The sequence below is a fragment of the Kitasatospora indigofera genome, from assembly GCF_014655955.1.
Taxonomy (GTDB): domain Bacteria; phylum Actinomycetota; class Actinomycetes; order Streptomycetales; family Streptomycetaceae; genus Kitasatospora; species Kitasatospora indigofera.
On the sequence record NZ_BNBO01000002.1, the window covers coordinates 57,672 to 114,246 of the forward strand.

The window sequence follows — 56,575 nt, forward strand, 5'->3', positions numbered from 1 at the left end:
CGGCCCGCTCCACCGCCCTGACCTGCGCGATCAGCTCCGCCGGGCCGGACTCGGCGAGCAGTTGCAGGGCGTCCGACCAGCTGCCGAGGCCGAACCGCTCGGTGAACCGGGAGGCGCCGTCCGAGACGGCGGCGACCGCCAGCAGGTCGGCGAGCGGCACGAAGCCGGTCTCCGCGTGGCCGGCCGCCTTCGGCGAGGCCGCCGCGATCCACGGCCCGTTCCCGCTGTTGCGGGCCGCCCGGACGGCCAGCGCGTACCGCAGGTGCAGCTCCTCGCGCTCCTCCGAGCCGGGCACCGTCGTCCAGATCCGCCGGCGCAGCTCCTCCCCGTCCGGGAAGCGCTGGTTGTCGCCGATCACCCGCGGCGGGCCGTCCCTGTACTGCAGGACCAGCAGCGAGTCGCCGAGCACCAGGTACTCCAGCGAGGCGCCGTGCCGGCGCGCGGCCACCACCATGGCGGCCGGCGTGTTGTGGTGCCCCAGGTCGCAGCGCCCGCCGTGCAGCGCCGCGGTCTCCGCGATGGCGTCGGCCAGGCACTCCGCGATCGAGCGGTCGGCGCGGTCGGTCAGCCGGGCCAGCAGGTGCACCCCGAGTCTGCGCACGAACCACGGGGTGCCGTGCCGGCACCCCGACTCCATCGCCTCCGGTGAGCTCGACCCGTCGAGCAGCACCAGCGCCTCCGAGGAGGCCACTGCGAAGTCCTCGCTCTCCCGGCCCGGCTCCTGCGGTTCCCCTGCGAGCTGTACGTGCATCCCGTCAGTGTGGCCGCCGGGCGGGCGCGGTGCCCAGACCCCTGCACGCGATCCCTCGCACGTGTCCGGTGGCCGCCGGACGGATGCCGACATACCGTCGTATATCACCGTCGTCCGGCCGGTCCGGACCGGCGGTGACGGCACCGTTCGCACCGCCCCCACCACGTCCGAGGAGAGCTCCGATGGTCTGGCAATTCATCGTCCTGGTGGCCGCCTCCATCGGCTTCCCCACCGCCGCGCTGCTGTACCTGATCGGCGGGCCCCGGTTCCCCGACGAGGGCGAGCGCTCGCACTGACCGGGGCCGGCGGGCCCGCCGCCGGGGCGGCCGGTGCGCCGGACGGACGGCAATCGGGCCGCCGGCCCCTGCTGGACGTGGCATCGTGTCCGTGAACGCATGATCCGGCGCCACCCCGTCCAGGAGGTCCTGAATGACCAGCGACACGAGCGAAGCAGCGGAGACCGAACAGGCCGCGACGGCGCAGACGCCCGAGACCGAGGCGCCCGCCCAGGACGACGTCAAGGCGAAGTTCCTCGCCGCGCTGGAGCGCAAGCACGGCAACCGGTCGGACGCGGCCGGCGGCGGCCCGGGCGCCGACGGGAAGATCCACGGCACCCACGGCGCGGCCGGCGGCAAGCGCAACTTCCGTCGCAAGAGCGGCGGCTGAGCCTCCCCCGGGTGGCTGACGGAGCGGGCGGTCCCCCCGGGGGCCGCCCGCTCCGTCGTGCGGCCCGGCGGCCGGCGGGGAGGCCGCCCCGGTGCGCTCAGCCGGCGGCGGCACCCGTCGCGGCGCCGGAGCCGGCTCCGGCACGGACACCCGGGCGGCCCCCGGCGCCGCCCGCGGCCGGGGCCTCGCCCAGGAAGCCGACGATGTTGTCGATCACGGCGGGGGCGGCGAGGATCCGGCTGTGGCCGAGCCCCCGGGTGGTCAGCAGCTCCAGCCGGTCCCCGTACGCCGCCTTGAGCCGGTGCGCCTGGCCGATCCGGGCGACGGCGTCCCCCTCGTCGTGCACGGCGAGGATCGGCAGCGGGACGGCGGCCGGGTCGTGGGCGGCGTCGAAGTGCTCCCAGACGTCGTCCGTCCCGGCGAACAGCTCCTGCTCGATCCGGCGCCGCAGCTCCCGCTCGACCCTGGGGTGCAGGCCGAGCCCGGCCGAGAACCGGGCCGGGAGGTAGCCGAACTCGCTGACGCCGGCCACCGCGACCAGCCGGCCGGCCCGGGCTCCCTCGCGCAGTGCCAGGAAGGCGCAGGTCACCCCGAAGGAGTGCGCGACGACGGAGTCGAAGGTCCCGTAGCGGTCCTGCATCCGCCGGATCGCCTCGCGGTACTCCAGGATCGTGGTCGTCCGGCCGCCCGAGTCGCCGTGCCCGGGCGCGTCGAAGGAGACCGGGGTGAGGCCGAGCGCGCGCAGCCGGGGCACCAGGGCCGCGTAGCGGGAGGCCCGGGACTGCCAGCCGTGCAGCAGCAGGACGGGCCGGGCTCCGTCGCCCCAGCGGTAGGCCACCACCCGCTTGCCGTGCACGGTCAGCTCCTCGGTGACCGCACGTTCGTGCACCTCGCGTTCGGCGGGGCGGACCCGGCCGCGCCGGCCGGGGCGCAGGAAGATCTCGAAGGCGCCGCGTCCCGCCGCGCGGGGCGAGAGCAGCGACGTGGCGTTGAGGGTGCTGCCGATGAGTGCGACGGCCGGATCCATCTGTTCTCCCTGTCGGGGTTGGCTGAGTGGGGGCCGAACTGTGCCGAGATATTAGCACGATCGTTCGTGCAGTTTTCAGGCCGCAGAAACGCCCCGCCAGGGGCCCCGGCCGCCCCGGTCAGCCGGGCAGCAGCGCCGGATCGGTCGCCTCGGCCCGCAGCAGGCTCCGCACCGCCTTCTCGGCCCGGTCGTACGGCAGCTGCCCGCCGTACAGCAGCCCGTGCGAGTTGGCCGTCTCCATCACGCCGATCAGGACGAACGTCAGCTGTTCGAGGTCCGCGTCCGGGCGCAGCTCGCCGGCCGCGCGGGCGTTCGCCAGCGCGCCGAGGACGAACGCGTCCCACTCCCGGGCCGCCTCGGCGAGCAGGTCGCGGACCGGCCCCGGCTGGGCGTCGAACTCGGCGCCCACCCCGTAGAAGAAGCACCCGCCGGGGAAGACCCGGGCCCGGGAGTACGCCAGCCAGCCCGCGCACAGCGCCCAGACGTGGGCGAGCCCCGGGGGAGCCGACCGGGCCGGCTCGACCACCGCGTCGAAGAAGATCCGCCGGGCCGCCCGGACGGACGCCAGCTGCAGCTCCTCCTTGGACCCGAAGGTGGCGAAGACCCCGCTCTTGCTCAGCCCCAGGTCGGTGGCCAGCCGGCCGATCGACAGCGCGCCGAGGCCCTCCACCGAGGCGATCTCGACCGCGCGCCGCAGGACCGCCCGGCGGGTCTCCTCGCCGCGCAGGACACGTCCGTCCGTGGAAGAGCCGGCCACTGCCCACCTCAGCTGTCGCGACGGGAACGGCGCCGGGCGCCGTCCGCACCCGCGGACCACCCGTACGCCTTGGTCCCGCCAGCGTATAGCCCGGTACCGGGACGGCGGCCCGGCCGACCGGGTACGTCCGGGCACGGACGGGGGCGGAGGGCCGGGCACGGACGGGAACGGAGGCGCCGCTACCGGGCGGCCGCCGCCAGCAGCCGCTCCAGCCGCGCCGCCAGGGCCAGCAGCCGCTCGTCGGCGCCGGCCGCCCCCACGCACTGCAGCCCGAGCGGCAGCCCGTCCGCGCCCGTCCCGGCCGGCAGGCTCACGGCCGGCAGCCCCGCGTAGCTCCACGGCACCGACATCACCGCGTCCCCCGTGCTCTCCAGCCCGAGCGGCGCGGGCCCGGTGGCGGCCGGCGCCAGCCACAGGCCGACGCCCTCCCGCGCGGCGACCCCGGCCACCCGCGCGGCGAAGTGGGCCCGGGCGCGCAGCGCCGCCAGGTAGTCGTCCGGGTCGATCTCCTGGCCGTGCCGGATCGCGGCCGCCGTCTCGTGCCGGTAGAGGCCGCCGAAGCGGGCGAACCAGTCGGCGTGCGCCTGCGCCGCCTCGTACCGGGTGACGGTCCGCAGGTGCCGGGCGACCTCGTCGAAGTCGGGGACCAGGTCCACCCGGCGGAGCGTCAGCCCGGCCGCCGCCAGCGTCTCCAGCTGCGCCGCGAAGGCCTCGGCGGCGACCGGGCCGGCCCGGTCGAGGTAGGGGCCCGCCGGGACGCCCAGCACGCACGGGCCGTCGTCGTCGCCGCCGCCGTCGGGCCGCCAGTCGTCGCAGAGCACCGCGGCGGCGAGCGCCGCGCCCGCGACGTCGGCCGTGAAGAGCCCGGCGGTGTCCAGGCTCGGCGCGTTGGGGATCACGCCGTCGAACGGGATCCGCCCGTAGGTGGGCCGGAACCCCACCACCCCGCAGTAGGCCGCCGGGCGGATCACCGAGCCGACCGTCTGGGTGCCGACCGCCAGTGGCACCAGCCCGGCCGCGACGGCGGCGGCCGATCCGCTGCTGGAGCCGCCCGGGGTGTGCGCCGGGCGGTGCGGGTTGCGGGTGGGGCCGGGGGCGTTCATCGCGAACTCGGCGGTCACGGTCTTGCCCGCGACCAGCGCGCCGGCCGCCCGCAGCCGGCTCACCAGCTCCGCCTGCGGCCCGCCCAGCACCCCGGGCGGCAGGGCCGAGCCGGCGTGGGTGGCCAGGCCGTCCACCCGGACGATGTCCTTGACGCCCACCGCCACGCCGTACAGCGCGGGCCGGTCCTCCGGCCGGGGGTACCGGGCGGCCAGCGCGCGGGCCTCACCGGACAGCCGGTGGTGCCGGCCCGGCTCCGGGACGAAGGCGTGCAGCAGCGGGTCGACCCGCTCGATCCGGGCGCAGAGCCGGTCGGCGTGCTCGGGGAGCGGTGGCCGGCCGGCCCGCAGCGCGGCGGCCTCGCGGGCCAGCGGAAGCGGGGCGGCCGGGGGCTGCACGGCGGCGCCGTCCCTCTGCGCCCGCCCGCTACTGGTGCTCGGCGGGCAGGTAGGGCGCCTCGCGCAGGAAGACCGCCCCGCAGGTGTGGCAGCACAGCTCGGCCGTGCTGCCCCAGTCCGTCGGCTCCTTGGCGGCGGCCCCGGGGTCGATCTCACGACCGCACATCGCGGTCTGCTCGCCCTCCCGGACCATGTGCCAGATCTTCACCCCGGCGGAGGGGCCGCCGGACCCGTACTCGGCACGCATCTGATGCAACATGTCCCCATCGTCCGGCGGCCGTTCGGGCCCGGCAACCCGGGCCGGACCCTCCCCGGCCGACCGGCCGGGCCGGCCCTCCGACGGGCGGCGCCGGGACGCCGGACGCGGGCGGCGGGGCCGGGCGCGGGCGCCGCCGCCGGCGGGCTCAGTCGTCGAGCAGGCTGCCGTGCAGGCGCAGCCGGGCGATCCCGCCGTCCGGGAAGACGTCCAGCCGGACGTGGGTGACCGGGCGGGCGGCGGGGAGCAGCAGGCGGTGGACGGCGTCCGGCTGGAGCCGGGTGCGCGGCACCAGCTCGAACCAGTCGTCCGGGCCGCCGCGCTCGTCCCGGCCGTGCAGGGCGGCCCAGCCGGCCGCGTTGCCGACGTAGTAGCCGGTGTCGATCTCGACGGCCCGGATCACGCCGCGGCCGGCCAGCCGCAGCCGGACCCAGTCGTGGCCCTCGTCGCGGCGGCGGCGGTTCTCCCAGCCGTCGCCCATCGCCCGCGACCGGCCGGGCATGATCATGTTGGCGGGGGGCGAGAAGAACCGGTCGGAGGCGTCCTCGACGGCGCCGCCGTACTCCAGGGCCGCCAGGTCGAAGGTGCCCAGCGCGGCCAGCCAGGCCGGGTCGGGCCGGGCCTCGCCGTGCACCCGCAGCCGGGCGATGCCGCCGTCGGGGTACTGGCGGAGGCGCAGGTGGGTGACGCGCCGGCGGCTCGCCACGGCGAAGCCGTTGGCGGCGTGGCCGCGCACCGGCGAGCGGGGCACCAGCGGCTCCCAGTCGGCGGCCAGCAGCTCCTCGGGGCCGGGGGTGCCGGGCAGTTCGGTGGCCTCGACCGCGATCTGCCGCGGGTGGTTGCCGCGGAAGTGCGCGGTGTCGACGACCACGCCGTGCACGACCCCGGGCACGCCCAGCCTGATCAGCGCCCAGTCGTGGTCCTCGGCGGCGGGATGCGGGCGGGCGGTGCCGGCGCCGCGCCTGCGGCGGGTCTCCCAGCCGTCCATGATCTGGCCCTTGTTGCCGAAGGTGTGCGGGCGGAACTCGGCCGGCTCCGGCAGCAGGAGGTTCTCCCGCTCGGCGAAGAGTTCGTCGTTGGCCGCCAGCACGGCGCCGCCGAGCCGGCGGTCGGCCAGGTCGGTCAGCGCGGTGAAGGGGAACTCGCCGTGCCGGTAGTCGGCGTACGGGTTGCCTCCGGCGTACGGGAGGGCGTCGGTCGCGGTGCCGTCGTCGGCAGCGGCCGGGATCGTGGCGGCCGGGATGGTGGCGGCGGCGATCGCGGCGGCGTCACCGGTGGTGCTGTCGGGGTCGGTGGGGCTGACGGGCATGCGGGTCACCTCTCGGACGGAGCGGACGGTGCGGTCGGCCGGTCCCTCCACTCTGGAGCCGGGCGAACCATCAGGTCCATCGCAAAGATCTGACCGGAACGTTCAGCCGGGCTTCACGGTCCCGGCCACCGCCTCCAGCGCCGCCAGCACCCGCCGCAGCGGCGGGGCCTGCTCGGTACCGGTCCGGACGGCGGCGACCACCCGGCGGGCCGGCAGGTCGGCGGGCAGCGGGCGGATCACCGCGGCCCCGCCGCGCCCCGCCGAGGCCAGCCGCGGGACCAGCGCCACCCCGAGGCCGGCCGCCACCATGGCCAGGATCGCCGGCCAGTCGGACGCGGTGTGCGCCCGCTCCGGCACGAATCCGGCGTCCGCGCAGGCCCCGAGGGTGATCTCCCGCCAGGGCCCGGCCGCCCCGTAGATCCACGGCTCGGCCGCGAGGTCGGCCAGCCGCAGCCCGGTCGATCCGGCGAGCGGATGGCCCGGCGGCAGCGCCACGTCCAGCGGGTCGCTGAGCAGCGGGTACCGCACGAAACGCGGGTCACCGGCCGCGGGCGGACCGACCGCCAGCGAGAGCGCCAGGTCGACCTCCCCCGCCGCGAGCAGCCCGTACGCCTCGGCCGCCTCGGCCTCGACCACCCGGACGGACAGACCCGGGGCCCGCGTCCGCAGCCGGCCGACGGCCGGCACCAGCAGGCCGCCGATCGCGGTGGCGAAGGCGCCCACCCGCACCTCGCCCGCCTCGCCGTGCAGGTATCCGGCCAGTTCCGCCTCGGCCCGCTCCAGCTGCCCGAACACCCGCTCGGCGTGGCCCAGCACCAGCCGGGCCGCGCTCGTCAGCCGCACCCGCCGGCCGTACGGCTCCAGCATCGGCGCGCCCAGCTGCTTCGCCAGCGCCGACAGCTGCTGCGACACGGCCGAGGGCGACATCCGCAGCCGCTCGGCGGCGGCGGTGACCGTCCCGCACTCGTCCAGCGCCTGCAGCACGCGCAGCTTCCTGAGGTCCCAGTCGGTCATCGGCCCAGGGTAGGCGGGGCCCGGCGGCCCGCCCGGCGCCCGCAGCACCCGCCCTCAGCGCCTCAGCGCCTCAGGACGCCACCCGCAGCCGGGCGCCGTCCCGCCAGGTGAGGATCTTGTCGAAGCTGACGATCGCACCGCGCAGCGGGTGGTTGCGCAGCTGGACGTGATCGGTGAGGGCGTGGATGAGGAAGAGCCCGCGGCCGCTCTCCGCACAGAGGTCGGGGAGGGTGTCGGGGTCGACCGGGCGCAGCGCCGGGGCCGGGCGTCCGTCCGGGAGCCCCCCGGACGGCAGGACGTGGGTGTCGTACGGGGCCGGGGCGCCGGCCGGCCGCCGGCGGTGGGCGGTCAGTGCCGCGGCGGGCAGCGTGGCGCGGCCCCGGCGGGTGCGGCAGCGGACGGCGGGCCGGCCGGCGGCGCCGGCCGGGCGGCCCGGCGGCCGGGGCAGCGCGGCCGGCAGGGCGGTGGGAAGTCCGGGGCCCGAGTCGGTCACCTCGATCCGCAGGCGGTCACCGCTGATCGAGGCGGTGACCTGGAACTTCTCGTCGGGGCAGCCGGCCGCCGCGTGTTCGACGGCGTTGGCGCAGGCCTCGGTGAGGGCGACGCCGAGGTCGTAGGAGACCTGCGGGTCCACCCCGGCGCCGTCCATCGCGCCGAGCAGCAGGCGCCGGGCCAGCGGCACGCTGGCGGGGTCGCGCTTGAGGTGCAGAGTCCACCAGATGTCCACGGGAGGTCCCTCCTGGCTACGGCTCCACATAGTCCAGTTATCTCCGGGCGATCCGGCGGCGAACCGTCCGGACGGCACGCCATCACTCTTTCGGCGGATGGACGGGGGCCCGGGTGTATGCCGCGCGGCGCACGGAAGCGCCCGCGCGCCGGGCCGAACGGGCTATTCGTCAGCAAATCCCTCCGCGCCGACCGCCCTCCCGAGGGGTGGGATCCGGCCGCCGCCCCGGGGGTTTCCGGCCACCGGAAGGACGAATTCCCACCCTCCCCCCTGGCTCCGGGGGCTCGGTGAGATGATGTCCCGGCCATGACTGACCACCCCGCCACCGCGCACCCGGGTGCCGCCGTACCGGATGCCCCGGTCCGGGCGGCCGCCTGGGATCTCCGGTTGGCGCGGGCGCTGCCGTTCGCCCTGGTCTGCACCCTGGCGGCGGCCGTCGGGCACGCCGCCTCCGGCAGCGGGGACGTCGCCCTGCCGGCCCTGGCGGGGGGTTTCGCGGCGGTGCTGGTGTTCGCGGCCCTGCTCGGCGGGCGGGAGCGCTCGCTGACCGGCATCGCGGCCGCCCTCGGGGCGGGTCAGCTCGGCCTGCACGTCCTCTTCCACAGCACCGCCGCCCACGCCACCGCGATGCCCGGGATGACGCACGGCGGCACCGGCCCGATGACGGCGCCGCAGCTCGCCGTCCGGCTGCTCTGCAACGAGGCCCACCCGGGCACCCTCGCCGGCCTTCCCGGCGGCACCACCGCGGAGCAGGTGATCAGCGACGCCGGCCTCGACCCGGCGGCGTACGCGGCCGCGCCCTGGTGGCAGGACGGCCTGTTCGGCCTGACCCCGGGGATGTTCGCGGGCCACCTCGCCGCCGCCCTGGTGGCCGGCTGGTGGCTGCGGCGCGGCGAGGCGGCGCTCTGGCGGCTGCTGCGGATCACCGCCGCCGCCGCGAAGGAGCTGGCGACCCCGCTGCGGACGGTGTTCGCACTGGTCACGGTGCTGCTGCGCGGGCTGCTCGGCACGCCCGGCGGCACGGTGCGCCGGACGGGCGCCGGTACGGGGAACCTGCGGCTGCCGGTGGCGGCCGCACTGCGGCACAGCGTGGTCAGGCGTGGTCCGCCGGCGGGGGCCTTCGCGCACTGACGGGCCCGCCGCGACGACGGCCGCCCGGGTGCGCAGACGGAGCCGTGCCCATGGAGCGGTACGGCTGTCCGGCCAACCCCACGGCGCGGTCCGCCCGTGGTGCGGGAGCCCCCCGTGCCCGTTCGCGGCCCGCCTCCTCCGATCGGAGACCCACCGCCATGCGTTCCACTCCTGCCCGCCGTACCGCCGGTATCGCCCTCGCCACCGCCGCCGCCGTGGTGGCACTGGCCGGCCCGGCCTTCGCCCACGTCACCGTGCAGCCGGGCAACGCCCAGCAGGGCGGGTACACCGCCGTCGACTTCCGGGTGCCGAACGAGAGCGACACCGCGAGCACCGTCAAGCTGGAGGTGAGCCTCCCGATGGACCACCCGCTGGCCTCGGTCCGCACGTTGCCGCTGCCGGGCTGGACCGCCACGCTGGAGAAGTCCAAGCTCGACAAGCCGATCAAGGTGCACGGCACCGACGTCAACGAGGCCGTCTCGAAGATCACCTGGACCGCCGACGCCGGCACCAAGATCGCCGCCGGGCAGTTCCAGGAGTTCCGGGTCTCGCTCGGCCCGCTGCCGACCGACACCGACAGCCTGACCTTCAAGGCGCTGCAGAGCTACGACAACGGCGAGGTCGTCCGCTGGATCGACGAGGCCAAGGAGGGCCAGCCCGAGCCCGCCAAGCCCGCGCCCGTGCTGGCCCTCACCAAGGCCGCCGCGGCCGCCGGCGCCTCCCCCGCCGCCGACGGGCACCACGCCGGGGCCACCGCCTCGCAGGACTCCGCCGCCGGGGCGAGCAGCTCCGACAACGACTCCACCGCCCGGGTGCTCGGCGTGGTCGGCATCGTCGTCGGCGTGATCGGCGCCGGCGTCGGCTTCCTCGGCCTGCGCCGCAAGGGCGACAGCGCCGCCTCCTGACCCTCCCCCCGGCCACGGCCGGGAGGTCCCCGCGCCGGCCGGGCCGTACCCACCTCGTACGGCCCGGCCGGTGAGACCAGCGCGCACGATCGGAACCAGCAATGTCTCGTACCACCACGCGTCCCCGCGCCGCCCGCCACGGCGCTCCCCGGCTGCTCGGCGCGGCCGCCGTCGGCCTGGCCGCCGTCCTCGCCCTCACCGCCTGCGGCTCCGGCGGCCAGGCCCCGGCCGGCCCGGCGAAGGTCTCCAAGGAGGCCAAGGACACCCCGTACGAGGGGACGGTGCTCAGCAAGCACTTCGACAAGCCCGACCTGGTGCTCAACGACACCGACGGCCGGCCGTACGACCTGCGCAAGCAGACCGCGGGCCGCAGCACCCTGCTGTTCTTCGGCTACACCAGCTGCCCGGACGTCTGCCCCACCACCATGGGCGACATCGGCGTGGCCATGCAGAAGCTCTCCCCCGAGCAGCAGCAGAAGATCGACGTGGTGTTCGTCTCCACCGACCCCCAGCGGGACACCCCCCAGGTGCTGCGCACCTGGCTCGACTCGATGGGCAAGAACTTCACAGGCCTCACCGGGGACCTCGACAAGGTCAAGGCGGCCGCGAAGACCCTCGGCATCCTGGTCGAGGACCCGGTGGTCAACAAGGACGGCAGCGTCACCTCCACCCACGGCGCGCAGGTGCTGGCCTTCCTGCCCGACGACAAGGCGCACCTGCTCTACCTGAGCGCCACGTCGGTGCAGACCTACCAGCACGACCTGCCGCTGCTCGCCCAGGGGGTCCAGGCGTGAGCAGCCGCTCCTTCCGGACCACCGCCATCACCGGCGCCGTGGTGGCGACCGTGCTCGGCGCGGGAACCATCCTGGTCGCCTGGGGGCCGGACCAGGGCGGAGCGGGCGGCGCCGCCCGGCTGAGCATCGCCGACCCGTACATCCCGCTGCCGGCCGGCGGCGCGATGGCGGCCGGCTACCTCACGGTGCGCAACGCGGGCGGCGAGGACGAGCTGGTCAAGGTGAGCAGTCCCGGGGCATCCTCGGTCACCATGCACCGCTCGACGGAGACCTCGATGGAGAGCGCCGGACCGCTGGCCGTGCCGGCCGGCGGCGCCCTGGAGCTCGCCCGGGGCGGGACCCATCTGATGATCATGGGGTGGTCGAAGCAGCCCGCCCTCGGTGACGTGCTCGAACTCGACCTGACCTTCGCCAGGTCCGGCACCATCGCCGTGCGGGTGCCGGTCAAGCCGCTCACCTACCGGCCCGGCCAGCAGGACTCAGGAAACTAGGGGATGCGCCAGATGCTGAAGGCCAGCCACCGCAGGCTCACCGGACTGCTCTCGATCCTCGGCGCGCTGCTCGCGCTGACGGTCGCCGGCGCCGGGCCCGCCTCCGCCCACGCCGCACTGCAGTCCACCGATCCCGCGCAGAACTCGGTGCTCGCCACCGCGCCGGGCTTCGTCACCCTGACCTTCAGCGAGAGCGTCTCGCTCTCCGGCGACTCGGTCCGCGTCCTCGACCCGGCCGGCCGGCCCGTCGACACCGGCAACCCCGGGCACGCCGACGGCCGCGAGAACACCGCCCGGGTCGGCCTGAACAGCGGACTCGCCAACGGCACCTACACCGTCGCCTGGCGCGCCGTCTCGGACGACTCGCACCCGGTGGGCGGGGCCTTCACCTTCTCCGTCGGCGCCCCCTCGGCGACCTCGGTGTCCACCACCGCCCTGCAGCAGGCCAAGGCCGACACCGTGGTCGCCGCCCTCTACGGCACCGGCCGCACCGTCGCGTACGGCGCCTTCGCGCTGCTGATGGGCGCGGCCGGGTTCGTGCTGCTCTGCTGGCCGGCCGGCGCGGCGGTGCGCACGGTGCAGCGGCTGCTGATGACCGGCTGGGTCGCGCTGCTGGTGTCCACCATCGCGGTCCTGCTGCTGCGCGGGCCCTACGAGCGCGGCTCGGGCCTCGGGCAGGCCTTCGACCTCTCGCTGGTGCGCAGCACCCTGGACGAACGGATCGGCACCGCGCTGGCCGCCCGGCTGCTGCTGCTGGCCACCGCCGGCGTCTTCCTCTCGCTGCTGGTCGGCCAGCTCGGCGGCCCGGTGCCGGCGAAGGCCGTGGCGGGCGCGGAGCCGGGCGGTGACGGCGCCGCCGGGGCGGACCCGGTCGCCGGGGCCAACGCCGGGACCGGCCCGGACACCGAGGCCGCCGAGGGCACCGACGAGGACGCCGACGCCGACGAGCTGCGCCGGCTGGAGGAGCGGGCCGCCGACCGGCCGCAGCGGGAGGCCCGGATCGGCCTCGGGGTCGCCGGGGTGCTGCTGGCGATCGCGCTCTCCGCCACCTGGGTCGGCGCCGACCACGCCTCGGTGGGCATCCAGGTCTGGCTGGCCCTGCCGTTCGGCGTCCTGCACCTGATCGCGATGGCCCTCTGGCTGGGCGGCCTGGCCACCCTGCTGGTCGGGCTGCGGCACGGCCTCGGCGCGGCGACCGCCGACCGCTTCTCGAAGATCGCCTTCGGTTCGGTGGCGGCGCTCACCGTGACCGGGGTCTACCAGTCCTGGCGCGGGCTGGGCAGCTGGAACGCGCTGGTCGACACCGAGTACGGCCGGCTGCTGCTGGTCAAGGTCGGCTGCGTGGGCGCGATGCTCGGGGTGGCCTGGATCTCGCGCTCCTGGGTGGCCCGGCTCCGGGCCACCGGCGCCGAGCCGGCCGCCGCCGTGGAGCGGACGGCCGACGCGGGCCAGGAGGCGGCCGACGGGCAGCGGGACGGCGCGACCGTCACCGGCCAGGACGCGGAGGCCGCGCGGCCCGCCGAGGAGCTGGTGGCGGCCGGCGCCGCCGGGAACGGCGCGGCCGGGCCCGTGGACCCCGTCCGGCTGGCCCAGCTGGAGCGCCAGCGGGCCGCCCGCAGCAACGCCGGCCGGGAGCGGGACTTCACCCCCGCCAAGGCCGGCCTGCGGCGCTCCGTCCTGGTCGAGGCCGGGGTGGCGGTCGCCGTCCTGGTGGTCACCACCATGCTCACCAACTCCCCGCCCGGCCGGGTCGCCGAGGCCGTCGGGGCGGGCGCCGACCGGCCCGCCGCCACCGCCCCCGCGGGCGGCGCCGCCGGTGGCGCGCAGGCGCCGCAGACCGTGCCCGGGCAGACCATGGAGCTCAAGCTGCCCTACGACACCGGCGGCCGGACCCCCAACGCCAAGGGCACCGCCACGGTCACCCTCAACCCGGCCAGGGCGGGGGCCAACGAGGTGCACCTCAAGCTGGACGGCCCGGACGGGCAGCCGGTCGAGGTGCCCGAGGTGCAGCTCGCCTTCACCCTCCCGGACCGCGACCTCGGGCCGCTGCCGGTGGCCCTGACGGCCGAGGGCACCGGACGCTGGACGGGCACCGCGCAGCTGCCGCTGGCCGGCAACTGGGTGGTGTCGGTGGTGGTCCGCTCCTCCGACATCGACCAGGCCACCGAGACCAAGTCCCTGAAGATCGGCTGAGCGGGATGAACAGCACGACCGGCCCCGCGGCCGGACCGGCCGCCGGCGCGGGCTCCGCCGCGGGCTTCTCCCGGCGCGCGCTGCTGGGCGGCGCCGGGGCCGGACTGGTCGCCGGGGCGGCGGGCGGCGCGGTGCTCGGCCGGGCCGGCGCGGCCGCGTCCGCGTCCGCCGGGCAGCCGGGGAGCGGGCAGGTCGGCGGCGGGCAGGTCCCGTTCCACGGGCCCCGGCAGGCCGGCATCGTCGAGCCGCAACAGGCCCGGGTCCACCTCGCCGCCTTCGACCTGCTGCCCGGCGCCGGCCGGGAGGAGCTGCGGACGCTGCTCCGGCGCTGGTCCGGCACCTCCGCCCGGCTCGGCCGGGGCGAGCCCGCCGACGAGTACGAGAGCCGGATCGCCGCCGACGCCGGCCCCTGCTCGCTGACCGTCACCTTCGGTTTCGGCGCCACCCTCTTCGACAAGGCCGGCCTGGCCGGGCTCCGCCCCCGGGCGCTCGACCCGCTGCCGGACTTCCCCGAGGACGCCATCGACCGGGCCCGCAGCGACGGTGACCTCTGGGTGCAGATCGGCGCCGACGACGCCCTGGTGGCCTTCAACGCGCTGCGGGTGCTCCAGCGGCAGGCCGCCGGCACCGCCGCGCAGCGCTGGCAGATGACCGGCTTCGGCCGCACCCCCGGGGCCACCGCCCGCCCGATGACCGGCCGCAACCTGATGGGCCAGGTCGACGGGACCAACAACCCGCGCCCGCAGGACCAGGACTTCGCCGCGAAGGTGTTCTGCGGCGCCGACGAGCCCGGCTGGCTGGCGGGCGGCTCGTACGTGGTGCTGCGCCGGATCCGGATGCTGCTGGACAACTGGGAGAACCTCCCCGAGGACCGGCAGGAGCGCGTGATCGGCAGGCGCAAGTCGGACGGCGCCCCGCTCTCCGGCGGCGGCGAGCACACCGCCGTCGACCTGGCCGCCCAGAACGCCGACGGCACCCTGGCGGTGCCGGCCGACGCCCACGTCCGGGTGGCCGCCCCGGCGTCCAACGGCGGGGCCGCGATGCTGCGCCGGGGCTTCTCGTACCACGACGGGACGCTGCCGGACGGCTCCCCGGACGCCGGGCTGCTCTTCCTGGCGTTCCAGGCCGACCCCCGGCGCGGGTTCGTCCCGGTGCAGCGCAAGCTGGCCCGCGGGGACGGCCTCTCCCGCTTCCTGCGGCACGAGGCGAGCGGCCTGTACGCGGTGCCGCCGGGCGCGCCGGAGGGCGGCTACGTGGGCCAGGCCCTGCTGGAGGGCTGACCCGCCGGTAGCGGCCGCCGGGGTGCCGGCCGCGGGACGCCCGGGCCCGGCCCGGGCCGGCGGGTCCGCGTTCCCACCATGCGGATGCTTCGTTGCCCGGTCCTGGGAGTGACTAAGGTGGCAAGCCTGGTACCGCTCTGCAACACCCTGCGCACAGACCCCTGCGCGGCACCCTTTCTCGTACGGAGGCGGCAATGTCGGCCACCCGCTACACCTACCTCGGGCCCGAGGGCACCTTCACCGAGGCGGCCCTGCGGACCCTGCCCGAGGCGGGGACCCGGGAGCTGGTGCCGCTGACCTCGGTGCCCGCCGTGCTGGACGCGGTCCGCGAGGGGCAGGCGTCCGGGGCGTTCGTGCCGATCGAGAACTCCGTCGAGGGCGCCGTCACCGCGACCAGCGACGAGCTGGCCTCGGGCACGCCGCTGATGATCTACCGCGAGGTGCTGCTGCCGATCTCCTTCGCCCTGCTGGTGCGGCCCGGGACGACGCTGGACGACATCAAGACCGTCACCAGCCACCCGGTGGCCCAGCCGCAGGTGCGCAAGTGGATCGCCGCCCACCTGCCGGACGCCCGCTGGGAGTCGGCCGCCTCCAACGCCGACGGTGCCCGGCTGGTCCAGGAGGGCCGCTTCGACGGGGCCTTCGCGGGCGAGTTCGCGGCGGCGCTGTACGGCCTGGAGCCGCTGGTCAAGGAGATCCACGACGCCGAGAACGCGACCACCCGGTTCGTCCTGGTGGGCCCGCCCGGCCGGGTCTCCTCGCCCACCGGCCTGGACAAGACCTCGATGGTGGCCTGGCTGCCGGACGACCACCCGGGCGCGCTGCTGGAGCTGCTGCAGGAGTTCGCGGTGCGCGGGGTCAACCTGATGCGGATCGAGTCCCGTCCCACCGGCGAGGGCCTCGGCAACTACTGCTTCCTGATCGACTGCGAGGGGCACCTGGCCGAGCGCCGGGTGAGCGAGGCACTGATGGGGCTGAAGCGGATCTGCCCGCAGGTGCGCTTCCTCGGCTCGTACCCGCGCGCGGACCGGCAGCCCTCCACGTACCAGCGGCCGGGCACCACGGACAGCGACTTCACGCGGGCGGCGGACTGGCTGTCGCGCTGCCTGGACGGGCGCGGCGAGGCCTGACGGCGGCCGGCCGGGTACGAGCCGGCCGGGTCCGGGTCCGGGGTTGTCCGGCCGGGCCGGGCGTGGCAGGTGAGCCGCGTCCCAGCACCGGCGCCGGCCGGGTCCGTGTCATCGCCGGATCATTTCTGATCGACGACGACCCAATTCGGCGTTTTTCGACACGCGGGGAGTTCACCCGTCCGGTCGCCGCGCCCTTCGGAGGGCTCCGGGCGGGCCGGCGGGCCACCGTCCCGGGCGGCCGGCCCGACCGGCCGGGGGCCGTCGTCCACAGGCCCACCGGGCGGCGGCGCCCGTCCACAGCTATCCACAGGCGGCCTGTGGTATCCACAGCCCGGAGTTATCCACAGGCCAGGGCGTTAGTCGACATAACGGTATAGCCACTGGCAGTCCTGGTCAGATCATCGGTTAGCGCCGCAGAGTTGACTAATCGGACCGGAGTCACCCTTGTGCCATCAAATCACCCGTCCGAGCGGACCAATTCCCTCGCCCGAGAAGGGTGAATGAGGTTTGAAACCTCAATTCCTCAGTGGATCTCAGGATGAACCTTGAGTTCTCCACGATCCACAGGCGCTCGTCGCAGCCTGTGGATAAGCGCTCTCCGGAACGTTGTCCACCGGAGTTATCCACAGGATCGGGAAGGTTATCCCCAGCCGCTTCCACCGGGCCGGGCGGGCTCCGGACCGCGCCCCACGAGCCCCCGCGGGCGCTCCACCGCCGCCCCCGGGCCCGCCGGCCCGCGTCCCGGCCGGCAGCCCGGCGTATGGTGACAGAGAACCGGACAGAAAGCGACATATCAGCATGACCGATGGCAGGACGCCGCCGATCCGGCGAATGGCGTGAATCCCCCGGCCGGAATGACCCGGTGTCAGAAGAGTTCCGGTCCGGCCGCGCCGCCCCGGCCGTGATCCACCGGCGTCCGCGCCCGGCCGGCCGGGCGCCCGCCACCCCCGGCGGGTAAACCGGTACCGATGCCCCGGCCCCGTCCCGGTAGGCTTGCCCCCGTGATTGACCTTCGCCTGCTCCGTGAGGACCCAGACCGAGTGCGCGCCTCGCAGCGCGCCCGTGGCGAGGACGTCGACCTGGTCGACGCCCTCCTCTCCGCCGACGAGCGGCGGCGGTCCTCCGGCACCCGCTTCGACGAGCTGCGCAACGAGCAGAAGACGCTCGGCAAGCAGGTCGCCAAGGCCCAGGGCGAGGAGAAGACCGCCCTGCTCCAGCGCACCAAGGCGCTGGCCGAGGAGGTCAAGGCCGCCGACGCCGAACAGAGCGCCGCCAAGGAGGAGGCCGACGGCCTCGTCCGCCGGCTGGCGAACCTGATCGACCCGGCCGCCCCGATCGGCGGCGAGGAGGACTTCGTCACCCTGGAGGAGATCGGCACCCCGCGCGACTTCGCGGCCGAGGGCTTCGAGCCCAAGGACCACGTCGAGCTGGGCCAGATCCTCGGCGCGATCGACACCGAGCGCGGCGCCAAGGTCGCCGGCTCGCGCTCCTACTACCTGACCGGTGTCGGCGCGCTGCTGGAGCTCGCCCTGGTCAACATGGCGATCGCGCAGGCCGTCGCGGCCGGCTTCACCCCGATGATCACCCCGGCGCTGGTCCGCCCGGCCGCCATGGACGGCACCGGCTTCCTCGGCCAGGCCGCCGAGAACGTGTACTACCTGGAGGACGACGAGCGCTACCTCGTCGGCACCAGCGAGGTCCCGCTCGCGGCGTACCACATGGACGAGATCATCGACGCGGACAAGCTCCCGCTGCGCTACGCCGGGTACTCCTCCTGCTTCCGCCGCGAGGCCGGGACGTACGGCAAGGACACCCGCGGCATCATCCGGGTGCACCAGTTCGAGAAGGTGGAGATGTTCGTCTTCACCACGCCGGAGGAGGCCGAGGCCGAGCACCGCCGCCTGCTCCAGTGGGAGAAGGACTTCCTCAACGCGCTCGACCTGCCCTACCGGGTGATCGACCTCGCCTCCGGCGACCTCGGCTCCTCGGCCGCGCGCAAGTTCGACATCGAGGCCTGGGTCCCGACCCAGGGCAAGTACCGCGAGGTCACCTCCACCTCGAACTGCACCGAGTACCAGGCCCGCCGGCTCTCCATCCGGGTGCGCGAGGAGGGCAACAAGGTCCGCCCGCTGGCGACCCTGAACGGCACCCTGGTCGCCGTCCCGCGCGTGATCGTGGCGATCCTGGAGAACCACCAGCAGGCCGACGGCTCGGTGGTGGTCCCGGAGGCGCTGCGGCCGTACCTCGGCGGTCGCGCGGTGCTGGAACCCGTCAAGTAGCCGGACCGCCGCGCGGCGCCCCCGCGCGGCCCCCGCACGCACGCAACTCCCGGGAGACGCAAGGCCCATGAGCACCACCGACGCCGCCTCCGTCTCCCCCGGTGGCGACCTGCCCTACCGGCTGGTCGCCACCGACCTCGACGGCACCCTGCTGAACACCGCCGAGACCGTCTCCGCGCGCAACCGCGCCGCGCTGGCCACCGTGACCGCCGCCGGGGCCTCGCACGTCATCGTCACCGGCCGCTCGGCCGGCTGGGCCCGCCCGGTCTTCGACGAGATCGGCTACACCGGGATAGCGGTCTGCGGCCAGGGCGCCCAGGTCTACGACGCGGGCGCGCACAAGCTGCTCACCTCGCTGACCCTGGACCGCCGGCTCGCCGCCCTCGCGATCGCCAAGATCGAGGCCGAGACGGGCACGCTCGCCGTCGCCGCCAACCAGGACGGCCTGGACGGCCAGGTCCTGGCGGGCCCCGGGTACGCGCTGCAGATCGGCACCGACCTGCCGGTGGTCGACGTGACCGCCGACGAGCTGCTGAGCACCCCGGTCAGCAAGCTCTACATCCAGCACCCGGGCCTGACCGACGACGGCCTCGCCGACATCGCCCGCCAGGTGGCCGGCGCCCTGGTCGGCGTCGTGATGGCCGGCCCCGGCATCGTGGAGCTGCTCCCGCTCGGGCTGAGCAAGGCCACCGGCCTCGCCGTGGCGGCCCGCCGCCTGGGCCTGCGCGCGGCCGACACCATCGCCTTCGGCGACATGCCCAACGACGTCCCGATGTTCGGCTGGGCCGCGCACGGCGTCGCGATGGCCAACGCCCACGAGCAGCTGCTGGCCGTGGCCGACGAGGTCACCGTGAGCAACGACGAGGACGGCGTGGCCGTCGTCCTGGAGCGGCTCTTCCCCGGAGCCTGACGGCGCGCGATCCGCGGGCACCGGCCCGGCCGCACGGGCCCGAGGGCCCCGGCGGAACCCGGCCGGGCCGGGCCGCGGCGGCCGCCGGGAAACGTGATCGTCACCACCCGGATGCCGGTCTCCCAGGAAGAGTTTGTATGCTCCGCTGAAGCTCCAGCCCCAGGCCGGGGCTCTGTAGGAGGTACCACCGAGAGCACCGCCGGTGCGCTCGGCCGCTCCTGCGATTCTCGTCCGTGCAACCTGGGGGCGTTCTCGATCGTCTCTTTGGGTGCGGTGCTCCTTTGCACACGGCGCTCTCCGGGTGCGGTGCTCCCAGGGGCAGTGCGAGGTGCTGCTTCCGCCGGTGAAAGGTACACGCATGTCAGGCCAGTGGGACGAAAGCCCCTACGGGGGCGACGGGCAGTGGCGTGACGACGGGTCGGACAGTGCTGTGCGCACCACACCGGCCGGTACCGGCGTGCCCGCTCCCAGGCCGGGCGGCCGGGCCGAGGCCCGGCGGGCGGCGCAGGGGCGCGGCGGCCACGGCAAGTCCGGCGGGGGCCGGGCGGCGGGCGGCGGGCGCGGCAGGAAGCCCAAGCGCAACAAGAAGAAGTACATCGCCTGGACCGCGGCCGGTGCCATGGTCCTGATAGTCGCCGCCGGCGGCGCGCTGTACCTGAAGCTCAACGGCAACATCAAGACCTTCGACCCGGACGCGATCAGCGCCGACCGCCCGCCCGAGACCCAGGCCGACGCCAACGGCAACAAGCCGGTCAACGTCCTGCTGATCGGGTCCGACAGCCGCAGCGGCAACAACAGCGACCTCGGCGGCGGCGACGAGGGCGGCGCCCGCTCGGACACCACGATCCTGTTGCACGTCTACGCCGACCACAAGCACGCCGTCGGCATCTCCATCCCCCGCGACGCCCTGGTGACCATCCCCTCCTGCAAGCTCCCGAACGGGAAGTGGAGCAAGGAGCTCACCAACCAGATGTTCAACTCGGCCTTCTCCACCGGCAACTCCGAGGAGGGCAACCCGGCCTGCACGCAGAACACCGTGGAGAAGCTGACCGGCATCCGGGTGGACCACACCATCGAGGTCAACTTCGAGGGCTTCGCCGCGATGACCGCCGCGGTGAACGGCGTGGACGTCTGCCTGCCGAACGCCATCTACGAGAACGACCTGAACGAGAAGCTCCCCAAGAAGGGCGCCGAGGTCTTCAAGAAGGGGCAGCAGACCGTGCAGGGCAAGCAGGCCCTGGACTACGTCCGGCTGCGGCACGGCATCGGCGACGGCTCCGACATCGGCCGGATGAAGCGCCAGCAGGCGTTCATGGGCTCGCTCATCTCCAAGGTGAAGAAGCAGGGCCTGAGCCCGACCACCCTGCTGCCGCTGGCCGACGCCGCCACCAAGTCGATGACCGTCGACCCGGACCTCAGCACCGCGGACAAGCTGCTCTCGTTCGCCCTGTCGATGAAGAACATCGACATGCACGACCTGAAGTTCATCACCGCGCCCTGGGTGTTCAGCACCACCCACACCGGCCGGATCGAGCTGGTCCACCCGGCGGTGGACAACCTGTGGGCGACCCTGAAGGCCGACCGCACCATCGACGGCCAGGACGCCACCGGCCAGCAGCCCGACGCGGCGGCCTCCCCCGCCGCACCGGCCACCTCGGCGCCGCCCGCCGCGGCCCCGGCGGCCCCGGCGGCCGACACCGACGGCACCGGCATCAAGGTCGCCGTCTACAACGGCACCACCGCCTCCGGCATGGCCGGCAAGGCGAGCGAGACGCTCAAGGCGTCGAAGTTCACCGTCACCAAGGTGGCCACCGCCTCCTCCACCACCCACACCACCACCGTGGTGGAGTACGGCCCCGGCATGAAGGCCAAGGCGGACAAGGTCGCGGCGCTGTTCCCCGGCGCCACCACCGTCACCACCAGCGCGGCGGGCATCAGCCTCGTCCTGGGCAAGGACTACGCGGCCGCCAACGCCACCACCGGCACGCCGGGCACCGCCACGAGCCCGACCGAGCCGCCGCCGCTGCCCACCAGCGTCACCGCGGAGGCCCGCTCGGCCGACGACGACATCTGCGCCAACACCACCTACGGCGCCGGCGGCTGATCCCGGCCCCGCCCGGCGACGTCCCGCCGGACGGCAGGAACGGGAGTGCCCGCCGGTCGGTACCGGCGGGCACTCCCGTTCGCCCGTGGAGCCGGGCCGGGCTCAGAGGGCCGCGCGGACCCAGCCGTCGACCAGCGCGGTGAGGTCCTGGCCGGCGGCGGAGTGCTCCACCACGTGGGTCCGGATCACGTCACCGCCGCCGTGGCCGAAGATGCCGCCGCGCTTGTCGGCCTCCAGGACGACCTCCACCCGGTGCGGGTCGGCGATGAAGGTCACCTCGACCGAGTTGCAGGCGTGCGCGTACTGCGGCGCGGCCGAGAACTCGATCTCCTGGTAGAACGGCAGGCTCTGGCCGGTGCCGCGGATGTGGCCGGCCTCCAGGTCCGCGGAGCGGAAGCGGAAGCCGAGCGCGAGGAAGGCGTCCAGCAGCCCGCGCTGGACGGGCAGCGGCTCGACGTCCAGCGGGTCGGAGTCGCCCTTGTCGAGGGCGCCGCTGATGTCCACCTCGGTGCGGACGCCGAGCGCCATGCCGGAGAGCCGCTGCCCGGCGACGGCGGTCACCGGGGTCTCGTACGGCACCGGGAAGGCGAACGGGATGCTGCGGTTCTCGCCGGCGGCGAGGTGCAGCGGCGGGGTGACCGAGAAGCGGGCGAACGGGTACAGCCCGGTGCTCTCGCCCTCCTCGTGCTCGATCTCCACCCGGGCGACCAGGGTCAGCGTGATGCCGGCGATGTCGGCGGGGACGGTGCCGCCGGTCAGGTTGACCTGCCCCTGGAGCAGCCCGCCGGGCAGCACCACGGGGGTGGACAGGACGGTGTCGACGCCGGGGCCGCCGACGCCGAGGGCGCCGAGGAGCTTCTTGAACACCATGCGGGTGCTCTCCTTGGGTGTGGGATCCGCACGGGTGCGGGCTTCGGGGCGGGTACGGGTACGGAATGCGAAACGGGTACGAACGGTGTGAACAGGTACGGCTTCGGGTGGTCACCGGCCCGCCGGTGCGGCCCGGGCCCGCGGGACGCGCGGGCGCTGGTCCGCGTCGGCGGGGCCGATCGGAGGAACGCCACACGGCACCGGGCGGTTCCCCGGCCCGCCGGAAACAGGTTGTAGGATGACCGGACAAGCAGTTGTAGGATGACTGCCGGAGCGACCGCCACCCCACCGGGGCCGGCCCGCGCCACCACCGCGACGACCCCAGGGGACCACCGTGACCAGCGCGAACGACAGTCTGCAGGCCGCCGGCAAGCGTTCGCTCGTGGACGCCACCATCGAGCAGCTGCGCGAGCAGCTCGCGGCCGGCAGCTGGCCCGTCGGCGCCCGGATCCCCACCGAGCACGAGCTGGCCGAACGGCTCAAGGTCGGCCGCAACACCGTCCGGGAGGCGATCCGGGTGCTGGTGCACGCCGGGATGCTGGTCACCCGGCAGGGCGAGGGCACCTTCGTCCGCAGCAGCAGCGACCCGGCCTCCGTGCTGCGGGGCGTCCAGCGCTCCGGCGTCCGGGACGTGCTGGAGGTCCGCGCCGCGCTGGAGACCGAGGCGGCCCGGCTGGCCGCGCTGCGGCACACCCCCGAGGACATCGTCCGGATGCGCGCCGTCCTGGCCCGCGAGGCCGAGGTGATCGCCTCGCACCCCGAGCGGGCCGGTCGCGAGGCCACCGTCGAGCACGACCTGGAGTTCCACACCGCCGTGGTCGAGGCCGCCAACAACCCGGCGCTGACCGAGGTGTACCGCTACTTCGGCGCCTCGGTGCGCGAGTCGATGCGGACCGCCTTCGGCGACCACGAGATGCCCGAGGTGGTGGTCGCCACCCACGAGGCACTGGTGGACGCCATCGAGAGCGGTGACCCGGACCGGGCCGAGGCCGCCTGCCGTGCCCTGCTGGACGAGCCGATCGCCGCCGTCGAGCAGCTCCTCGCCAGCATCGCCGCGCGGAAGTGACCCGAGGGGCACCGCCGCCCCCGACCGCCTCCCCGCCCCCGCAACCTCGGAAAGAGCCCCGTTCCATGGCAGTCACCCGTGCCCGGCAGCCGCTGGTCACCCCCGCGCTCCCCGTCCGCAGCCGGCTCGCCCACCCGGCGCTGCTGCTCACCGGCATCCTGCTGGTCGCCCTCAACATGCGGGCCTGCCTGGCCGCGATCTCCCCGATGGTCGGCGAGATCCAGCAGACCTTCGGCCTCTCCTCCACCGCGAGCGGGCTGATCACCACCGTGCCGGTGCTGTTCCAGGGCCTCGGCGCGCCCCTCACCCCCCGGCTGACCCGGCGCTTCGGCACCGAGCGGGTGGTGCTCGGCGCGGTGCTGGTGCTCGGCGCCGGGGTCCTGCTGCGGGTGCTGCCGTCGATCGCCGCGCTCTACGGGGGCTGCGTGGTGATCGGGGTGGCGATCGCCGTCCTGAACGTCTCGCTGCCGGGCCTGGTCAAGCGGGAGTTCCCCGCGAAGGCGGCCACCATGACCGGTGTCTACTCCACCACCATGCTGGTCGGCGCGACCCTGGCGGCCGGCGTCTCGGTGCCGCTGGAGAAGGCGCTCGGCGGCGGCTGGCAGGCCTCGCTCGGCGCCTGGTCGGTACTGGCGCTGATCGCCGCGGTGGCCTGGCTCCCGCAGGTCCTGCGCTCGCGCCAGGAGCGGGCCGTGGTGGCGGCGGCCCCGGCCGGACGGCCGGTCGACGGGATCTGGCGCTCCCCGCTGGCCTGGCGGATCAGCCTCTTCATGGGCATCTCCTCGCTGCTGGTCTACACCCTGGTCGCCTGGCTGCCGACGATCCTGGCCGACCACGGGATGGACCGCGGGGAGGCCGGCCTGGTCTTCGCGTTCAGCAACCTGGTCCAGGTGGCGGGCGCGTTCCTGGTCCCGCTCGCGGCCGGCCGGATGACCCGTCAGCGCGGCCTGGCGGTGGCGATGGCCGGCCTGAACGCCCTGGGCATCGCCGTCCTGCTGCTCGCCCCGGTCTCCGGCGCGTGGGTGTCGGCCGCCGTCCTCGGGGTCGCCCAGGGCGGTTCGCTGGGCCTGGCACTGGCCTTCATCGTGCTGCGGACCAGCAGCGCGGCGGGCGCCGCCCAGCTCGGCGGCATGACCCAGGCGGTCGGCTACCTGGTGGCGGCGGCCGGCCCGGTCGGCGCCGGCGCCCTGCACCAGCTGACCGGCAGCTGGACGACCCCGCTGGTGCTGCTGCTGGTGCTGGCCGGCGTGGCCGCGGTGGCCGGCTGGGGCGCGGGCCGCAACCGCACGCTCTGAGCGGACGGCGCGCCACCGTCGCCGGCCGTACGGACCTCGGGCCCGGGCAGCACGCCCGGGCCCGCGTCGTTCCCGTGCACCGGAGCGGCCGCCGCCCGCGCCCTCAGTCCTCGGCGGCCAGCGTCAGCCCCGCCAGCTTCACCGAGGCGAGCACGGTGGCCGCCACCGTGACCACCACCAGCAGCGGGACGGCCACGCCCAGCGCCACGTCCGCCGTGATCGCGCCCTCGCCGGCCACCGCCTCGGCCACCGACAGGCCCCACTGCTGCACGCTCAGCGTCCGGGCGCCCTTCACGAAGTTGCCGACCAGGCTCTCCCAGACCAGCGCGTACGCCAGCCCCGCCACCACGGCGTGCCGGGTGACCACGCCGAGCAGCAGGAACAGCGCGCTGTACGCGGCGCCGGAGACCAGGGTGCCGACGGTGAAGGCGAGCGCCAGGTCGTCCTTGGTCCCGTACAGGATCAGCCCCGCGACGAAGGTGGGGACGGCGGCGAAGGCCCAGGTGACCGCGACCGCCACGGCCAGCTTGGTGGTGATGATCAGCCGCCGGGGCAGCGGCTTGGACAGCAGGTAGACGATCGAGCCGTCGTCGATCTCGGTGGCGATCGCGCCGGTGCCGACGACCAGGCCGAGGATCGGCACCAGGGTGCCGAGCGACAGCTGGCCGAGGATCTTGACGGTCAGGTCGTGCTTGTCCCCGTCGGTGTTCGCCGCGATCACCGAGATGATCAGCAGCAGGGCGGGGACGACCAGCAGCAGGAGGCCGCGGCGGCGGCCCAGCAGGCCGCGTACGGTCAGCCTGGCGACGGTCGTGTTCACGGTGATCGGCCTTCTTTCGGTGACCGGGACGGTACCGGGTCGGGGCGGGCGGGCGGCGCCGGGTCCGGCCCGCTCCGGGAGCGGGCCGGCTCAGGGCGGACCGGCGGACGGGCGGACCGGTTCAGGAGGAGACGAGGTAGGAGAAGACGCTCTCCAGCGACTCGTCCGCCGGGGAGACGGTGTACAGCCGGATGCCCGCCTCCCGGGCGACCTTCGGCAGCAGGGTGGTGAAGCCCTGGAAGTTGACCGCCTGGACCCGCAGCGCCTTCTCCTGCCGGTCCAGCTCGATGCCGGCCGTCGAGCCGTCCGCGATCAGCGCGGCGGCGAGCCGGCGGTCGTCGCTGGAGCGGACCAGGTAGCGGTGCGGACGGTCGGTCATCAGCCGGCGGATCCGGCGGAAGTCGCCGGAGGCGGCGTGCCGGCCGGCCACCACGACCTCGATGTGCCGGGCCAGCTGTTCGACCTCCTCCAGGATGTGCGAGGAGAACAGCACCGTCCGGCCGTCGGCGCCGAACCGGCGCAGCAGCTCCATCAGCTGGAGGCGCTGGCGCGGGTCCATGCCGTTGAACGGCTCGTCGAGCAGCAGCACGGCCGGCTCGTGGACCAGCGCCGAGGCCATCTTGACCCGCTGCTTCATGCCCTTGGAGTAGGTGCCGGTCCTCCGGTCCTGGGCGTACGCCATCTCGACCAGGCCGAGCGCCCGGTCGGTGGCGGCGCCCGGGTCGGCCAGGCCGTGCAGTTCGGCGTTGGCGAGGACGAACTCCCGCCCGGTGAGGAAGTCGTACATCGACTCCCGCTCGGGGACCAGCCCGATCTGCCGGTAGACCTCCTGGTTGCGCCAGATCCGGGTGCCGTCCAGGGTGACCGCGCCCGCCGAGGGGGCGAGGAAGCCGCTCATCATGTGGATGAGGGTGGACTTGCCCGCGCCGTTGGGGCCGAGCAGGCCGGTGACGCCGGGGCCGATCGTCATGCTGACGTCGTTGACGGCGACCACGTTGCCGAACCAGCGGGAGACCTTGTCGATGGTGATGGTGCCCATGGCGCCCTCTCGAAGTACTCGGGTCGGTCAGATGCTGCGGTAGCGGCGCCGGAGCAGCCCGTACGAGCCGGCCACGACGACGGCCGCCTCCAGGGCGAACACGGTGACGCCGAGGGTGCCGGGGGCGTGCAGGTCGGCGGCGGAGCCCAGGCCGAAGAGCTGGGTGACCAGGCCCTCCACCAGCCAGCCCGGCGACAGCAGGCCGACCCAGTTCGCGGACTCCGGCGGCACCGGGTTGTCCAGGCCGCCGGCGATGCCGAGGACGACGACCGCGATGCCCTGGCTGACCACCAGGAACCCCATGATCGCCGCGACCCCGAAGCCGCGCCGGGGCGTGCTCGCCGCGATCAGCAGGCCGACCGCCGAGTACACCAGGGCGAACAGCACGGCCGCCGCCAGCCCGTACAGGAAGTGCGCGGTGTTGTGGCCGAAGGGCATCCCGCCGAGCACCGCGCCGAGGTAGAGCACCACCATCGGGGCGGTCATCAGCAGCAGCATCGCGACGACCATCGCACCGAACTTGGCACGGACGTAGTCGCCGCGGGTGATCGGCCGGGAGAAGTACAGCGGGACGGTGCTGTACCGCAGGTCCCGGGACATCAGCACCGGCGCCTGGGCGGCGACGAAGAGTTCCACGACCAGCCCGAGGGCGCTGGGGTAGGCCGGGTAGTCCAGCGGCAGCTCGGTCCGGCCCTGCACGATCGCGAGGGCCACGATGACCACGGCCGGCAGCGTCAGCACGGCCAGCACGAGCATCGGCAGCACCTTGGACCGGCCGGAGCGGCCGAGCCCGTAGGCGGCGCGCAGGCCCTGGGTGAACAGCGAGCGGGTGGCGTAGCCGCGGCCCAGCCGCGGACCGGTGTAGCCGCGGTAGCCGATGTCGTGGATGACGCCGGACTCGGCCGGCCTCGTCTCAGGAGGCAGCGACATCTGCGGTACCTCCCTCGGGTGCGTCCGCCGGCCCGGCGGCCGGCGCCGGGGACTCGTCGGTGAAGATCTCCGCGACCCGGTGCCGGCGCTGTTCCAGCCGGACCAGGCCGAGGCCCAGGCCGGCCACGGTGTCGCGGATCGTGTCGTAGGTGTCGTCGTTCTCGATGCCGACCAGCAGCACCCGGGGACCGTCCGCGCCGACCGTCAGCCCGGCGGCGGCGAGCCGCTCCCGGACGGCGGCGCCGGCGTCGTACGAGGCGTCGTCCGGGTGGTCCGTGACCTCCACCGCGAGCACCTGGGTGGCCTCGGTGAAGGAGGCGGTGGAGGAGGAGCGCAGCAGCCGGCCGCCGTCGATGACCACGAGGTGGTCGCAGGTCCGCTCCAGTTCGCCCAGCAGGTGGGTGGTGACCAGGACGGAGATGCCGAAGTCGGAGTGCACCCGGCGGATCAGGGCGAGCATGTCGTCCCGGCCGACCGGGTCCAGGCCGTTGGTCGGCTCGTCCAGCAGCACCAGCTGCGGGTCGTGGACCAGCGCCTGGGCCAGCTTCACCCGCTGCTTCATGCCCGTCGAGTAGCCGCCCATCGGGCGGTACCGCTCCTCGTACAGGCCGACGTGGCGCAGCGTGTCGGCGGTCCGCTCACGGGCCGCGGCGGCCGGCAGGCCGGCCATCCGGGCCATGTGGACCACGAACTCGGTCGCGGACACGTCCGGCGGGAGGCAGTCGTGCTCGGGCATGTAGCCGACCCGCTCGCGGATCGCCGATCCCTCGGTGGCGATGTCCAGGCCGAGGACCTGTCCGGTGCCGGAGGTGGCCGGGGCCAGCCCCAGCAGGATCTTGATGAGTGTGGACTTGCCCGCGCCGTTCGCCCCGACCAGGCCGACCACCCCGGGCTGCACCTCTACGGTGAGCTGATCGAGGGCGGTGACCCGGGGGAACCTCTTGGTGAGGCCGTCCGTCTTGATGACAGTGGACACGCTCACAAGGTAGTGGCCGGGGGCCGCGCTGGACATGGGCTGGAATGACGACCCTTTGCGGTACTCCGGGATGACGGCGGCTCACCGGTCCCCTAGGGGGCCGGACCGGCACAGGACGGGACGGATCGGGTACGGACCGGCCGGCGGGCGGCCCGTACCCCGTCCCGGCCTCAGGCCAGCAGGTCGGACTGCAGCAGGACGACCTGGTGGAAGGCCGGCAGCGGCACGCCCGCCGGGTTGGTCATCACGATCAGGCCCAGCACGTCGCCCGCGAGCAGGTAGCCGGCCCGGGTGGTGTCGGGCTTGCCGGCCTTCTCGTCACCGTTGTGCCGGAGCTGGGCTCCGACGCCGATCGTGGTGGGCAGGCCCTTGGCGTCCTTTTCGAGCTCCAGCTTGCCCGCGCCCTTGAGCTCGCTCGTCAGCCACAGCGAGTTGGAGACGTTGGAGGCCTCCTCGCGGGAGCCGAAGCGCAGCAGCCGGATCCGGGTCTTCGTCCCGTCGGTCGCCGTCCACTCCCGGACGACGCCGGCCCGGCAGGCGTTCGCCATCAGGTCCGACTTCAGCGTCTCCGCCTGGGCCAGTTCGGCTGCCAGGTCGTCGCAGGCCGCCCACTGGGCCGGGGCGGGCCCGGCCGGGACGGCCGCGGGCGAGGCGGTCGCCGGGCCCGAGGCGGTGGCGGTGGCGGTGGTCGACGGCGAGGCCGCCGGTGCGGCGCTGCCGGTGGCGGCGGCCGGTTCGGTCGCCTCCTTGGGCGCGGGGAGCACCAGGCGGCGCAGGTCCGCCTCGTGGCGCAGCTCGGCGCCCGGCGCGCCCGGCGCGGGCTTGCCGGAGGGCAGCGGCGGCAGCGCCAGCACCGGGAAGGTGTAGCGGCCGTCCTTGGGCGTGGCCAGGCCGGGGATGTCGGTGCGGTCCGGGAGGGTCACCGCGTAGGCGCCGGCCGAGCCCGCGACCACCAGGACGAGCGCGGCGGCGCCGCGGCGCAGCAGTGTGCGGCGCCGGCGCCGGATGCGCTGCAGGCGCTCCTCGTCGGTCTCGGCCGGTCCGAACGGGCCGTGGGCGAAGCCGGGGGAGGCCCAGAGGTCGGCCGGCCCGGCCGGCCCCGGGGCGTCCTCCAGGACGATGGCCGTCGCGGGGGCGGCGCTCCCCCAGCCCGGGGCGGCCGGGGCGGGGGCCTGAGCGGCGGGGTTCCCCGCCGGGGTGGGCGGGTTCCCCGCCGGGGCGATGCTGTCGGTCATGCTGACGCTCCAGGGCTGGCGAGCCGGTCGAGCTGCGCGGTGAAGAGGCTGACGATCTTGTCCTTGGGCAGCTGAGCCACGCCCTCGACGTCCATGACGACGAGCAGGTCGCCCTCGGCGGCGGAGCACTCCAGGTAGTCGATCTGGGCGCTGGGCGGGACGGGCATCAGGTAGCAGTGCGCCTCGGGGTGGCCCGGGATCTCCGGACCGGTCCGGAACAGGCCGGTGTCGCCGGTGAAGATGGCGGTGTACTCGTTCTCCTTCTGCACCTCCTGCTGGTTGAACTGACGGAGCTTGAGGCTGGCCACCAGATCACCCGCCGAGGACTTGAAGGTCCGGACCCCGGTGCCCTTGACGTGCAGTCCGTTCCAGTACTGCTTGACCCGCTCCCGCTTGTCGGCGGGCACGTCCTTGACGCCCTCGTCGACCTCGGCCGCCAGCTGTTCGGCGGTCAGTTCGGTGTCGTTGCCGTAGCTGCCGTAGTCGGGGCCGAGGGCGAACCCGGCCGGGACGGGCAGCAGCAGGTCGCGCAGCCCGCCGAAGTGGTTGCCGTTGGACTTGGCGCCGAAGGCGGTCGGGCTCGGCGACGGGGCCGGGGCCGGACCGACGGCCGGACCGGCGGCGGCCGGTGCGGGGTCGTCGTAGCGGACCTCGATGATGCCCACGCCGATCACCACGCCGACCAGCGCGGCGGCCACGGTCGCGGCGGCGCCGCGCAGGATCCGGCTGCCGGTGCCGCGCGGGGCGGCCGGCGGCGTCGTGCCGAGGGGCAGCAGGCCCGGGCCGGGGTACGGCGCCTGGCCGGGGGCGGGGTGGGGACCGGCGTCCGGGAGCGCCGGGGCCCCACCGGGGTCCGGGTGCCCGGTGGCGGCCGGGGCCGGGGCCGGGGCGGCGTCCGGGCCGGGCGGGGTCGCCGGGGTGCCGGCCGGTGCTGGGTCCTGCTCGGCCAGCAGGCCGGGCGTCGGGGCCGCGTCGTTCGGCGGCGTGTCGGCCGCGTCGGACGGGACCGGGCCCACGGTGGTGTCGCTCATGCCAGCCGCTCCCACTGCTTCTTGGCGAGATCCTTGAGTGCGGCGGCGTCCACCGGCTGCGGTGCGAAGACCTCGATCTCCATCACCACGGTGCCGCGCCGCGCGACGGCAGAGCCGTAGTAGTACTTCTCGGTGCTCTCGGCCCAGTTCTCGGGCTCGGACTCGACCTGGTAGCCGCCGTTGACCCCGTCGGCGAACTTGGTGGCGGCGGCGCCGTGCATGCCCCGCGCCTCGGCGAGGGCCCGGTCGGCGTCGTCCGGGCCGTACTGCAGCAGCGTCACCCGGTACCTGGTCCCGCCCTGCTTCCAGTCGACGCCCGCCGCGCGGCGGAAGCCGTCCCGGTTGAAGTCGGCGAACGTCCGCTTGGCCTCCCCGGTGCGCTCGGCCAGCTCACCGACGGTGATCCAGCTGGGGACGTCCGGGTTGTCCCCCCAGGCCTCGGTGCCGCCCGGACGCTCCAGCACCAGCTTGCGCAGGTCGCCGTCGATCGCCAGCGGCTTCGGTGCGGCCTCGGCGGCGGCCGCCGCGTCGAGCACGGCCGCCGGGTAGCTGGGCAGCGCCACCTGGAGGGGCGGCAGCGGCGTCGGCGGGCGACCCGCCTGGATCACGTACCCGGCGCCACCGCCCAGCAGCAGGCCGAGCACCAGCGCGGAGGTCAGCAGCAGGACGGGACGCGGCCGGCGCACCCGGGCCGGCGGCGCGGTCACGTCACCGCCCGCCACCAGGACGTCCACGGCGGGCGGGCCCGCGACGGGGGCCCCGTCAGGGGCGGTGGCCGGCTCCTCGTCGGGGAGGGCGTACGCGGCGGCGGCCGTTCCCGGCGCGGCCCAGGGACTGACCGCGACCGGCGGCGCGGGCGCAGCCACGGGTTCGGCGGGTGCCACGGGCTCAGCGGGTGCCACGGGCTCGGCGGGTTCGACAGGTTCGGTGGACTCGGTGGACTCGGTGGACTCGGTGGCGTCAGGCGCGACAGCGTCCGTCGCGACGGGAGTCGCTGAGGCGGTGGCGGACGCGGTGATGTCCGGCCGGTCGGCCGGCGGTACGGCGGCGGGGGGAGGCGCGTCGGCCGGCGACGGCTCCACGGGCTCGTTGCTCACGAGGTGGCTCCAGGAAGTGGGAGGAGAGGGAAGCGGAGGCTCAGCCGCCGGAGGACAGACGGTCGAGTTGACGCTTCATCACGTCACCGAGCACGGCCTTGTCGGGGTCGCCCTTCACCTCGACGGTGATCTCGAACTCCACATCGCCCTTGCTGGCGATGCCGACCATCGCGCCGGTGTAGGCCTTCTGCTCGGGCTTGAACAGGAAGCCACGAGCCCCCGGGACGCCGCTGACGTCGATGCTCTCGCTCTCCGAGAAGGTGGCGCCCTTGGCGAACTCCGCGGCGTTGCCCGCGTTCGAGAAGCGCATCAGCCGGATCCGGACATTGGCCTTTCCGTCGGCCGTCCGGTACGAGCGTTCCGCGGATTCCTTGTACCCGTACGACCCGAGGATGGACATGATGTTCTTCTGGCCCTCGTACTCCGCGGCGATGTCCTCGTCGGTCATCTTGAAGCCGTCGGCCGGGCCGAAGGATTCGGCGCCGTCGGGAATGGGCGCGAAGAAGTAGCGGAGGTCGCCGCCGTGGGTGCTGCCGTTGACCGTGCCGTGCAGGGTGCTGCTCGGCTTGGGCGCGGGTGCGGGCGGCGTGGTGAGCGTCACCACGGGGGACGGGGACGGGGACGCCGAGGGCGACGGCGCGGCGGACGGGGTGGCGGAGGCCGCGGCCGGGGACGGGGCCCCCTGCGCGACCGCCGTCCGGGCGTCCGGCCGGCCGACCGCCACCGTGACGGCGGCGCTGGTCGCGGTCACCGCGAGCAGCGCGAACGCGGCCAGGGCGACACCGGCCGCACGCGGCAGCCGGCGGGCGCCGGCGGACGCCTCGGGCCCCTGCGGCACCTCGGCCGGTACAGCGGCGGAGGCATCGGCGAGCGCATCGGCAGGCGCACCGGCCGGCGCACCGGGCGAGGCGGCGGGCCCGGGCCGCGGGCCGGATTCGGGCTCCGGCCGGGATGCGGCCACGGCGCCGGCCGCCGTGGACGGCGCGTCGGGCACGGGTGTCCCCTCGGGCGCGGAAGCCCCCTCGGGAACGGACGGCGGGTCGGCCGGAGCGGCCGACGGCGCGTTTTCGGGCGCGGACAAAGGGGTTCCCCCAGAACATGTGGAAATGGGCCGCGTGCGGGCCCACCACAGGCCACCCCCGAGGCCCCTCCAGACCGACCGCCACGCGTGTCAGCTGGAATTATGAGAGCCGCCGCTCCCCCCGCCAACAGAGTTAACCCAGACACTCCACACAATGATCAATCAATCGGACACGCCGTGATCGAACCGCAACGAGAGATCACCGCCGTTCGTCCCGGGAGCACCCGCCGCTCCGCCGACGACGCCCGTCCGTCCCGCCGCGCGGCGGGGCGGGGCGGGGCGGACGGGCGTTCCGGTGCGGCCGTCAGCCCAGCTGCGCGAGACCCTCGGTGGCGATCCGTTCGAAGACCGCGGGGTCGACCGCGAAGATCGAGTCCGGGACGGGCCAGTGGACGACCAGCTCCGTGATGCCCAGCTCCCGGTACCGGCCGGCCCAGTCGACGAAGGCGTCCAGCGAGGCGAGCGGCTGCTCCGCCGTCGAGCCCTGCAGCAGCACCTTCTCCAGCGTCGCCACGTCCCGGCCCCGCGCCTCGCAGGCGGCCGCCAGCTTGGCCAGCTGCGCCTCGATCACGGCCGGCGCCTGCTCGACCGGCACGTCCGCCGGACCGCGCGGATCGCCGTACGTCACCCAGCCCTGCCCGTGCTCGGCGGCCAGCCGCAGCCCGCGCGGGCCGGTGGCGGCCACGTAGAACGGCACCCGGGGCCGCTGCACGCACCCCGGGATGTTCCGGGCCTCGACGGCCGAGTAGTACTGGCCCTGCTCGGTGGTGGCGTCCTGGGTCAGCAGCTTGTCCAGCAGCGGCAGGAACTCGTCGAAGCGGTCCGCCCGCTCCTTGGGCGTCCAGGCCTCCTGTCCCATCACCGTCGCGTCGAAGCCCGCCCCGCCGACCCCGATGCCGACCGTCATCCGGCCGCCCGAGACGTCGTCGAGCGAGATCAGCTCCTTGGCCAGGGTCACCGGGTGCCGGAAGTTCGGCGAGGTGACGAGGGTCCCCAGGCGGATCCGCTCGGTGGCGGTCGCGGCGGCCGTCAGGGTCGGGACGGCCCCGAACCAGGGCTCGTCCCGGAACGACCGCCAGGACAGGTGGTCGTAGGTGTAGGCGGCGTGGAAGCCGAGGTCCTCGGCCCGCCGCCAGATCTTCTGCCCCTCGCTCCACCGGTGGATGGGGAGGATCACCGTGCTCAGTCGCATACCGCCGACCTTATGTGCCGAACAGCCCGCCACCCAGGTGCATACCGGAGTATGCTCCATTCATGGCAGCGACCACGCGCATCACCGTCACCCTTCCGACGGAACAGGTGGACGAACTCAGAAAGCTCACCGACAACGTCTCCGGATACGTCGCGGAGGCAGTAGCCCGCCAGATCCGGCACCAGCTGCTCGCGGACGATCTTCGCCGCTACCAGGACGAGCAGGGTGCGTTCACCGATGAGGAACTGCTTGAGGCGCACGCCAGGATCTTCGGCTCCGCCGGGTCGGCGGGTTCGGCGAGCGCCGCGTGACCGAACGCTTCGAGACGGTCGTGTTGGACTCCGAGGGATTGTCCTCGTGGATCACACAGGACCGCGGCGTGCTGGCGATGCTTCAGGTCTTCCACGCCATGGGAGCCGACTTCGTCGTCGGCGCGAACACCATCGTGGAGGTCACGCACGCGCGCGTGAACGAGGCCCGGCTGAACCGGACGCTCTCCCGGGTCAAGGTGGAGCCGGTCACCGATCAGGCCGCCAGAGCCTCGGCCAAGCTGCTGAAGCAGGTCGGACTGCATGGCCACAAGTACGCGATTGACGCGACCGTGGCAGAGATGGCGCTGCGGCAGCCGGGGCCGGTGGCCGTGCTCACCTCGGACATCGACGACATGGCCAAGCTCTGCGGCACCCGCGTCCGGCTCATCGCCATCTGAGCCCGAGCGGGACTCGAACCCTCCCGATTGGCGTTCCCGCAGGTCAGCATGCGATGGGCGAACGAGGCTTGACCGAGGTGACGAGGCGGATCCGCTCGGTCGCCGTGGCGGCGGCCGTCAGCGTGGGGACGGCCCCGAACCAGGGTTCGTCGCGGAAGGACCGCCAGGACAGGTGGTCGTAGGTGTAGCGGCGTGGAAGCCCAGTTCCTCGGCCCGCCGCCAGATCTTCTGCCCCTCGCTCCACCGGTGGATGGGGAGGATCACCGTGCTCAGACGCATGGCAGCGACCCTGGCCAGGTGCGCCCGGTCGGGCGCACAGCGCGGCTGGCGTCAGTCCTGGGCCCGGGTGCGTCGGCGGTTCGCGTAGAGGACCGCGCCGGTGCCGAGCAGCATCAAGGCTCCGCCGGCACCGACGAGTGCACCGGAGTTGCTGCCGCCGCCGGTACTGGCCAGGGAGACGCCGGTCGGGGTGGTGCCGGTGGCGGCCGCAGAGGAGGAGGTGTGCGCCGCCGGGACGACCTGGGTGCCGGGCGTTCCGGACGGGGCAGTGCTCGGAGACCCGCTCGGAGACGCGCTCGGAGACCCGCTCGGAGACGCGCTCGGAGACGCACTCGGAGACGCACTCGGGGTGGCCGACGGCGTGTCGGTCGGGGTGCCGGTCGGGGTGCCGGTGGGGGTGCCTGTGAGGGCGGCGACCTGGAGGGTGAACGGGGCGCTCTGGGTACTGGTGTTCAGGTCGTTGTGGAGTGCGATGTTCAGGGCGGTGTTGTCGGCGGGGAGGGCGGAGCTGACCTTGACGGTGACGGTCCAGGTGTAGGTGGTGTGGGCCGGCACGTGGAAGGGGACGTAGGTCATGCTGCTGCTGGGGAGGACGTAGCCGGTGAAGGCGTTGTCGCTGCCGAAGCTCCTGGTGCCCATGCTGGCCGGCGCCGAGATCGCGGTGGCGGTGAAGTCGATCCACTCCCAGCGGTTCGGGATGGCGGCGTTCGGGGTGACGGTGACCGTGGGGTGGAAGTCCTGCTCCTGGTCGGAGTTGTTGGTGACGGTCAGCTTCAGGTCGGCACCGGCGCCGTCGCGGACCAGCGGAGCCTGTCCTGCGGCCTGCTCCAGGCCGGCGGTCAGCGGCTTCGTGTCGCTCACCACGGGGGCGGCGACCGCGACGGTGCCGCTGGGCTGGGCATCGGCGAGGGCGGTCGCCGGAACCAGGGCCGCAGTGCCGGCGACGACCACCAGGGTGGCGGCGGCGAGCAGGCGGGCACGGCGGACGGACAGGCGCGCGGACATGGTTGGGATCCCCCCGAGGAAATACCTGGCGTGAACTGGAAGGTGGTGGTCGCTCGGCCACCTCCAGTAGGTCCGGTGGCTGCGATGTGAAAATCTTGTCAGGTATATGGTTTACACATCACGATGAAACTATCACCGGTGTGCAACTACCTACCAGGCCTGTTGGGGATCCCCGGAAATCGGCCTTGGTTCACAGGCGCTCGTTCACCCGGTCCTCCAGCGCCCTGACGATCCGGTGCTCGTTCGAAGCCCGCCCCCGCGCTCTTCGACCGAGTGGTGCCGACGCTCCGAACCCGTGACCGTTGAGCACAGGCGCCACTTCCACGCCGACTCCACCTGTCGGCGATTTGGCTGCTCTCCCTTTGAAGTTGCAGGTCGGCCGGTGACGGGTGACGAGGATCGAGTGAGGGGGCCGCGCAGCTGACGGTGTTGTGCCGTGAACTCCACTGCTGAGCAAGTGAATTCACGACCGGTGTACTGGTGGATCCCGGTGGAAGATCGCCGGACCGCCGGGGCGACGGGTTGGGTTCCACAGGCGGCCCGGCGGTAGCTGTCCGGTCGCCGCCCTACCGGAGGACCGCGTGGGCCTGTGGGCTCTGGAGCTTTTCCCGGAGCCCGTACAGGGCGGCTCGATCCACCCAGCGGCAGCGTTCTACGGGGCGTTGGACGGACGGGATCGTCGTGGCTGGCTCGCTGCGCGTGCCGATTGCCGCTTCAAGGGAGGGCGACATCGTTGGTGCCGAGCATCCTCGGGCGCTCGCAGCGAGAGCCCGAATCGGCTACGCGGTACAACGGCTGTCCGAGATCGAACGCCGGATCCGGTGGTGACAGGGCGGCAACTGGCCAGCGGTGATCGCGTTTCCGCAGGTCAGCACGTGATGGGTGAAAAAGGATGGACCGAGGTCACCAGGGTGCCGAGGCAGATCCGCCCGGTGGCGGTCGCGGCGGCCGTCAGGGTCGGGACGGCCCCGAACCACGGCTCGTCCCGGAACGACCGCCAGGACAGGTGGTCGTAGGTGTAGCGGCGTGGAAGCCCAGTTCCTCGGCCCGCCGCCGGATCTTCTGCCCCTCGCTCCACCGGTGGACGGGGAGGACCGCCGTGCTCAGTCGCATGCCCCTCGACCTCATGTCCCGAGCAGCCTGCCGCTGAGGTGCGTACCGGAGCATGCTCTGCTCAGGGCAGCGACCACGCGCATCACCGCCACCCTTCCGCGGAGAGCACCTTCGGCGTCCTGGCCGCCGCAGTCGGCCGCCGGCGCGGCGGCCGCCGGCCGGAACGCGTACCTGCTCCGGGCGCCCGTGCACGGCATGGCCGGTATCGAACTCACCCACCGGGACCGCACCGAGCTGCCCGGCCGGGCCGTCGCCCCCGACCGGGAGGGCGTCCACCTGGACGGTGTCCGGGCCCTGTGGAGCGGGCTCGGCCTGCACTGACGGCCCGGCGGCCCTGACCGGCCGGCGCCCTGCCCGCCCACCTCCGGCCGTACGCCCCCGTACGCCCGCACACCCGCACCCGCACCCCCGCACCCGCACCCCCGCTCCGGCCCGCTCCAGCCCGCTCCGGCCCCCGCCCACGCGCCCGCTGGCGTGCTGACGCCAGGCGAGCTCGCGCCAGCCGGATCCCTTGGCCCGGGACCTGGCGCCGGGTCAGGATGTCTGCAGAGAAAGCACCGCGGAAACGGAGCGGCGATTCACCGCCGCTCACCGCGCACCGGAATTCACGATCGCCTCCGCCGGCACAGCCATGCGTCCGGCCGGTCCGGCGGCACCACCGTCCCCGGGCGCCGATTGCAGATCATCCTGGAAAGGCCGACATGTCCGTCTCCATTCTCGAAAACCAGCGGAACGCCGTACTCGACACCTTCGGGCAGAAGATCGACGAGCTGAAGGCCGGCGAGCTCTACCGGGAATTCCTCCCGGTCGGGCACCTGGCCGCCGACCGCGGCCACACCGGGTACCGCGGCCGGAAGGTCCAGGTCTGGTGCAGCAACGACTACCTGGGCATGAGCCAGCACCCCGAGGTCATCCAGGCCCAGATCGACTCCACGGGCAGGCACGGCACCGGCACCGGCGGGTCGCGGAACATCGCCGGCACCAGCACCGCGCACGTCGAGCTGGAGGACCGGCTGGCGGCCTGGCACGGCAAGGAGCGGGCGCTGGTCTTCTCCAGCGGATATGTCGCGAATTTCGAGACGCTGAGCACCCTGATCTCCGCGATCGACGGACTGGTGGTCTTCTCGGATTCGCTGAACCACCGTTCGCTGATCGAGGGAATCGTCCGGTCCGGTGCGAAGAAGCACGTGTTCGCGCACAACGACATGGCGGATCTCGAATCGAAGCTCGCCCTCTACGAGGCCGACCGCCCGAAGCTGATCGTCTTCGAGTCGGTGTACTCGATGGACGGTGACACCTCCCCGGTGTCCGCCGTCTTCGACCTGGCGGAGAAGTACAACGCGCTGACCTTCCTCGACGAGACCCACTCGATCGGGGTCCGCGGGCCGCTGGGCGCCGGGCTGAGCGCGGAGATCGACGACCACCGCGCGACCTTCGTCCAGGGGGTGTTCGGCAAGGCCATCGGCACGGTCGGCGGCTACGTGGCCGGCCCGGACACGGCGCTGGACTACGTCCGCTCGTTCGCGCCGGGCTTCATCTTCACCACCGCGCTGCCGCAGGCCGCCATGGACGCCACCCTGCGGAGCCTGCGGCTCGTCCAGGAGGGCGACGCCCTGCGCGCCGAGCTGGCCGCCAAGACCGAGCTGATGAAGGCCGAACTGCGCTCCAGGGGAATCGACTTCATCGACGCGGACAGCCACCTGGTGCCGGTGATGGTGCCCGGCGGCGAGCGGGTGCGGCGGGTGTCGCGCCAGCTGCTGGAGGAGCACGACATCTACGTCCAGCCGATCAACTTCCCGTCGGTGGCGCGCGGCGGAGAGCGGTTCCGGGTCACCGTCGCACCGTTCCGGACCCCCGAGCAGATCGCGAACTTCGCCGACGCCATGCAGAAGTGCCTTCAGGAGAACTGAAACCGAGCGCCGGGGCCGACGAGGGCCCCGGGGCACCCAACCGGAGGAACCATGAACATCACCGAGATCACCCCCTTCATCGGCCTGGAGCTGACCGGCGTCGGCTACGACGACCTGGTGCGGCCGGAGGTCTGGGAGCAGCTGGTCGAGGGCGTCCGCGAGCGTGAGCTGGTGGTCGTGCGCGGCATCGAGCTGACCCCGCTGCAGCAGATCGACCTGGCCTCCCGGCTGGGCCGGCCGGTGCCCTTCGTGATCAGCAAGTACCGCCACCCGGAGTTCGAGGAGATCATGATCTCCTCGAACGAGAAGAAGGGCGACAAGCCGATCGGCGTCGCCCGGGTCGGCAACTTCTGGCACCAGGACTCGTCCTTCGTGGCCGAGCCGGCGCCGTTCACCATGCTGCACGGCGTCAACGTGCCGTCCACCAGCGGCCACACCAAGTTCGCCAGCGCCGTCGACGTGTACGACCGCCTGCCGGAGGAGTGGAAGGCCCGGCTCGCCGACCGGATCGGCGTGCACACCGTCGGCAAGCGGCTGCGCATCCGCCCGGAGCACGTCGGCCTGTCGGTCGCGGAGTTCAAGGCGCTGATCGACGTCGAGCACCCGAAGGTCGAGCACCCGCTGGTCTGCAAGGACGAGTACACCGGCCGGGAGTACGTCTACGGCTCCCGCGAGTACATGGACTCGGTGGCGGGCTTCGACCCCAACGAGAACGAGGCCTTCTTCACCCTGCTGGACGGGCTGATCCAGGACGAGGAGCGGGTCTACACCCACCGCTGGACCCAGAACGACCTGGTGATCTGGAAGACCCGGACCACCTACCACATCGCCACCGAGGTGGAGCCGGGCGTCGGCCGCACCGTGCACCGGGTCAGCATCGAGGCCGTCGACGCCGAGGTGCAGCTGGTCGAAGAAGAGGTTCAGTGAGCGGCATCGCCGACCTCGCCGTGAGCTTCCCCCGGGGGCGGGCCGACGTGCGGGAGATGCACGCCGCCTCCGGGGTCCCGGTGGCCGACATCCTGGCGATCACCCACACCGAGGGCTTCCCGGCGCTGGCCGACGGGGAGCAGGCCTGGGAGCTGGCGCTGACCGCGGCCCGGGAGCTGCTGGGCCGCCACCCGGTGGACGTGGACGAGATCCGGTACGTCGTCGTGGCCGGCTCCGGCCAGTGGGACCGCCCGTTCTGGTCGCCCGCCGCCAAGGTGGCGCACGAGCTGGGGATCCGGCGGGCGCACTGCTTCGAGGTGACGAACTTCTGCAACGCCGGGATGGCCGCGCTGAAGATCGTCGCCGACCGGGTCGAGCTGGACGGCGGCGGCTACGGGCTGGTGCTGGTCGGCGACCGGCTCAGCCGGATGGTCGACTACACCGACCCGGCGTCCAAGGCGCTGTTCAACTTCGGCGACGCGGCGGGCGCGATGCTGGTCGGGCCGGGGCGCGGCGCCTTCACGGTGCTGCACAGCGAGATGCGCACCGATCCCAGCTGGTCCGACTACTACGCGGGCGAGCACCGGGGCGACCGGGTGGCGATCCGCCGCGCGGCGCACCGCAGCGGCCTGGCCGCCGCGTACGTGCAGAACTTCACCACGCTGATCGGGCGGACGCTGGACGCGGTGGGGGCGAAACTCCCGGACGTCGCACACCTGTTGATCAACCAGGGCGACCGGGACATGCACGAGCGGCTGCTGCGCGAGCTGGACCTCCCGGCGGAGAAGAGCGTCTTCAACTACCACCGGTTCGGGCACATGGGCGGGACGGACACCCTGATCGCCCTCCAGGACCTGCGGGAGCAGCGGAAGCTGCGGCCCGGCGACCTGATCATTCTGGCCACCAGCGCGATGGGCTTCAGCTGGGGCATCACGGCTTTGGAGTATCACGAATGAAGATCCTGGTGATGAATCAGGTCCCCTACCGCAAGATCCAGTACCACCTGGGGATCGACCACGAGCAGCACGACGTGACGTACGTCTGCGGCCCGGTCGGCGACGCGCAGCTGCCCGCCGGCCTGCGCTGCGAGCGGCTGCTGATCGACCCGGCGCTGGACCTCACCGAGCAGGTGATCGCCCGGACCTCGCGGGCGGACGGGTTCGAGCAGGTGCTGGCCCTGTCGGAGTCCGGGATCCTCGGCGCCCACCGGATCCGCGAGCACCTGGGCGTTCCCGGGCCCTCGCTGGCGCAGTTGGAGAAGGTCCGCGACAAGGTCGCGATGAAGCAGGCCCTGGTGGAGGCCGGCGTGCGCCACCCGCGCTTCGTCGCCGCGCCCCCGGCCTGCGGCCCGCTGCCCTGGACCGGCCGGACGGTGGTCAAGCCCCGCCAGGGGGCCTCCAGCGAGGGGGTCAGCATCCACCCGACCGCGCGGGAGGCGCTCGCCTTCTACCGCGCGCTGCCCGACCCGGGCGAGTACCAGCTGGAGGAGTACGTCGAGGGCGAGCTGTTCCACGCCGACGGGCTGGTGAGCGACGGGACGGTGCTGGAGCTGGTGGTCAGCCGGTACATCGGCAAGCCGGTCGACTTCGCGCACGGCGCGCCGGTCGGCTCCAGCCAGCTGCCGTTCGAGGAGAGGTACCACGCCTTCGTGGCCCGGGCGGTGGCGGCGCTCGGGATCGAGCAGGGCTGCCTGCACCTGGAGTTCTTCGAGACCGCCGAGGGTGAACTGGTCTTCCTGGAGGTGGCCAACCGGCTCGGCGGCGGCGGCATCGTCGACTCGCACCTGCGGCACACCGGCGTCCACCTGCCCTCGCACGAGATCGCCGTCCGGCTGGGCTTCGAGCGGCCGGAGCCGGCCGCGCCCAGCGGGCGCCACCACGGGTTCCTGATCTTTCCCGGTCACCAGCTGGCGCCGGGCGCCCGCACGGTGGTGTCGATCCCGGAGCACCTGCGCGAGCACCCGTGCGTGGACCGGCTGCACCTGCTGGAGCAGTCCGAGGGGGCGGCGCCGGTGCCGGGCGCCATCTCGTACCAGGAGTGGGAGGTCCCGGTGTTCATCGAGGCCTCGCACCCGGACCCGGCCGTGGTGGCCGGCTTCCTGACCGAGTGCGCCCGGGCCGTCACGGTCACCGAACTGCCCGCCCACGAACTGCCCGCCGACGAACCGGCCGGAGCCGGCGAGCCGCGCGTGCTCGAAGGGGCCGCGGCATGAGCGCCACCCGCTGGTACCCGACCGACCTGCTGCTCGCGGTCGAGCACGCCGAACGGCTGCTCGCCGGGGGCCCGGACTCGGAGCTCGCCCGGCTGCTGGCCGGCGCCGGCCTGTCCGGCCTGGGCGGCCTGTTCGCCTCGGCCGGGTTCGCCGAGGGCCTCGACGAGCTGTTCGACGGCCTCAGCCAGTACCCGTGGCAGCCCCTCGTCGACACCGACGACGTGGTGGAGTTCTCGCCGCTCGGCACGGTGGTGCTGGACGACCGCCGCCCGGGCAACACCCTGCGCGGCCTGCTGCTCGGCTGGGCGACCGGCAACGAGGTGGTGATCCGCGGTGACCGGCAGGAGTTCTGGGCCGCGCTGACCGCCCTGCTGCGGGAGCCGGGGTTCCCGCTGCCGCCGAGCCGGACGGTCCCGCCGGGCACCGACGTCCCCGGCGGGCACCCGGTGCTGGTGCCCGACCTGCTGCCCAGCGAGGACTGGGCGGACGAGGCGCTGTACGCCGCCGCCGGGACGGCGGGCGTGCCGGTGCTGCGGATCCGGGTGGACGCCGGCGGGCGCGCCGGCACCGGCGGCCCGTTCGCCGGGGACGTGCTGCGGCTGGACTGCCGCTCCGGCTGGGCCGGCGCCCTCCAGCACCGCACCTACCTCCGGGGCACCCGGCTCTCCGACGCCCGCGGCGCGGACACCGCCCAGGAGGACGGCCGGATCGCCGCCCGCCTGCGCTACCTGGTCGAGCGGGCCCGCCGTACCCCGTACTACCGTGACCTGCCCCGGATCGACGAGCGGTCCGACCTGCGACGGCTGCCGGTGCTGGAGAAGTCCGCCCTGGAGCAGCACTCGCTGCCGGCCGCCCGCGGCCTGTGCAGCGGCGACCGCCCGAGCGGCGAGGTGCTGCGCAGCGGGGCGACCACCGGCCCGCCGCGCTACATCGTGTACTCGCGCACGGACTGGGACAACATGGTGCGCGAGGCCGTCCCGCTGTTCTACGCGCTGGGGGTGCGGCCGGGCGACCGGGTGATCAACTCGCTGTTCGGCGGCGGCCTGTACGGCGGTCTGATCACCAGCAGCAGCGAGCTGTCCCGGATGCCGGTGGAGGCGTACAGCACCGCGCAGATGATCACCGCGGACGATGTGCTGATGCTGACCCGCAGCTTCTCGGCGAACGTCGTCCTGGGCCAGCCGGCGCTGCTGCTGCCGGTGCTGCGCGACGCCAAGGCGCGCGAGCCCGGGCTGCGGATCGAGAAGGTGCTGTACGGCGGCACCCCGATGACGGAGTCCGACAAGCGGTGGCTGCGCGAGGAGCTGGGCACCACGGTCGTCTCCAGCATCCTGGCAGCCAACGACGGCGCACAGCTGGGCTACCAGTGCGGCGACCTGGCGGGCACCCTGCACCACCTGTGCGACGACTACAACCTGATCGAGGTGGTGGACGGGCAGGGCCGCCCGGTGCCCGACGGCGAGCCGGGCGAGCTTCTGGTCACCAGCATGCAGAAGTTCGAGGGCCCGCTGATCCGCTACCGGATCGGCGACCTGGGCCGGATCTTCCCGCACGAGTGCGGCTGCGGGGTGAGCGGCCGGGTGCTGGAGTACCTCGGGCGCTCGGACGGCCAGATCAAGGTGAAGGGCCGGACCGTCCTCTACGGCGAGATCATGGCCGAGCTGGCCCGGTTCGAGGTGTCGCAGCTCCAGGTGGAGATCGACTCGCGGGGCGGCCGGGAGCGGGTGACCGTCCGTACCGAGTCGCCCGGGAAGCTGGACCCGGACGAGCTGCGCGACCACCTGAAGGACCGCTTCGAGGTGCTCAGCGACCACCACTCCTTCGACGAGTCGCTCGACGTCTTCGAGTTCACCGTGGAGTGCCACCCCGAGGGCGGCCTGCCCCGGAACGCCGTCAGCGGCAAGATCAAGACCGTGATCGACCTCCGGCTGCGGTAGCCCACCGCCCCCTCGCCGTACGCTCCCCGCCCGCGGGCCGGACGCAGAAATGGAAAACCCGTGACTGACCGCATGACTCGCTTGTTCAACCAGGAACTGGCCCGGCCGGGGAGCCCGCTGCGCGGCATCGACCTCGGCTCCGGCCGGTTCCCCGAACTGACCGGCCTCGGCTACCGGTACCTCTCGCGGCCGATGTTCTTCGGCGAGGGGGAGATGCGCCGCTTCGAGGCCGACCTGCTCGGCGTGGTGGACCTGCTGACCTCGCTGCCCGGGCGGTTCTTCGACGGCGACGCCGGGCGGGTCTGCCGGGCGCTCGGCGTCGACCCGGCCAAGGCCGAACTGGTCGGCGGCTTCGGCAAGGAGCGGCCGGCCCGGTTCGGGCGGGTCGACGCCTACCACGACGGCGAGTCGCTGAAGATCCTGGAGTTCAACGCCTCCAGCCAGACCGGCGGTCAGGAGTGGGTCGGCCCGGCGGCGGCCGCGCTGCTGGAGTTCGAGGGCTTCCGCTCGTTCGCGGGGCGGCACGGGCTGCACCACCTGGACACCACCGCGCTGCTCGCCGGGGCGCTGCGCGCGGCCGGCGCCGCCGTCTCCGCGCCCGAACCGGTGGTGGCGCTGATCGAGGGCCCCGGCGGGATGGCCGCCTACGGGCACGCCTGGCGTCCGCTGCAACGGCTGCTGCGCGCCGAGGGCCTGGACTGCCACCTCGGGGAGATCGGCGACCTGCGGGTGCGCGGCGGCAAGGTCCTGCTCGGCGAGGTGACGGTCGACGTGGTCTACCGCCTCTTCGACCTCGACCAGGTGGTCGGCCATCCGCAGGGCCGGGAGCTGGCCGGGCAGTTGCGCGACGCCCACCAGGACGGCCGGGTGGCGCTCTGGAGCCCGCTGGAGACCGACCTGAACGCCAACAAGCGCTGGATGGCCTACCTCTCCGACCCCCGGCTGCGCTCCCACCTCTCCACCGAGGAGCGGCGGTTGGTCGACCGGGTGCTGCCCTGGACCAGGGCACTGACCCCCGGGGACACGGCCCACGGCCGCGAGCTGCTGGAGCTGTGCCGCGAGCGCCGCGAGCACCTGATCCTGAAGCTGGACGAGAGCTTCGCCAGCCAGGGCATCACCTGCGGCTGGCTGGTGGACGACCGGCGGTGGGAGCAGGCACTGCGTCGGGCCGCCTCGGTGGGGGCGGTCGTGCAGGAGCGGGTGGTGCCCCGGCAGGAGCCGGTGTTCGACCCGGCCACCGGCCGGACCGAACCGTGGGACTCCTGCCTCGGCCTGTACTGGATGCCCAGCGGCTTCGCCGGCGGCGGCGCCCGGCTGGTGCCCTCGGGCCGGCCGTTCACGCTGGAGGCCGAGCACAAGCGGCTGGCCGGGATCTACCTGTACCCCGACGCCGTGACCCCGGGCACCGTGACCCCCGGCACCGACGACCGGACCGGGGGGAGCTGACCGTGGCACCGACCGTGGACCTCGCGGCGCCCCCGGACCGGAAGCCGGGCCTGGGGCGGGAGTACCAGTACCTGCTGTCCGCCTACTCGATCCAGACCCTCGGCGAGGGGATGCTGCTCGCCACCCTGCCGCTGCTGGCGGGCGCGATCACCAGCGACCCGAAGCTGATCTCCGGCGTGGCGCTGGCCGAGGGCCTGCCCTGGCTGCTGCTGGCGCTGCCCGGCGGCATGATCGTCGACCGGTACGACCGGCGGCGGCTGATGATCGTCACCCAGGCCGCACAGGCCGTCCTGCTGGTCGCGGTCGCCCTGCTGGCGACCTTCGGCCTGACCCGGATCTGGATGCTCTACCTGCTCGCCTTCGGGCTGGGCGCCGGCGACGTGCTGTTCACCGGCGCCAACCGGGCGGTGATCCCCAACGTCGTCCCGAGTGCCGCGCTGGAGACCGCCAACGGGCGCAACGTGACGGCCGAGACGCTGGGCCGGCAGTTCGTCGGCCCCCCGCTGGGCGCCGCACTGTTCGCGTTCCTGCTGCCGCTGCCGTTCTGGGCGAACGCCCTGACGTACCTCGGTTCGCTGCTGCTGATCTCGCGGATCCGCGGCGGCGGGGGCCGGTTCCGGGCCGACCGGGGGGACGCCGGCCCGGCGGCCGGGCAGGGGCTGCGCGGCATGCTCGCGGAGGCCACCGGCGGGCTGCGGCTGCTGGCCCGGCACCCCGTCCTGCGGGCCATCGTGGTGCTGGCCGCCGCCAGCAACTTCTGCGTCACGATGGCGCAGTCGGTGCTGGTGCTGTTCGCGACGGACGTCCTGCACGTCGGCCGGAGCGGCTACGGGGTGCTGGTGGCGACGATGGCGATCGGCGGTGTGGTCGGGGCGCTGGCCAGCCGGCGGATCGTCGAACGCTGCGGCGCCCGGGCGGTGGCGATCACCGTGTCGACCGCCAGTGCGGTGAGCCTGCTGGCGATCGGCCTGTTCGGGCGGCAGACCGTCGTCGTGGTGGCCCTGTTCTGCGTCTGGTCGGCCGGCCTGTCGCTGTGGAACGTGATGGCGCAGTCGGTGAGCCAGCGGCTGGTGCCCGACGAGTTGCGGGGGCGGGTGAGCACCGGCACCCGGATGGTCTGCTTCGGCGCGATCCCGCTCGGCGCGCTGGCCGGCGGCTTCGTGGCGGCGGAGCACGGCCTGCGGGCGCCGTGGGTGGTGGGCGGGCTGCTCAACCTGGTGGTGGCGCTGCTGTTCGTCCCCACCATGCTGCGGTGGCCGTCCGCGGGCGGCGACGGTCCCGCCGACCGTGCCGTCCCCGTCGACCGTGCCGCCCCCGCGGGCGGTCCCGTCCCCGCGGGCGCTGCCGCGTCCGTTCCGAGTACCCGGGAGAGTGTGTGATGACGAGGACCATGACGAGGTCGGTCCGGCTGGCGGCCCGGCCGGAGGGGTTCCCGACGGCGGAGCACTTCCGCTTCGTCGAGGAGGAGCTGCCCGCTCTCGCGCCCGGCACCGCACTGGTGGAGAACCTCCTCCTGTCGGTGGACCCGTACATGCGGGAGCTGATGGACGCGGGGTGGGAGATCGGTGAGCCGCTCCGGTACGGCCGGGCCGTCGGCCGGGTGCTGGAGTCCCGCAGCCCGGAGTTCGCCCCGGGCGACCTGGTCGCGCACAGCGAGGGGTGGAGCACCCACGCCGTGGTCGCCCCCGGGCGGGCGGGGGTGCGGACCGTCCGTCCGCCGGCGGGCATCCCGCTCTCGGCGTACCTCTCGGTGCTCGGCGGCACCGGGCTGACCGCCTACGTGGGCATCCGGGAGATCCTGAGGCTCCAGGCCGGCGAGTCGGTCTACATCTCGGCGGCGGCCGGCGCGGTGGGCAGCGTGGCCGGGCAGATCGCCAAGGTGCTGGGCGCCGGCCGGGTGATCGGCAGCGCGGGCTCGGCGGCCAAGGTCGCGTACCTGACCGGGGAGCTGGGCTTCGACGCCGCCTTCGACCACCATGACGGCCCGGTGCCGGAGCTGCTCGCGGCCGCCGCGCCGGACGGGATCGACGCGGCCCTGGAGGGGGTCGGCGGCGACCACCTCGAAGCGGCCATCGGGGTGACCCGGGAGTTCGGGCGGATCGCCTGGGTCGGCGCGATCTCGCAGTACAACAACCCGGCCGCGCCGCCGGCCGCGCCCCGCAACCTGTACGCCGTCTCGGACCGCAGCATCCACCTGCGCGGCTACCAGGTCCGCCACCACCTGCACCTGCGGCCGGAGGCGGAGGAGTGGCTGGTCCCGCATCTGCTGGCCGGGCGGATCACCAGCCGCGAGACCGTGGTGGACGGCTTCGACCGGGTGGTGGACGCCTTCCTCGGCGTCCTGCGGGGGGAGAACACCGGCAAGATGCTCGTCCGGGTCGCCGGGGAGTGAGCGGGCCCGGCCGGGCGGGCAGCCGGGCGGGGCCGGGCGGGCCCGGCGGGCCGGCCGTTCAGGCCAGCCACCCGTTGGCGGCCGCCCGCACCCCCGCCTGGAAACGGCTGGCCGCCTGCAGACGCTCCATCAGGGCGGCGACGATCCGGCTGATCGACCGGGGCGACACCCCGATCTGCCGGGCTATCACCTCGTCCTTCTTGCCCGCGGCCATCAGCCGCAGGACGGCCCGCTCCAGGTCGGACGGGCCCTCCCCGCCGTGCTGCTCGACCGCCCCGAAGTCGCTCGCGCGCTCCCAGTGCTGGTCGAAGAGCTGCATCAGGACCTGGAGCACCGCCGGGTCGCGGACCACCACCGCGTCCGCCCCGGACGGCCCCGGCCCGAGCGGCAGGACGGCCACCGTGCCGTCGTACACCAGCATGTGGGCCGGGAGCAGGGTCACGCTCTTCACCAGCGCGCCGGCGGTGGAGATCGCCCGGGCGTAGCTGGCGGTGGCCCGGTGGCCCTGCCCGGCCTGCTGGAAGAGCGTGCGGACGGTCACCCCGCGGGCCAGCACCGCGAGGTCCAGCGGCATCTCCGGCAGCGGCGCCCGGTCGCCAGCGCCGACCGGCACCATCGCGTCCACCGTCGCGCGGCAGGACTGGCTGAGCTCGTGGACGACGGCCCGCAGCGCCTCCTCCCCGGTGACGGTCTCCACCCCGCCCGGACCGGAGCGCCGGCTGCGGGCGTCCAGGTACTCGCCGGTGAGCGCGCTCAGCCCGGCCCGGGCGGCGGCCACCGCGGTGCGCTGTTCGAGCAGGGCCCGCTCCGCCTCGGCGAGCAGCAGGTCGGAGGCGGTCTCGGGGCTGACCGCGGCCCAGCCGTCGGCGGGCGCCGGGCGCAGCAGTCTGAGTTCGGCCAGCCGGCCGTCCGCCAGGTGCACCTGCGGCAGCGGGAGGTCCAGCTCGGCGGACACCTGCTCGGCGGTGGCGGCGGGGTGGGCGACGCGAGTCCGGTACACGGCGATGGACGTCGCATCCAGGTTCGTGAGGTTCAGCACTGCTCGTCTCCGGAGGCCGGGGTGGCGGGCGGGTCTCGCCCGGCCGGCTTGCTTGCGGTCGCCCTGGATCACCGGGGACCTGCCGACCCTCGCAGCATCGGCCGGGGCGTTCCCCGTCCGGTCCCGATCCGGTCCCGGACGTCGGAGCGGCCTGGTCCGGACCTGTTCTGTATGATCGCGCGCTGTGGCCCGGACCTGGGCCGATGGGCCCGGACCAGGGCCGACGCAGACGCGCGAGGTGAACCACGCATGCGGGTCGACGCCCCACCGGGCCGGGTCGGCTTCAAGATCCTCGGCTCGCTCGAATGCTGGGCGGGGGACGAGCGGCTGAGGCTCGGCGGGCTCCTCCAGGAGCGGGTCCTGGTCACCCTGCTGCTGGAGCACGGCCGGGTCGTCCCGGTCGCCAGGCTGGTGGAGGCCGCCTGGGACCACCTGCCCCCGGCCACCGCCTCGCACCAGGTCCGCAAGATCGTCGCCGACCTGCGGCGCCGCATCCCCGGCGGTGCCGGACTGATCCTCACCGACGGCCCCGGCTACCGGATCGCGGTCGAGGAGGACCAGCTCGACCTGGTCCTGTTCGGCATCCGGCTGCAGCGCGCCCGCGAGGCCGCCGCCGCCGGCCTGCGCGAGAACGCCGTCGGCCAGCTCCGCGCGGCGCTCGAACTCTGGCGGGGCGCGGTGCTGGCCGGCGACGGCAGCCCGGTGATCCAGGCCGCCGCGACCGCCCTGGAGGAGCGCCGGCTGACCGCCACCGAGCAGCTCTTCGAGCTGCGGCTCGGGCTCGGCGAGGCCGCCGAGCTGGTGGTGGACCTCACCCAGGTCGCGCAGGCCCACCCGCTGCGCGAGACCCTGCGCGGGCAGCTGATGCTGGCGCTGTACCGGGCCGGCCGGCAGGCCGAGGCGCTGGAGGAGTACGGCCGGGTCCGCGACCTGCTGGCGGAGGAGCTGGGGATCGACCCGGGGGACGGCCTGACCGCCCTGCACCAGGCCATCCTGCGCAGCAGCCCCGAGCTGGCGGCCCCGCAGCGGCCGGCCGCCGAGGCCCCGGGGCCGCCGGAGGTCCGCCGGCTGGGCCCGGCCCCCAACTCGGTGCCCTACGACCTGCCGGACTTCACCGGCCGGGCCGCCGAGCTGGGCCGGCTCGTCGGCGCGGCCGCCGCCCCGGCGGGCCGGGGCACCCGGATCATCGCCGTCGACGGGATGGGCGGCAGCGGGAAGACCGCGCTGGCCGTGCACGCCGCGCACCGGCTGGCCGAGGACTATCCGGACGGCCGGCTCTACATCGACCTGCACGGGTTCACCCCGCAGCAGCGCCCGCTGGACCCGGCCGAGGTGCTGGACATCCTGCTGCGCACGCTGGGGCTGGCCGGCGACCAGATCCCGGACGACCTGCTCAGCCGGATCGCGCTCTGGCGGGTCGTCACGGCCGGGCGCCGGCTGCTGATCCTGCTGGACAACGCCGTCGGCGCGGACCAGGTGCGCCCGCTGCTGCCGGCCTCCCCCGGCTGCCTGGTGCTGATCACCAGCCGGGCCAGACTGGTGAACCTGGACGGCGCGCAGGCGGTGTCGGTCGGGCTGCTGCCGATGGCCGACGCCGTGGAGCTGGTGGAGCGCACCCTCGGCGGCGGCCGGGCGGCGGCCGAGCCCGCCGCCACCGAGGAGCTGGTCCGGCTCTGCGGGCGGCTGCCGCTGGCCCTGCGGATCTCCACGGCGCGGCTGCGCAACCGCCCGCGCTGGACGGTGCAGTACCTGGTCGACCGGCTGCTCGACGAGAGCCGCACGCTGGCCGAACTGAGCTCCGGGGACCGGAGCGTGGCGGCGAGCCTGCGGCTGTCGTACCTGGTGATGGAGCCCGAGCTGCAGGTGGCCTTCCGGCTGCTGGGCCTGCACCCGGCGGGGGACCTGGACCTGCACTCGGCGGCCGCCCTGCTGGGCCTGCCGGTGGTCGAGGCCGAGGACCTGCTGGAGCAGCTGCTCGACGCCCACCTGCTCGAACAGTACGAGCTGGGGCGGTACGCCTTCCACGACCTGGTCCGCAGCTTCGCGCAGAGCCTGCGCGGGCCGGACTCGGCCGACGAGGACGCGGCGGCCGTCGAGCGGCTGATGGACTACTACGTGCTGGCCGTGGAGGCCGCCTGCGACCTGCTCTTCCCGGGCCGGGTGGACCTCGGCGTCGACCTGCCGGCGCCGGGCGTGGCGCTGCCGCCGATGGCGGACACCGCCGCCGCGATGGCCTGGTTCGAGCGCGAGCACCGCAGCCTGCTGGCGGCCGTCCGCCGGGCGGCCGCCGACGGGCTGCACCGGCAGGCCGCGTACCTGCCGCGCGGCTTCGGCATGTACCTCAACATGTGGGGCTTCTCCGCCGAGTTGTACGAGACCGGGCGGATCGCGGTGGAGGCGGCCCGCAGGTCGGCCGACCGGCTGCTGCTGCGGGTGAGCCTGACCAACCTGGCGGTCGCGCTCTGGCCGCTCGGACGGTTCCAGGAGGGCATCGACTGCCTGAACCAGGCGCTCGGCATCGCGGTGGAGATCGGCGACCGGCAGGGCGAGGCCGCCTGCCTCAGCCGGCTCGGTGCGTTCCACAACGGTCTCGGCCACTACGGGGAGGGCCTGGCCAGGCTGGAGCAGGCGCTGCCGCTGCACCGGGAGCTGGCCAGTCCGCGCGAGGAGGCCGTGACGCTGATCAGCATCAGCTCGGTCAGCGCCCTGCTCGGCCGCCACCGCGAGGCCGCCGAGGCCGCGCTGGCCGCCGACGAGCTGAGCCGCCGGCTCGGCGAACTGGACAACGGGGTACTGGCGTTGGTCAACCTGGCCAACGCGTACCTGGGTCTCGGCGAGCACGAGGCCGCGCTGACCTCCGCCCAGGAGCGGCACCAGCGGCTCAACCGCCCCGCCACCGCCGGCCTGGTGCTGGCCCGCTTCGCGGACGCCTACCACCGGGCCGGGCGCCTCACCGAGGCGTACGACTTCGGGCTGCGCGCGCTGGATCTCGTCTGGACCAGCGGGTCGGCGGGCTGGAAGGCCACCGTCGAGAACATCCTGGGCCGGATCCACCGCGGCCGCTCCGAGTACCAGCAGGCCCAGGAGCGGCACGCGCACGCACTGCGGCTGGCGGAGGAGATCGGCTCCGGGATCGAGGCGGCCCACGCGCTGGAGGGGCTGGCGGCGACCGCCGCCTCGCTCGGCGAGACGGCGCAGGCCCGGGCCTACCGGGCCCGGGCCGACCGGCTCTTCGACGGGATGGGCATCCCCGAGCACGTCCGCCGGCCGGGCTGACCGTCAGAAGGCCGGGCGGACCGGGCCGGGCGTTGCCCGGAGGGGCCGCGCCCGGGAGCGCCGCCCGGGCGGTCCGTCCCCCGGCCGGTCAGAACGGGCCGATGGTGTTGGAGACCGGGCGGTCGTCCGCCACGACCACGACAGGGCCGCCGGGACGGTCGGTGGCCCGGCCGTCCTCGTGCACCAGTGCCCCCAGGCCGGCCACCAGTGCCGCCGCGATGATTCCGACCAGACCGACGAGCTTGCCGCGCATGTTCCCACCCCGTTGTTTGTGGTGTCTTGTTCCGACACCGCAGATACTCGCCACGTCCGTTACCGGACCGTTCCCCTGGCGATACCGCTCGGCCGAGTATCCAGGGAACCGGCCGCAGGCGTGGCGGGTCCGGGAGAGTTCACATGGCTGAAACGATCCGGGCCGCGTCGCCGCCGTCCGGGGCGGCGGCGCCCTCCGGGGCGGGGACGTCGTCACCGCAGGCGAAGCGGTAGGAGGCGAGCACCAGCTCCCGGACGGTCTCGGCCTCCTCGTCGTCGCGCGGTCCGTAGACGAGCACCGAACCGGGCGGCTGCGCGGGCTCGCCCCAGCCGTCGGCGACCACCCGGCCGGCCACCGGGCCGGGCAGCATCAGGTGGACGCTGCCGTCGTAGGGCGGGTGCAGGTGGCCGAACTCGGTGCCCGCCAGGAAGGCCTCCAGCGGGCCGTGCGCCACGGTGGGGGCCAGGTGCCCGGCCCGGGTGCCCGGTACGCAGACGAAGGAGGGCCCGAGCTGCACCCCGGGCAGCCCGGCGAACGCCAGCCGGAGCCGCTCCTGGAGCGGGACGGGCGCGGACTGGGTGAGCTGCTCGACGGGGAGGTCCGTCGACACCAGCGGAGGATGGCCGGAACGCTTGGGCGAGGTCATGGGACCCTCCTGTTCAGTCGGCGCGGCGCAGGGGCCCGCCAAGTACCGGCTGCCCACACTGGTGTCGGCCGTTCCCGTGCCGATCCCGCCCCGATACTCGTCCTGATGGACCGTCATGCTACAGATCCGGCGGCCCCGGCGCGGGCGCTCCCCCCGGCCGGCCGGGCCGCCGCCGGCGCCGCGTCGCGCGGGCGGCAGCCGGCGCAGGACGACCCGGCGGGCGCCTAACTCCTTCTGCCGTCGGGCAGGTTGCGGTACCCCGGGTGCACTCCCGGGGTGAGCCCCTGCTGGGCGGCGACCAGCCCGAGCAGTTCGGTGAGACGGTCCCGCTGGCCGTCGTCGAGCGCGCTCAGGATGTCGTCCTCGTGGGCGGCGGCGATCCCCCACACCTCGCCGAGCAGGCGCCCGCCCTCCTCGGACAGGTACAGCTCGTGGTTGCGGCGGTCCTCGGTGCTGCGCCGGCGCTCCACCAGACCCTTGCCGTCGAGGTGGTCGATCAGGGCGACCACCCGGCTGGGCACCACCCCGAGCTCGGCGGCGAGGGCGCGCTGACTGCGCCCGGGGCGGGTGGCGATGGTGCGCAGCAGTCCGATGTCGGGCGGGGTCAGGCCGAGTTCGGCGACCCGCACGGCGAAGCGCTCGGCGGCGTGGGTGCCGAGCTGGGTGAGCAGGAAGGCCGCGCCCCGCGGTGGCCGGGCCGGGGGTGCCGGTTCGGGCTCGCCGGGTTCGTCGGCTGCTTGCCGCTCGCTGCTCACCCGGCTATCGTACGCGACGAGGAATGATTCTCCATGGTGAACGATTCTTCCAAGAGAACGGATTCTGCCATGCAGTCGAACCAGCCGGACCAGCCGGACCAGCCGAAGCAGCCGCACCCGGACGACCCCCACGCACCGGACCGCCGGCGACCGCCCGCCGGCCCCGCCCCACGGGCGGAGGACCGTACGGCGTCCGGGGCCGCCCCGGCACCGGACGCCGAGCAGACCGCCCGGCTGGTGCGGTTCCGGCTGCCAGCACCCGCCGCGCCCGACGGGGCGGAGGACGCCCGGGAGGCCGCCCGGGCCGGCATCGACCCGGCGGTCCACCGTGAGCTGCTGCTGGGCTTCGAGGAGCAGGTCCGGCAGGCGGCCGCCGGACTGCTGGCGGACACCGGCTTCGCCGGCCTGGTCGCCCGGCTGCCGTTCCGGCCGGGCGAGCACGTCGTGGCGATCGGGGAGAGCACCACCGCCGACCGGCTCTCCTGGTTCGAGATCCTGCGGCGGCTGCTTCCCGCCGGCGTCCGCCTCAGCAACCTGGCGGTCCCGGGCTGCACCACCACCCAGGCGCTGGCCCAGCTGCCGGCCCTCGCCCTCCGGCGCCCCGACTGGGTGCTGTGCATGCTCGGCGCGAACGACGTCCAGCGCCTGGGACCGGACGCCGTCCGCCTGGTCAGCGCGGACGAGACCCGGCGCAACCTGCTGCTGCTGCGCGAGCTGGCGGGCCGCCGGACCTCCGCCCGGTGGATCTGGCTCACCCCGGCCGGCGTGCACGCCGAGCGCGTGGCCGCGTACCCGCACTTCCGGCGGGCCGGCATCGGCTGGGCGAACGAGGACATCGACGCCGTCGCCGCCTTCCTGCGGTCCCATCCGGAGCCGACCGTGGACACCCGCCCCGCCGTGCCCGCCACGGCCGACGGCGACGGCACCGCCGCCGACCCGCACCAGCCGGACGGCCTGCACCTCACCCTGGCCGGCCAGCGGTCGGTCGCCGCCGCACTGGTCCGTGCCCTGGCGGGGCCGGCATGAGACTCGCACTCTTCGGCGCCACCGGGGGCACCGGCGCCCAGCTCCTCGCGCAGGCCCTCACGGCGGGCCACCAGGTCACCGCCGTCGTCCGCGATCCCGCCCGGGTCGCCCGCCCGGCGCCCACCGGACCCGGCAGCACCGGAGCCTCGGACGCACTCACCCTGGTCCCCGGCGACGTGCTCGACCCGGGTGCCTGGGCGCACGCGCTCGCCGGGCAGGACGCGGTGCTGTCGTGTCTCGGCAGCACCGACCGCCGGCACCCCACCACGGTGTACTCGCAGGGCACCCGGAACATCCTCGGAGCGATGCGCGGGGCCGGGGTGGGCCGCCTGCTCTGCCTGTCCTCCGCCGGGCTGGAGATCGCCCCGGGCACGCCGCTGCCCCAGCGCCTGGTCACCCGCCTGGTCGTCCAGCGGCTCTACCGGCACGGGTACGCGGACATGGCCCGGATGGAGGCCCTGGTCAAGGAGAGCGACATCGACTGGACGGTCGTCCGGCCGCCGATGCTCACCGACGGGCCGCCCCGCCGCCGGTACCGGACGGCCGTCGACGGCCCGCCCGCCGACGGGAAGCCGCTCTCCCGTGCCGACCTCGCGGACTACCTGCTCACCCGGGTGGACGACCGGAGCACCTGGCGGACAGTGGTCGAGATCGCCGGCTGACGGTCCGGGCCCGGACCGGCCCGCCCGGGCGCGTGGTCCACCCGGCGCGGCCCCGGCCCGGCGGGTCAGCCGGCGTGCTGGTGCCAGAGTCCGAGCATCACCGAGGACTCGTAGGGCGCCGGCTCCTCGGCGCAGGTGTCGAAGTGGCTGATCCGGCAGGTGTCCGGCCGGCCGGAGGCGCCGAGGTTGACGGCGATGCCGTCGGCGGTGATCCGCCACCGCTTGCCGACGGGGACGGCGCCGGTCGGCCACTCGCCGGGCTCCATCAGGATCCACCGGCCCCGGACGGTCAGGTGCCAGATCGCCCGGGCGCCGCAGCGGCGGCAGCCGGCACCGGCGTCGGCGCCCGGACCTGGGGCGGAGCCGGGACGGGCCGCCGCGTGCGCACCGGCGGACGGCCCGCCGGTGCGCTGCGCGGGCAGCAGCGGCGCGGCCGGGACGCTGCGCGCGACCTCGGCGAAGGCACCGGCCAACGCCTCGCCCAGGGTGACGGGTTCACGGTCCGACGGGTCGGCGGCGACGGGTGCGCAGCCGGTGCAGCGGGTGCCGCCGACGGCGGTCGTCCAGCGCGTGAGCGGCCGGCGGCAGGATTCGCAGACGGAGGGTCCAGGACGGTCGGTCCGGTGCGCTTTCGCGGCACCGGCCGGGTCACGCTCGTCATTGCGGTAGCGAGGCGGCATCGGACTTCCTGCGGAGGGGGATTGCCGAGTCATTCCTGCCCGCATCCCTACCCGCGATTCCCCGATCGGGAACGAATCCGGGGCAACTGCCGGACTCCGGCCGGAAAAGCGGTCCGAAAAGGACCCGGCCGGGGCCGGAAAAGGCCTGACCGGGCCCGGGAATTGGGCCCGTCCGGGCTCGCCGCGGGTGGTGGCCGCCCCGGACCGGGGCAGAGCCGGGCGCGGGAATCCACCACCCCGTACCGGCCCGGGTATTGTCGGCAGCCGAATGCCACCCACCGAGGACAGGGCCGGATGACGACCAGCGGCAGCAGCGGGACGCGCGAACGGGCGACGGCCCAACTGCTGCTGCTCTGCGCCGTGCTGGCCGGCCTGTTCCTGATGCACGGCTCCCCGGCGGCGGCCGGCGACTGCCACCGCGCCCTCGGCGCGATGCCGGGGCCGCCGGCCGTC

52 protein-coding genes and 2 pseudogenes (2 of these 54 only partly in view) are annotated in these 56,575 nt (G+C 74.5%); 28 read left to right on the top strand and 26 right to left on the bottom strand.

Features of this window, described 5'->3' with window-relative positions:
* Positions 1-751, bottom strand: the 5' portion of a protein-coding gene (locus IE329_RS02260) for a protein phosphatase 2C domain-containing protein (RefSeq protein WP_190209060.1). 71 nt of this gene lie to the left of the window's left edge; the window shows 751 of its 822 coding nt (coding positions 1-751); the start codon lies at positions 749-751; its stop codon lies beyond the left edge, outside the window.
* Between the two features lie 429 nt (positions 752-1,180).
* Here IE329_RS02260 and IE329_RS02265 point away from each other — a divergent pair, with 429 nt between their 5' ends.
* Positions 1,181-1,417 carry a DUF5302 domain-containing protein gene (locus tag IE329_RS02265; RefSeq protein ID WP_073925038.1) on the top strand — a complete coding sequence of 79 codons (237 nt, stop codon included), beginning with the start codon at positions 1,181-1,183 and terminating at the stop codon, positions 1,415-1,417.
* A 97-nt stretch (positions 1,418-1,514) separates the two neighbouring features.
* On the opposite strand, the gene IE329_RS02270 is transcribed toward IE329_RS02265, so the two are convergent.
* From IE329_RS02270 to IE329_RS02300, 7 genes are all read right to left on the bottom strand, one after another.
* Entirely contained in the window at positions 1,515-2,444 is a 930-nt protein-coding gene (locus tag IE329_RS02270) for an alpha/beta hydrolase (RefSeq protein WP_190209061.1), read from the bottom strand.
* 118 nt (positions 2,445-2,562) lie between these two features.
* A complete protein-coding gene (locus tag IE329_RS02275; protein WP_190209062.1) occupies positions 2,563-3,201 on the bottom strand; it encodes a TetR/AcrR family transcriptional regulator in 639 nt (212 codons plus the stop codon).
* Positions 3,202-3,380: 179 nt separating this feature from the next.
* The gene (locus tag IE329_RS02280) at positions 3,381-4,700 is read right to left on the bottom strand and encodes an amidase (protein WP_229927109.1); all 1,320 of its coding nucleotides are present in this window, start codon (positions 4,698-4,700) and stop codon (positions 3,381-3,383) included.
* Between the two features lie 28 nt (positions 4,701-4,728).
* A complete protein-coding gene (locus IE329_RS02285) occupies positions 4,729-4,959 on the bottom strand; it encodes a hypothetical protein (RefSeq protein WP_190209063.1) in 231 nt (76 codons plus the stop codon).
* Between the two features lie 145 nt (positions 4,960-5,104).
* Positions 5,105-6,265: an allantoicase gene (alc, locus tag IE329_RS02290; RefSeq protein ID WP_190209064.1), complete on the bottom strand. Its 1,161-nt coding sequence runs from the start codon at positions 6,263-6,265 to the stop codon at positions 5,105-5,107.
* A 102-nt stretch (positions 6,266-6,367) separates the two neighbouring features.
* Positions 6,368-7,279, bottom strand: coding sequence for a LysR family transcriptional regulator (locus tag IE329_RS02295; RefSeq protein ID WP_190209065.1), 912 nt, complete (start codon positions 7,277-7,279; stop codon positions 6,368-6,370).
* Positions 7,280-7,349: 70 nt separating this feature from the next.
* Positions 7,350-8,006, bottom strand: a complete 657-nt coding sequence (locus IE329_RS02300; protein WP_190209066.1) for an ATP-binding protein — start codon at positions 8,004-8,006, stop codon at positions 7,350-7,352.
* Positions 8,007-8,312: 306 nt separating this feature from the next.
* Between IE329_RS02300 and IE329_RS02305 the strand changes: the two genes are divergently transcribed.
* The 10 genes from IE329_RS02305 (at position 8,313) to IE329_RS02350 (ending at position 21,223) form a co-directional block, all read left to right on the top strand.
* Positions 8,313-9,137: a hypothetical protein gene (locus IE329_RS02305; protein WP_190209067.1), complete on the top strand. Its 825-nt coding sequence runs from the start codon at positions 8,313-8,315 to the stop codon at positions 9,135-9,137.
* Positions 9,138-9,295: 158 nt separating this feature from the next.
* On the top strand, positions 9,296-10,042 hold the full coding sequence (locus IE329_RS02310) for a YcnI family copper-binding membrane protein (protein ID WP_190209068.1): 747 nt from the start codon (positions 9,296-9,298) through the stop codon (positions 10,040-10,042).
* Between the two features lie 101 nt (positions 10,043-10,143).
* Positions 10,144-10,836: an SCO family protein gene (locus IE329_RS02315; protein WP_190209069.1), complete on the top strand. Its 693-nt coding sequence runs from the start codon at positions 10,144-10,146 to the stop codon at positions 10,834-10,836.
* Positions 10,833-11,327, top strand: coding sequence for a copper chaperone PCu(A)C (locus tag IE329_RS02320; RefSeq protein WP_190209070.1), 495 nt, complete (start codon positions 10,833-10,835; stop codon positions 11,325-11,327). Before IE329_RS02315 ends, IE329_RS02320 begins: the two co-directional genes overlap by 4 nt.
* A gap of 3 nt (positions 11,328-11,330) precedes the next feature.
* Positions 11,331-13,520 (top strand): copper resistance CopC/CopD family protein, encoded by a 2,190-nt coding sequence (locus IE329_RS02325; protein ID WP_308438323.1) that lies wholly within the window; start codon positions 11,331-11,333, stop codon positions 13,518-13,520.
* A gap of 5 nt (positions 13,521-13,525) precedes the next feature.
* On the top strand, positions 13,526-14,800 hold the full coding sequence (efeB, locus tag IE329_RS02330; RefSeq protein WP_190209071.1) for an iron uptake transporter deferrochelatase/peroxidase subunit: 1,275 nt from the start codon (positions 13,526-13,528) through the stop codon (positions 14,798-14,800).
* A 194-nt stretch (positions 14,801-14,994) separates the two neighbouring features.
* The gene (gene pheA / locus IE329_RS02335) at positions 14,995-15,930 is read left to right on the top strand and encodes a prephenate dehydratase (RefSeq protein WP_190209072.1); all 936 of its coding nucleotides are present in this window, start codon (positions 14,995-14,997) and stop codon (positions 15,928-15,930) included.
* 1,001 nt (positions 15,931-16,931) lie between these two features.
* Positions 16,932-18,209, top strand: coding sequence for a serine--tRNA ligase (gene serS, locus IE329_RS02340; RefSeq protein ID WP_073925050.1), 1,278 nt, complete (start codon positions 16,932-16,934; stop codon positions 18,207-18,209).
* A gap of 67 nt (positions 18,210-18,276) precedes the next feature.
* Positions 18,277-19,119: an HAD family hydrolase gene (locus IE329_RS02345; protein WP_190209073.1), complete on the top strand. Its 843-nt coding sequence runs from the start codon at positions 18,277-18,279 to the stop codon at positions 19,117-19,119.
* A 358-nt stretch (positions 19,120-19,477) separates the two neighbouring features.
* Entirely contained in the window at positions 19,478-21,223 is a 1,746-nt protein-coding gene (locus tag IE329_RS02350) for an LCP family protein (RefSeq protein ID WP_190209074.1), read from the top strand.
* Between the two features lie 102 nt (positions 21,224-21,325).
* Here IE329_RS02350 and IE329_RS02355 read toward each other — a convergent pair whose 3' ends face one another.
* Entirely contained in the window at positions 21,326-22,093 is a 768-nt protein-coding gene (locus IE329_RS02355; protein ID WP_190209075.1) for a sporulation protein, read from the bottom strand.
* A 334-nt stretch (positions 22,094-22,427) separates the two neighbouring features.
* Here IE329_RS02355 and IE329_RS02360 point away from each other — a divergent pair, with 334 nt between their 5' ends.
* Both IE329_RS02360 and IE329_RS02365 read left to right on the top strand, forming a co-directional pair.
* Positions 22,428-23,159: a FadR/GntR family transcriptional regulator gene (locus IE329_RS02360; protein ID WP_229927110.1), complete on the top strand. Its 732-nt coding sequence runs from the start codon at positions 22,428-22,430 to the stop codon at positions 23,157-23,159.
* A 65-nt stretch (positions 23,160-23,224) separates the two neighbouring features.
* Positions 23,225-24,454 carry a CynX/NimT family MFS transporter gene (locus IE329_RS02365; RefSeq protein ID WP_190209076.1) on the top strand — a complete coding sequence of 410 codons (1,230 nt, stop codon included), beginning with the start codon at positions 23,225-23,227 and terminating at the stop codon, positions 24,452-24,454.
* Between the two features lie 103 nt (positions 24,455-24,557).
* Here IE329_RS02365 and IE329_RS02370 read toward each other — a convergent pair whose 3' ends face one another.
* The 9 genes from IE329_RS02370 to IE329_RS02410 all read right to left on the bottom strand — a co-directional run bounded on the left by IE329_RS02370 (position 24,558) and on the right by IE329_RS02410 (position 33,855).
* The gene (locus IE329_RS02370; protein ID WP_190209077.1) at positions 24,558-25,274 is read right to left on the bottom strand and encodes an ABC transporter permease; all 717 of its coding nucleotides are present in this window, start codon (positions 25,272-25,274) and stop codon (positions 24,558-24,560) included.
* 121 nt (positions 25,275-25,395) lie between these two features.
* Entirely contained in the window at positions 25,396-26,313 is a 918-nt protein-coding gene (locus tag IE329_RS02375) for an ABC transporter ATP-binding protein (RefSeq protein ID WP_190209078.1), read from the bottom strand.
* Between the two features lie 27 nt (positions 26,314-26,340).
* A complete protein-coding gene (locus IE329_RS02380) occupies positions 26,341-27,243 on the bottom strand; it encodes an ABC transporter permease (protein ID WP_190209079.1) in 903 nt (300 codons plus the stop codon).
* Complete coding sequence (locus tag IE329_RS02385; RefSeq protein ID WP_190209080.1) at positions 27,227-28,255, bottom strand: ABC transporter ATP-binding protein; 1,029 nt, start codon at positions 28,253-28,255, stop codon at positions 27,227-27,229. The genes IE329_RS02380 and IE329_RS02385 overlap by 17 nt, the downstream gene beginning before the upstream one ends.
* Before the next feature lie 134 nt (positions 28,256-28,389).
* The gene (locus IE329_RS02390; RefSeq protein WP_190209081.1) at positions 28,390-29,454 is read right to left on the bottom strand and encodes a hypothetical protein; all 1,065 of its coding nucleotides are present in this window, start codon (positions 29,452-29,454) and stop codon (positions 28,390-28,392) included.
* The gene (locus tag IE329_RS02395) at positions 29,451-30,485 is read right to left on the bottom strand and encodes a hypothetical protein (RefSeq protein ID WP_190209082.1); all 1,035 of its coding nucleotides are present in this window, start codon (positions 30,483-30,485) and stop codon (positions 29,451-29,453) included. Before IE329_RS02395 ends, IE329_RS02390 begins: the two co-directional genes overlap by 4 nt.
* Entirely contained in the window at positions 30,482-31,582 is a 1,101-nt protein-coding gene (locus IE329_RS02400; protein ID WP_190209083.1) for a hypothetical protein, read from the bottom strand. The genes IE329_RS02395 and IE329_RS02400 overlap by 4 nt, the downstream gene beginning before the upstream one ends.
* A 40-nt stretch (positions 31,583-31,622) precedes the next feature.
* Complete coding sequence (locus IE329_RS02405) at positions 31,623-32,420, bottom strand: hypothetical protein (protein WP_190209084.1); 798 nt, start codon at positions 32,418-32,420, stop codon at positions 31,623-31,625.
* A gap of 547 nt (positions 32,421-32,967) precedes the next feature.
* Positions 32,968-33,855 (bottom strand): LLM class flavin-dependent oxidoreductase, encoded by an 888-nt coding sequence (locus IE329_RS02410; protein WP_190209085.1) that lies wholly within the window; start codon positions 33,853-33,855, stop codon positions 32,968-32,970.
* A gap of 62 nt (positions 33,856-33,917) precedes the next feature.
* Between IE329_RS02410 and IE329_RS02415 the strand changes: the two genes are divergently transcribed.
* Together IE329_RS02415 and IE329_RS02420 are read left to right on the top strand one after the other, a co-directional pair.
* Positions 33,918-34,166, top strand: coding sequence for a hypothetical protein (locus IE329_RS02415; protein WP_190209086.1), 249 nt, complete (start codon positions 33,918-33,920; stop codon positions 34,164-34,166).
* A complete protein-coding gene (locus tag IE329_RS02420) occupies positions 34,163-34,564 on the top strand; it encodes a DNA-binding protein (RefSeq protein ID WP_190209087.1) in 402 nt (133 codons plus the stop codon). The genes IE329_RS02415 and IE329_RS02420 overlap by 4 nt, the downstream gene beginning before the upstream one ends.
* Positions 34,565-34,616: 52 nt before the next feature.
* Here the strand turns inward: IE329_RS02420 and IE329_RS40255 are convergent.
* From IE329_RS40255 to IE329_RS40260, 3 genes and pseudogenes are all read right to left on the bottom strand, one after another.
* Positions 34,617-34,843, bottom strand: a pseudogene (locus IE329_RS40255) (LLM class flavin-dependent oxidoreductase); the annotation flags it as partial.
* A gap of 51 nt (positions 34,844-34,894) precedes the next feature.
* Positions 34,895-35,848 carry an LPXTG cell wall anchor domain-containing protein gene (locus tag IE329_RS02425; RefSeq protein WP_190209088.1) on the bottom strand — a complete coding sequence of 318 codons (954 nt, stop codon included), beginning with the start codon at positions 35,846-35,848 and terminating at the stop codon, positions 34,895-34,897.
* An 874-nt stretch (positions 35,849-36,722) separates the two neighbouring features.
* A pseudogene (locus IE329_RS40260) lies at positions 36,723-36,961 on the bottom strand (LLM class flavin-dependent oxidoreductase); the annotation flags it as partial.
* A gap of 195 nt (positions 36,962-37,156) precedes the next feature.
* Here IE329_RS40260 and IE329_RS41390 point away from each other — a divergent pair.
* The 9 genes from IE329_RS41390 (at position 37,157) to IE329_RS02465 (ending at position 47,785) form a co-directional block, all read left to right on the top strand.
* Complete coding sequence (locus tag IE329_RS41390) at positions 37,157-37,282, top strand: hypothetical protein (protein ID WP_268257245.1); 126 nt, start codon at positions 37,157-37,159, stop codon at positions 37,280-37,282.
* Between the two features lie 380 nt (positions 37,283-37,662).
* Positions 37,663-38,871 carry a 5-aminolevulinate synthase gene (gene hemA, locus IE329_RS02430; RefSeq protein ID WP_190209089.1) on the top strand — a complete coding sequence of 403 codons (1,209 nt, stop codon included), beginning with the start codon at positions 37,663-37,665 and terminating at the stop codon, positions 38,869-38,871.
* Positions 38,872-38,922: 51 nt separating this feature from the next.
* Positions 38,923-39,798 carry a TauD/TfdA dioxygenase family protein gene (locus IE329_RS02435; RefSeq protein ID WP_190209090.1) on the top strand — a complete coding sequence of 292 codons (876 nt, stop codon included), beginning with the start codon at positions 38,923-38,925 and terminating at the stop codon, positions 39,796-39,798.
* A complete protein-coding gene (locus IE329_RS02440) occupies positions 39,795-40,754 on the top strand; it encodes a 3-oxoacyl-ACP synthase III family protein (RefSeq protein WP_229927111.1) in 960 nt (319 codons plus the stop codon). Before IE329_RS02435 ends, IE329_RS02440 begins: the two co-directional genes overlap by 4 nt.
* Positions 40,751-42,010, top strand: a complete 1,260-nt coding sequence (locus tag IE329_RS02445; protein WP_190209091.1) for an ATP-grasp domain-containing protein — start codon at positions 40,751-40,753, stop codon at positions 42,008-42,010. Before IE329_RS02440 ends, IE329_RS02445 begins: the two co-directional genes overlap by 4 nt.
* Positions 42,007-43,947 (top strand): phenylacetate--CoA ligase family protein, encoded by a 1,941-nt coding sequence (locus IE329_RS02450; RefSeq protein WP_190209092.1) that lies wholly within the window; start codon positions 42,007-42,009, stop codon positions 43,945-43,947. Before IE329_RS02445 ends, IE329_RS02450 begins: the two co-directional genes overlap by 4 nt.
* A gap of 72 nt (positions 43,948-44,019) precedes the next feature.
* Positions 44,020-45,393, top strand: coding sequence for a hypothetical protein (locus IE329_RS02455; protein ID WP_190209093.1), 1,374 nt, complete (start codon positions 44,020-44,022; stop codon positions 45,391-45,393).
* Between the two features lie 2 nt (positions 45,394-45,395).
* A complete protein-coding gene (locus IE329_RS02460; protein WP_190209094.1) occupies positions 45,396-46,772 on the top strand; it encodes an MFS transporter in 1,377 nt (458 codons plus the stop codon).
* The gene (locus IE329_RS02465; RefSeq protein WP_190209095.1) at positions 46,772-47,785 is read left to right on the top strand and encodes an NADP-dependent oxidoreductase; all 1,014 of its coding nucleotides are present in this window, start codon (positions 46,772-46,774) and stop codon (positions 47,783-47,785) included. The genes IE329_RS02460 and IE329_RS02465 overlap by 1 nt, the downstream gene beginning before the upstream one ends.
* Before the next feature lie 58 nt (positions 47,786-47,843).
* Here IE329_RS02465 and IE329_RS02470 read toward each other — a convergent pair whose 3' ends face one another.
* The gene (locus tag IE329_RS02470; protein WP_190209096.1) at positions 47,844-48,824 is read right to left on the bottom strand and encodes a helix-turn-helix transcriptional regulator; all 981 of its coding nucleotides are present in this window, start codon (positions 48,822-48,824) and stop codon (positions 47,844-47,846) included.
* Between the two features lie 249 nt (positions 48,825-49,073).
* Between IE329_RS02470 and IE329_RS02475 the strand changes: the two genes are divergently transcribed.
* Complete coding sequence (locus tag IE329_RS02475; RefSeq protein WP_190209097.1) at positions 49,074-52,100, top strand: AfsR/SARP family transcriptional regulator; 3,027 nt, start codon at positions 49,074-49,076, stop codon at positions 52,098-52,100.
* A gap of 88 nt (positions 52,101-52,188) precedes the next feature.
* Here IE329_RS02475 and IE329_RS02480 read toward each other — a convergent pair whose 3' ends face one another.
* The 3 genes from IE329_RS02480 to IE329_RS02490 form a co-directional block, all read right to left on the bottom strand.
* Positions 52,189-52,353, bottom strand: a complete 165-nt coding sequence (locus IE329_RS02480) for a hypothetical protein (RefSeq protein WP_190209098.1) — start codon at positions 52,351-52,353, stop codon at positions 52,189-52,191.
* 139 nt (positions 52,354-52,492) lie between these two features.
* Positions 52,493-52,999 carry a luciferase domain-containing protein gene (locus tag IE329_RS02485; RefSeq protein WP_190209099.1) on the bottom strand — a complete coding sequence of 169 codons (507 nt, stop codon included), beginning with the start codon at positions 52,997-52,999 and terminating at the stop codon, positions 52,493-52,495.
* A gap of 224 nt (positions 53,000-53,223) precedes the next feature.
* Positions 53,224-53,754, bottom strand: coding sequence for a MarR family winged helix-turn-helix transcriptional regulator (locus IE329_RS02490; protein ID WP_190209100.1), 531 nt, complete (start codon positions 53,752-53,754; stop codon positions 53,224-53,226).
* 69 nt (positions 53,755-53,823) lie between these two features.
* Here IE329_RS02490 and IE329_RS02495 point away from each other — a divergent pair, with 69 nt between their 5' ends.
* Complete coding sequence (locus IE329_RS02495) at positions 53,824-54,780, top strand: SGNH/GDSL hydrolase family protein (RefSeq protein ID WP_190209101.1); 957 nt, start codon at positions 53,824-53,826, stop codon at positions 54,778-54,780.
* A complete protein-coding gene (locus IE329_RS02500; protein WP_190209102.1) occupies positions 54,777-55,442 on the top strand; it encodes an NAD(P)-dependent oxidoreductase in 666 nt (221 codons plus the stop codon). Before IE329_RS02495 ends, IE329_RS02500 begins: the two co-directional genes overlap by 4 nt.
* Positions 55,443-55,507: 65 nt before the next feature.
* Here the strand turns inward: IE329_RS02500 and IE329_RS02505 are convergent, their stop codons facing one another.
* Entirely contained in the window at positions 55,508-56,122 is a 615-nt protein-coding gene (locus tag IE329_RS02505) for a DUF6083 domain-containing protein (RefSeq protein ID WP_190209103.1), read from the bottom strand.
* Between the two features lie 294 nt (positions 56,123-56,416).
* On the opposite strand from IE329_RS02505, the gene IE329_RS02510 reads away from it, so the two are divergent.
* A protein-coding gene (locus tag IE329_RS02510; RefSeq protein WP_190209104.1) for a hypothetical protein crosses the window boundary here: on the top strand, positions 56,417-56,575 show its beginning. 327 nt of this gene lie beyond the right edge of the window; only the first 159 of its 486 coding nucleotides appear in the window; the start codon lies at positions 56,417-56,419; its stop codon lies off the right edge, out of view.

Bases quoted from the DNA above. Each gene is read 5' to 3' on its own strand.
- IE329_RS02350 (WP_190209074.1), top strand. From the start codon at position 19,478: ATGTCAGGCCAGTGGGACGAAAGCCCCTACGGGGGCGACGGGCAGTGG.
- IE329_RS02305 (WP_190209067.1), top strand. From the start codon at position 8,313: ATGACTGACCACCCCGCCACCGCGCACCCGGGTGCCGCCGTACCGGAT.
- IE329_RS02265 (WP_073925038.1), top strand. From the start codon at position 1,181: ATGACCAGCGACACGAGCGAAGCAGCGGAGACCGAACAGGCCGCGACG.
- IE329_RS02325 (WP_308438323.1), top strand. From the start codon at position 11,331: ATGCGCCAGATGCTGAAGGCCAGCCACCGCAGGCTCACCGGACTGCTC.
- IE329_RS02385 (WP_190209080.1), bottom strand. From the start codon at position 28,255: ATGTCCAGCGCGGCCCCCGGCCACTACCTTGTGAGCGTGTCCACTGTC.
- pheA (WP_190209072.1), top strand. From the start codon at position 14,995: ATGTCGGCCACCCGCTACACCTACCTCGGGCCCGAGGGCACCTTCACC.
- IE329_RS02355 (WP_190209075.1), bottom strand. From the start codon at position 22,093: ATGGTGTTCAAGAAGCTCCTCGGCGCCCTCGGCGTCGGCGGCCCCGGC.
- IE329_RS02375 (WP_190209078.1), bottom strand. From the start codon at position 26,313: ATGGGCACCATCACCATCGACAAGGTCTCCCGCTGGTTCGGCAACGTG.
- IE329_RS02480 (WP_190209098.1), bottom strand. From the start codon at position 52,353: ATGCGCGGCAAGCTCGTCGGTCTGGTCGGAATCATCGCGGCGGCACTG.
- IE329_RS02500 (WP_190209102.1), top strand. From the start codon at position 54,777: ATGAGACTCGCACTCTTCGGCGCCACCGGGGGCACCGGCGCCCAGCTC.
- efeB (WP_190209071.1), top strand. From the start codon at position 13,526: ATGAACAGCACGACCGGCCCCGCGGCCGGACCGGCCGCCGGCGCGGGC.
- IE329_RS02315 (WP_190209069.1), top strand. From the start codon at position 10,144: ATGTCTCGTACCACCACGCGTCCCCGCGCCGCCCGCCACGGCGCTCCC.
- IE329_RS41390 (WP_268257245.1), top strand. From the start codon at position 37,157: ATGGCCGGTATCGAACTCACCCACCGGGACCGCACCGAGCTGCCCGGC.
- IE329_RS02495 (WP_190209101.1), top strand. From the start codon at position 53,824: ATGCAGTCGAACCAGCCGGACCAGCCGGACCAGCCGAAGCAGCCGCAC.
- IE329_RS02380 (WP_190209079.1), bottom strand. From the start codon at position 27,243: ATGTCGCTGCCTCCTGAGACGAGGCCGGCCGAGTCCGGCGTCATCCAC.
- IE329_RS02450 (WP_190209092.1), top strand. From the start codon at position 42,007: ATGAGCGCCACCCGCTGGTACCCGACCGACCTGCTGCTCGCGGTCGAG.
- IE329_RS02390 (WP_190209081.1), bottom strand. From the start codon at position 29,454: ATGACCGACAGCATCGCCCCGGCGGGGAACCCGCCCACCCCGGCGGGG.
- IE329_RS02270 (WP_190209061.1), bottom strand. From the start codon at position 2,444: ATGGATCCGGCCGTCGCACTCATCGGCAGCACCCTCAACGCCACGTCG.
- IE329_RS02345 (WP_190209073.1), top strand. From the start codon at position 18,277: ATGAGCACCACCGACGCCGCCTCCGTCTCCCCCGGTGGCGACCTGCCC.
- IE329_RS02310 (WP_190209068.1), top strand. From the start codon at position 9,296: ATGCGTTCCACTCCTGCCCGCCGTACCGCCGGTATCGCCCTCGCCACC.
- IE329_RS02505 (WP_190209103.1), bottom strand. From the start codon at position 56,122: ATGCCGCCTCGCTACCGCAATGACGAGCGTGACCCGGCCGGTGCCGCG.
- IE329_RS02395 (WP_190209082.1), bottom strand. From the start codon at position 30,485: ATGAGCGACACCACCGTGGGCCCGGTCCCGTCCGACGCGGCCGACACG.
- IE329_RS02485 (WP_190209099.1), bottom strand. From the start codon at position 52,999: ATGACCTCGCCCAAGCGTTCCGGCCATCCTCCGCTGGTGTCGACGGAC.
- IE329_RS02285 (WP_190209063.1), bottom strand. From the start codon at position 4,959: ATGTTGCATCAGATGCGTGCCGAGTACGGGTCCGGCGGCCCCTCCGCC.
- IE329_RS02410 (WP_190209085.1), bottom strand. From the start codon at position 33,855: ATGCGACTGAGCACGGTGATCCTCCCCATCCACCGGTGGAGCGAGGGG.
- IE329_RS02435 (WP_190209090.1), top strand. From the start codon at position 38,923: ATGAACATCACCGAGATCACCCCCTTCATCGGCCTGGAGCTGACCGGC.
- IE329_RS02455 (WP_190209093.1), top strand. From the start codon at position 44,020: ATGACTCGCTTGTTCAACCAGGAACTGGCCCGGCCGGGGAGCCCGCTG.
- alc (WP_190209064.1), bottom strand. From the start codon at position 6,265: ATGCCCGTCAGCCCCACCGACCCCGACAGCACCACCGGTGACGCCGCC.
- IE329_RS02365 (WP_190209076.1), top strand. From the start codon at position 23,225: ATGGCAGTCACCCGTGCCCGGCAGCCGCTGGTCACCCCCGCGCTCCCC.
- IE329_RS02465 (WP_190209095.1), top strand. From the start codon at position 46,772: ATGACGAGGACCATGACGAGGTCGGTCCGGCTGGCGGCCCGGCCGGAG.
- IE329_RS02445 (WP_190209091.1), top strand. From the start codon at position 40,751: ATGAAGATCCTGGTGATGAATCAGGTCCCCTACCGCAAGATCCAGTAC.
- IE329_RS02475 (WP_190209097.1), top strand. From the start codon at position 49,074: ATGCGGGTCGACGCCCCACCGGGCCGGGTCGGCTTCAAGATCCTCGGC.
- IE329_RS02295 (WP_190209065.1), bottom strand. From the start codon at position 7,279: ATGACCGACTGGGACCTCAGGAAGCTGCGCGTGCTGCAGGCGCTGGAC.
- IE329_RS02425 (WP_190209088.1), bottom strand. From the start codon at position 35,848: ATGTCCGCGCGCCTGTCCGTCCGCCGTGCCCGCCTGCTCGCCGCCGCC.
- IE329_RS02415 (WP_190209086.1), top strand. From the start codon at position 33,918: ATGGCAGCGACCACGCGCATCACCGTCACCCTTCCGACGGAACAGGTG.
- hemA (WP_190209089.1), top strand. From the start codon at position 37,663: ATGTCCGTCTCCATTCTCGAAAACCAGCGGAACGCCGTACTCGACACC.